A 54057-nucleotide genomic window follows, 5' to 3' on the forward strand; every position below is an offset into this window, starting at 1 on the left:
GCCGAGGGCGAGCTCTCGCTCGCGCGCGCCCGCCAGGCCTTCGAGGACATCGAGTTCCACCCCGGCATCCTCCGCAACGTGCCCGAGGTCGACACGAGCCGCGAGGTGCTCGGCGGGCCCACGGCGCTGCCCTTCGGCATCGCGCCCACGGGCTTCACCCGCATGATGCAGACCGAGGGCGAGGTCGCCGGTGCCGGAGCTGCGGGCGCCGCGGGCGTCCCCTTCACACTCTCGACGATGGGCACCACCTCGATCGAGGACGTGAAGGCGGCGAACCCGAACGGCCGCAACTGGTTCCAGCTCTACGTGATGCGCGACCGCGAGCGCTCGTACGAGCTCGTGCACCGCGCGGCGGCCGCGGGGTTCGACACGCTCTTCTTCACGGTCGACACCCCCGTCGCGGGCGCTCGCCTGCGCGACACCCGCAACGGTTTCTCGATCCCGCCGCAGCTCACCCCCGGCACGGTCCTCAACGCCCTCCCCCGCCCGGCCTGGTGGGTCGACTTCCTGACCACGCCGAAGCTCGAGTTCGCCTCGCTGCAGTCGACGGGCGGCACGGTCGGCGAACTCATCGACGGCATGTTCGACCCGACGATCGGCTGGAACGACCTCGACACGATCCGGGCGATGTGGCCGGGCAAGATCGTCGTGAAGGGCGTGCAGACGCTCGCCGACGCGAAGGAGCTCGCGAACCGCGGCGTCGACGGCATCGTGCTCTCGAACCACGGCGGTCGCCAGCTCGACCGCGCGCCCATCCCCTTCCACCTGCTGCCCGAGGTGGCGCGCGAGGTCGGCGACGACCTCGAGGTGCACCTCGACACCGGGATCATGTCGGGTGCCGACATCGTCGCCTCGGTCGCGCTCGGCGCCCGCTTCACGCTCATCGGCCGCGCGTACCTCTACGGCCTGATGGCCGGTGGCCGTGAGGGCGTCGACAAGGCCATCGAGATCCTCTCGAAGCAGGTCGTGCGCACCATGAAGCTGCTCGAGGTGCAGACGCTCGACGAGCTCGGCCCCCAGCACGTCACCCAGCTCGCCCGGCTCACGCCGATCGCGCGCCCGGTGCAGGATGCCGCGGCCCAGGCCGCCTCGGCTGCACCGACGACGGTTCGCGCCCCGCGCGCGGCGGCCAAACCGGCCGCCGCCAAGCCGACTGCGACGAAGACCGCCGCAGCGAAGCCCGCCGCCGCGAAGACCTCGTCGAAGCCGACCGCGAAGCCCCGTACCGGCGCCAAGAGCTGAGCCAGAGGCGGCCGGCCCGCTGGGCCGGACGTCGCTCAATCTCGGCGGGCGTACTCGCCGAGCGTCACCCCCGATTCGAACGCGCGCGACTCGACGGCCTCGAACGCGCGAGCTGCATACTCGCGCGGCCCGAACAGCGGAACGCCCGCTCCGAAGAGCACGGGGTAGCGCTTGATCACGAGGCGGTCGATCTCGTCGGCGAGCGCGGAGGCGAGCGCCCCGCCGCCGCAGAGCCAGATGGAACTCCCCTCCTCCGCCTTGAGCTCGCGCACGAACTCGACGGGGTCGCGATCGGTCACCTCGACGCCCTCGACCCGTTCGGCCGAGGCCGCGTGCTCGCGGGAGAACACGACCTGCCGGAGGTGCCGGTACGGGCTCGTGATGCCGTACGGCAGGCCGACGGCGTAGGTGTTCCACCCCATGAGCACGGTGTCGAACATGCGCCCGTCGGCCTCGACCCCGAAGGCCTCCGCGACGTGCGTCGCCACGGTGTCGGAGTACCGCTCGTTGATCGCGGTCATGTGGTCGCCCTCGACGGCGAACGCATCGTACTCGCCGTTGGGTCCGGCGATGAAGCCGTCGAGGCTGACGGCCACGTAGTACACGAGTTCTCGCATCATCTTCCTATCCACTACTGATGTCGTGGTTGCGAAACTACTACAGGTGTCGTGATCTTGTCTAGACTCGGGGCATGGCCCGAAACGACGACCGCCGCCGACTGCTCGCCGACGCCGGGCTGGCCGTGCTCGCCCGCGAGGGCGCCCGCGGGCTCACCCACCGCGCGGTCGACGACGAGGCCGGTGTGCCGACGGGCACGACCTCGAACTACTTCCGCACCCGCGACGCCCTCATCGCGGGCCTCGTCGCGCGCATCGGCGAACGGCTCATGCCGACCGACGCCGACCTCGCGCACCGTGCCGCGCAGCCGCCGAGCCGTGCCCTCTTCGCGGACTACGTGCGCGACATCGTCCGACGGCTCGGCGAGCACCCCGATGTGACGCTCGCGCTCTTCGAACTCCGCCTCGAGGGCGCCCGCCGCCCCGAGGTCGCGGCGATGCTCGCCGAATGGCAGCGGGCCGGCTTCGCGGCCGACGTCGAGTTCAACCGCTCGGCGGGCCTGCCGGGCGAGGCGCGCGAGATCGCGCTCTTCCACTACGCCATCGACGGCCTCATGCTCGACCGGCTGACGACGCCGATCGACCCGGGCACGACGACCGACGAGGTCATCGACGATCTCGTCGCGGGGCTGCTGCCCGACGGCTGACCCGCTCGCCCGCAGTCGGCGCGTCGGTGTCGTCCGGAACGACGATCACCTGGCCGATCGTGAGCGCGGCGACCTTCTTCGCCATCTTCCGCGCCTGATCCGCCTGCTTGCGCCGGCGCTTCACGAGCTCGGCACGGGCCTTCGCCCGCACCGCGGCATCGGCGCCGACGAGGCGCTTCCGGTCACCCCGGCCCGACGTCGCTCCCGCAGCCGATCGCGGCCCGAACCGGATCGACGCCCGGTCGAGTCGCGCGGCCGCACGCTCGGCCCGTCTCGCGGCGAGACCCGGGGCCTCGCGCCGCGCTGCTTCGGCCGCGGTCATCTCGGCTTCCGCGAACCTCACCGCGGCCTCGAGCCGCGACCGCGACCGCGTGCCCGCGGGCGAGCGCTTCGCCATGCGCCGCACCTCGGCCTCGACCACCCGCGCCGAGTCGATCGCCTGCTTCGCCTCCCTGCGCTCCCGCCTCATGCCTGCATCCCTCCGTGTCCCTGACACCTCCGGTCTACGTCACGCGAGTGCATCCGACAAGGGGTTGCGGGAGCCGGGCGGCTTCGTTCGCCGGCTCGAGGCGCGCTCATCGACGGGTCCCGGCACGAACCGCCGCGTCCCGCTGATGCGTCGGGGACCCGGGCGACGAGGGGCTCACGCCGGCCTTCCCCTTCGCGCGCGACGACGAGCGATAGCGCACGAACCAGACGAGCATGAGCGCCGAGGCGAGGAGGTAGAACGTGTGCAGGAACCAGATCGGCCCGAAGGGCATGCTCAGCACGTAGACCGTGTACAGCGCGTTGCCGGCGTTCGTGATCACGAGGTTGCCGACGCTGTACGAGGACAGGTCCTTCGTGCGCACGGCCTTCACCAGCATGGGCAGGTAGCTCATGGCGAAGAGGCCGGTCGAGATCGCGCCGGCGACGACGGCGACGTTCATGCGCTGAACGCTACGAGCGCGAGGGATGCCCCGCATCGGGACTGGCCCGCGCACTCGAACGCCGCGCGGACCCGATCGGGTCGGTGAGGCCCCCGACCCCGGTCTGCGGGACTCCGTCACTGATACCACTGACGGATCAGTGACGGAGTCCCGCACCGGCGAGACGCGCCCCTCGGGGATCGCCCGCTACCGGGCCTCGGCCGCCCCCGCATTCGCCGCGGCGATGAGCTGCTCGATCTGCTCGTACGAGACGGGGATGCCGGGGAAGCCGACGAGCCGCCCGATCGGGAACGACGCCATCATCTTCTGCATGCCCTCGTCGGTGAACACGTCGGTGTCGGCCATGCCGCCGGCGAGCGAGGCGAGCGCCGCCGCGGCCGCGGGGCCGGCGATCGGGTCGGCCATGACGTCGGCGATCGACGACTCCATCGAGAGCGGCAGGCGCACGGCGTCGCCCTCGACCGCAACGGTCGTCGCGAGGCGGAGGTCGCGGCTGGACGCCCCGACCTCGACCGCGAGCTCGCCGCCCTCGACGACCCAGCGGTCGACACGGATGTCCCAGTACGCGAGGTCCTCGCGGCGCACCCGCACCTCGACCTCGCGCGACTCGCCGGCGGAGAGCTCGACCGAGGCGAACCCGGCGAGCGCGCGGCGCGCCCGCTGCACCGACGACCCGGGGAGGCCGGTGTAGACCTGCACGACCTCGCGCCCGTCGCGCGAGCCGGTGTTCTCGACGGTCACGCGCACGGCGAGCCCCGCGGCATCCTGTTCGACCGAGAGCCCCGAGTACGCGAACGTCGTGTACGAGAGGCCGTGGCCGAAGGGGTACCGCACGGCCGCGTCGCGGGCGTCGTACCAGCGGTAGCCGACGAAGAGTCCCTCGCCGTAGCGCACGTGCCCGAACTCGCCGGGGAAGTCGAGGAACGCCGGGGTGTCCTCGAGGCGCAGCGGGATGGTCTCGGCGAGCCGACCCGAGGGGTTCACGACGCCGTAGAGCACGTCGGCGATGCCGCTGCCGCCGGCCTGGCCGCCGAGCCAGCCCTCGACGATCGCGGGCACCTCTCCCGCGAACGGCAGTTCGACGACGCCGCCGTTGGCGAGCACGACGACCGTGTTCGGGTTCGCCGCGCGCACGGCCTCGACGAGCGCGAGCTGGCTCGCGGGCAGCCGCAGGTGCTCGCGGTCGAAGCCCTCCGACTCGGCCGCGGCCGGCAGACCGAGGAAGAGCACGGCGACGTCGGCCGCGGCCGCGGCGGCCGCCGCCTCCTCGACGAGGGCGGATGCCTCGGCGGCGTCGCCGCTCTCGTCGATCGTGAAGCCCGGTGCGAACACGACGCCGGCGCCGGCCTGCTCCTCGATCGCCGCGAGCGCGGTGTCGAGGCGGGTCGGGTTGATGAGCGACGAACCTGCGCCCTGGTAGCGCGGGGTGCGCGCGAACTCGCCGATCACGGCGACGTTCTGCGCGGGGGCGAGCGGCAGCAGGCCGCCCTCGTTGCGCAGCAGCACGGCGCCGCGGGCGGCGGCCTCGCGGGCGAGGGCGTGGTGGGCGTCGACGTCGTAGCCCGCGTCGGCCGACGCGCCGGCGACGGCCTTCTGCGCGAGCTCGACGGCACGGCGCACCGCGAGATCGAGCGCGGCCTCGTCGAGTCGGCCGTCGCGCACGGCGGCGACGAGCTGCGCGTCGGTGCGACCGTCGGAGGCGGGCATCTCGAGGTCGAGCCCGGCGGGCACACCCTCGACGCGGTCGTTCACGGCGCCCCAGTCGCTGACGACGAGGCCCTCGAAGCCCCACTCGTCGCGCAGCACGCTCGTGAGCAGCCACGGGTCCTCGCTCGTGTACACCCCGTTGAGCCGGTTGTACGAGCACATGACCGTCCACGGCTGCGCGTCCTCGACGACGCGCTGGAAGCCGCGCAGGTAGATCTCGCGCAGCGGCCGCGGGTCGACGTCGCTCGACGCGCGCATGCGGTCGTGCTCCTGGTTGTTCGCGGCGAAGTGCTTGAGCGAGGCGCCGACGCCCTGCGACTGCAGGCCGTTGACGAGCGCCGCGCCGAGCACGCCCGAGACGAGGGGGTCCTCCGAGAGGTACTCGAAGTTGCGGCCGCACAGCGGCGAGCGCTTGATGTTGATGCCGGGGCCGAGCAGCACCCCGACGCCCTCGGCGCGCGCCTCCTCGCCGAGGGCGCGGCCGACGCGCTCGAGCAGCTCGGGGTCGAAGGTCGAGCCGAGCGCGACCGCGGGCGGGAAGCACGTGGCCGGCACGCTGTCGCCGATGCCGAGGTGGTCGGCGCTGCCGCGCTGCAGGCGCACGCCGTGGGGGCCGTCCGTCAGCACGATCGACGGAACGCCCGCGCGCTCGACGGCCTTCGTCGTCCAGAAGCTCGCGCCGCTCGTGAGCGACGCCTTCTCGTCGAGGGTGAGCTCGGCCACGATCTCGGCCGCGTCGCGCTCGGCGAAGCCGGCGGTCGGGTCGGTCTGCAGGGTGTCGGTCATGCTGCTCCTTCGTTCGCCGGCGCCGCGATCGCGCGCCGGAAGAGTGGTTTTCCGTAGTCCTTCTGGAGCAGGGTCGCGAACGCCCACCAGATGATGAGCGTCGCGGAGGCCCCGCCGATGATGCCGAACAGCGCATCCGAGAGCCAGTGCGCGTTGATGAGGGTGCGCTGCCAGATCATGCCGACCACGAGCAGTGCTCCGACGATCCACCAGACGAGGCGCTTGGCCGGCGGCAGCAGCGCGGCGACCGCCACGACGAGGATGCCGGTGCTCACCGCGTGCCCGGAGGGGAACGATCCGTGGTCGACCTGGAACAGCGGGCCGAAGAGCCCTGCGGCGACGTCGTCGGCCGGTCGCGGCCGGTCGACGAGGTTCTTCGTGAGCTGCGAGACGCCGAAGTTGCCGACGAGCTCGGCCGTGAGGAAGAACAGCGCCGAGCGCCAGCGGCGGATGACGAACAGCCACGCCGGGATGAGCAGCATGGTGAGCACGGCACCTGGGATCTGGCCCAGGTGCTGGAAGAGCATCGGCAGCGCCCAGGTCTCGCCGCCCGTGCCGGGTGCGAGGCCGACGAACGCTCGCCAGGCGTCGTCGAGGGGCTGAGTGAAGGGCGCCTCGACGTTCTGCGCGACCGCGAACCCGAAGGCGATGAAGGCGGCCAGCCCGACCAGGCCGGCGACGAGCAGCGCGCGCGGCCGCGTCGGGCGGGCGGATACCTCTCCGGCATCGCCGGCATCGGCTCCGCGCGGCTCGGACGACGACGAGACCGTGGCGCTCGTGGCATCCGTCATCACTTCACCGCCTTGATCGGCCAGACGGCGAAGGCGCCGAGCACCGAGAGCACGATGCCCACCGGGAAGAGCCCGGCGTAGCCGAAGGTCAGCACGATCCCGCCGGCGACGGCGGGGGCCAGCGTCTGCGGCAGGGTCGCGGCGATGTTCACGACGCCGAGGTCCTTCGCGAACGACTTCGCCGAGGGCAGCACCTCGCTCATCAGCGCCGTGTCGACGGCCTGGAACATGCCGAAGCCGAGACCGGCGATGAAGGTCATGATCATCCACGCGGTGAGGTCGGGCCAGACCCACGGCACGACGAGCGCGAGTCCCGTGACGATCGAGGAGGCGAAGACGAAGGGCTTGCGGCGCCCGAACCGGTCGGAGAGCGGTCCGGAGGCGACCGTCGCGATGAGGATGCCGGTGAGGCTGATGAGGCCGAGCATCGGGATGACCTCGCCCGGGTTCTCGATGCCGAAGTAGTCGGTGAGCAGGAAGAACTGGTAGCCGGTCACCGCGAAGTAGCCGGTGTAGAGCAGCAGCCGACCGGTGAAGGCCCAGAAGAAGTCGGGGTGCTTGACGGGGTTCACCCAGAAGGTGCGCAGGAAGTCGGCGAGCTTGAACGGCTCGGGCACGACGTCCGTCGAGGAGTAGTCGGGGTTGAACACGACGAAGAGCGTCAGGATGACGAGCGAGAACACGGCGAACGTGACGTACCCCGCGGCGATCGAGCCGAGGAAGAGCGAGCCGACGATCTGACCGCCGAGGGCGCCGACCATGAGGCCGATGCCCGACAGGGCGGCGAACGTGCCGCGGCGGTTGAGCGGAACCCGGTCGGGCATGACCGCGCTGAGCGGTCCCTGCGCGAAGTTGTAGGTGATCTGCACCAGGGTCCAGGCGATCACGACGCCGACGAGCGAGTCGGCGAAGGCGAGGCCGACGAGCGCGAGACCGCCCGCGAGCGAGCCGATGAAGATCCACGGGGCGCGGCGGCCGAAGCGCGAGCGGGTCCGGTCGGAGATCTGGCCCGCGACGGGCTGCGCGAGCATCGAGAAGAACGAGCCGATGGTCGTCACGATCAGGAGGTTGGTGACCTTGTCGGCCTCGCCGAACTGGGCGGTGATCTGCGCCGGCAGCAGGATGCCCGGCACGGCGCCCCAGATCATGAAGATGCCGAGGTTCGCGGGGATGATCCAGCCGAGGAGACGGCGAACGCCCTTGATCGGGGCGGGCGGGTCCTCGTTGCCCGCGGCGTCCTCGAAGAAGGCCGCGGCCTCGTCGAGATCGTCTGGGCGGAGGTCGGTGACGGGTTCGGGGGTGGACGCCGTTGTCATCTGGGGGATCCTTCTCGATGCGGCCTCGCCGATGAGACCGAGTGCGAAAACCATACGTCACTCGGTTTTAGTTGGCAAGCGACTACCATTCAGGTATGGCACGACGGGGTTCGTACGCGAAGGGCATCGCCAAGCGGGAGGAGATCCTCACCGCGGCGCTCGAGGTGATCGCCCGCAACGGCTACGGCCGCGCCTCGGTGCGCGAGCTCGCCGACGCCGTCGGACTCAGCCAGGCGGGCCTCCTGCACTACTTCTCCTCGAAGGAGGAGCTGTTCGCCGAGATCCTGCGCAAGCGCGACGAGGTCGACCGCGAGACGATCGCGGCGGCCGACGCCGACAACGAGCTGAGCATGCTCGACGGATTCGTGCAGGTCATCCGCCACAACGTCGACGTCCCCGGGCTCGTGCAGCTCTACGCGCGGCTGTCGACCGAGGCGACCGAGCCCGAGCACGCCGCCCGCCCGTTCTTCGACGAGCGCTTCCGCGCGTTCCGCGAGATGGCCGCCGAGGGCATCCGAGAGAGCCAGCGCGAGGGCGGCCTGCCCGCCGACCTCGATCCCGACCGGGTGGCGACCATGCTGCTGGCCCTCGCCGACGGGCTGCAGACCCAGTGGCTGATGGACCCGTCGATCGACATGGCCGCCCACATCGAGGACTTCATCCGCATCCTCAGCCGCCCCGCCGCGCCATGACCTCGCTCGCGAGCGCCGACATCCGCCGGCACAACCTCGCGCTCGTCGCGACGCGGCTCGCCGAGGTCGGCACCGCCTCGCGCAGCGATCTGGCGGATGCCACGGGGCTCGCCCGCGGCTCGGTGACGGCGCTCGTTCGCCAGCTCGAGGCCGACGGGCTCGTGCGCGAGACGGCGCTCGTCGCCGCGGAGGGCAAGGGTCGGCCGCGCACCATGCTCGAGCTCTCGGGCGACCACCTCGCGATCCTCACGCTCCTCATCGACGCCGACCACGCGAGCGCGGTGGCCTCGACGCTCGGCGGCGAGCGGCTGACCCGAGTCGAACGACGGCACGGGCGACCCATGGGCGACCCCGCCCGAGTGCTCGACATCGCGGCCGAGGCGTTCGACGCCGCGCTCGGCGAGCTCGGCGATCGCGAGGTCGCCGACGCCTCCGTCGTGGTGTGGGCACCGGTCGGCGGCGACCCCGCGGTCGTGCTCGCCGACACCGACCTCGGCTGGGGCACGGTCGACCTCGTCGCCCTCCTCGCCGACCGCTCGCCCCGGTTCGCCGCGCTCGCCTCCGCGGGGCGCGTGCGGCTCCTCGCCGACACCCAGGTCGCGGCCCTCGCCGAGCACGCCGCCGCGGGGCGACCGAGCGAGCTCGTCTACCTCAAGAGCGACTCGGGCATCGGCGGCGCGGTCGTCGTCGACGGGACGCCCGTCGACGGCAGCCATCACCTGGCCGGCGCGCTCGGGCACCTGCCCGTCGTTCCGGGCGGGGTGCGCTGCGAGTGCGGCCAGCACGGATGCCTCGTCACCGTCGCCGGCCCCGACGTGCTGCTCGAGCGGGCCGGCCTCGCCGAGCTCGCCCGCGACGAGGGCCTCACCGTCGCGCTCGACGAGTTCGTGCGCCGCATCCGAGCGGGCGAGCCCGCGGCCGTCGACGCCTGGGACGCGGGAGCCGCCGAGCTCGCCCGCACGCTCCAGATCGTGACGCTGACGGTCGACCCCGCGATCATCGTCGTCGGCGGCTACCTCGCCGCGCTCGCCGACGACCTCGGCGAGCGGCTCGCGAAGATCCAGCCCGGTCTCGAGGGCGCGTTCCTCACCGCCCCGCAGGTCGTCGGAAGCCGGCTCGGGCGCGACGCCGCGCTCCTCGGCGCCGAGCAGACCGCCGTCGCGCGCCTCCTCGCGGACCCCGCAGCCCTCTCCCCCGCCTGAGGTCGAACCGAGGGGCGCACCGGCGCACCTTCGCGCCCGCGTATCCACATAGTTCACGACTTGAATTTTTAGGCTCCTCGCGTCACACTGAAGCCGAATGCCACTCGGGATTCAACCCGAGTCCCCCCGAAGCCCACGGACGTCTCGACGATGAGGAGCCCACATGTCCCTGCAGCCGCCCCTGCCCGACCCCACGACGGAGCTCGCCCCGACGGGCGCCATCTCGGCCACCGAACCCGTCCCGGGCGACCCGCCGCAGAGCCCCCCGCCGACGAAGCGCACCCTGCCCGGCATCCTGGGCGTCGCCCTCGCGCTGTTCGCCACCTACGCGGGCCTCATCGCCATCCTGCTGCCGATCCAGGTCGCCCTCATCGACGAGGCGAACAAGGTCGCCAACCTCGCGATCATCATGACGACCTCGTTCGTCTTCACGCTCTTCGCACAGCCGATCGTCGGCGCGATCAGCGACCGCACCCGCTCCCGCTTCGGCCGGCGGGCGCCCTGGATGGTCGGCGGCGCCCTCATCGGCGGCGTGCTGCTCTTCGGCATGGGCTTCCTCGACTCGATCCTCTGGCTCACGGTCTTCTGGGTGCTCATCCAGGTCTCGCTCAACGCCCTGCAGGGCCCGCTGTCGGCGATCACGCCCGACCGCTTCCCCCGCGACCGGCGCGGCGTCGCGAGCGCGATGTTCGGCCTCGGCATGCAGATCGGCGCGACGCTGGGCATCATCCTCGCCGGCCAGTTCGCCACGAACTTCGGCGTCGGCTACTCGGTCTTCGGCGTCATCGTGATCGTCGTGACGGTCGCCTACGTCGTCATCGACCGCGACTGGTCGTCGAAGGAGGCGACGGTCGCACCGTGGAGCTGGAAGCAGTTCTTCGGCGGCTTCTGGATCAACCCGAAGCAGCACCCCGACTTCGCCTGGGCGTTCTCGGCACGGTTCCTGTTCATGCTCGGCTATTTCGTCGTCTCGGCGTACGGGCTCTACATCCTCACCGACTACATCGGCATGGAGCTCACCGAGGCCGCCGGAGCGCAGGTCACCCTGACGCTCGCCGGACTCGTGCCCACCCTCGTCGCCGTCGCGATCTCGGGCTGGTGGAGCGACAGGATCGGCCGCCGCAAGGTGTTCATCTACGCCTCGTCGGCGATCATGGTCGCGAGCCTCGCGTTCCCGTTGATCATGCCGAACATGACGGGCATGCTCATCATGAACATCATCATCGGCTTCGGATTCGGGTTCTACATGTCGGTCGACACCGCACTCATGACCGAGGTGCTGCCCGGCGGCGGCAAGGACGCCGGCAAGGACCTCGGCATCCTGAACATCGCCACCAACATCCCCCAGGCCATGAGCGCGGCCGTCGCCGGCGTCATCATCAGCGCCCTCGGCGGCTACCCCATGCTGTTCGTGTTCGCCATGGTCTTCGTCGTGATCGCGGCCGTCGCGGTCGCCCCCATCAAGAGCGTGCGTTAGGAGTTCCATATGTCGCACACCCCCGCCCAGCCCGACACGAGCACCGAGACGGATGCCTCGGCGGCATCCCCGTTCGTCGAGGTCGACACGCACGCCGGCCGCGTCCGCGGCCAGTGGCGCCCGACCACCCGCCACGCGGGCGACGCGAGCGGAGGCCGCGGCGCCGAACGGTCGGCGGCATTCCTCGGCCTCCCCTTCGCCGAGGCGCCGGTCGGCGAGCTCCGCTTCGCGGCGCCCGTGCCGAAGGCCCCGTGGGCGGGGGTGCGCGACGCCCTCGAGTTCGCGCCGACCGCGCAGCGCGGCGACCCCGGCGTGACGCTCATCCCCGAGCCGAGCATCGAGGGCGACTCGACCCTCAACGTGAACGTGTTCACGCCGTCGCCCGAGCGCCCCGCCGACGGCGCCGAGGGCCTCCCCGTGCTCGTCTGGATCCACGGCGGCGGCTACTTCGCGGGCTCGCCCGCGAGCCCCTGGTACGACGGCCGCAACTTCAACCGCGACGGCGTCGTGACGGTGACGATCTCGTACCGGCTCGGCTTCGACGGCTTCGGCTGGATCGACGGCGCCCCGTCGAACCGCGGCATCCGCGACTGGCTGCTCGCCCTCGAATGGGTGCAGCAGAACATCGCCGCGTTCGGCGGCGACCCCGCACGGGTGACCATCGCGGGCCAGTCCGCCGGCGGCGGCGCCGTGCTCACGCTCCTCGGCATGGAGGCGGCGCAGCGCCTCTTCCACGGCGTCTACGCGATCTCGGGGGCGACGGCCGACGTCACCCCCGAGCGGGCCGAGGCGCTCGCCCGCAGGATCGCCGCGCAGCTCGGCGTCGAGCCGACGCTCGCGGGCTTCAGCTCGGTGAGCGAGGAGCGCCTGCTCGACGCGCAGAAGGCGGCCACCGCGCTCGACCCCTCAGCGCTGAACGAGGTGCTCGATGAGGGCCTGGGCCTCGGCCCGACGATCGACGGCGAGTTGCTGCACCGCTCGACGGTCGACTCGCTGGCGGCGGGCGTCGGCGCCGGCAAGCCGCTCGTGCTCGGCGCGACCGACGACGAGTTCGCGATGGCGCTCATGGACGCGCCGAAGATCCTGCGCTTCGTGCCGAAGTCGATGCTCGTGAAGAAGTCGGGCCTGACGAAGGCGCAGGTGCGCCCGTACCTCGCCGCGAACCGCGACGTCTCGAAGCACGGCAACGCCCGGCTGCTCGGCCGGCTCATCACCGACCGCATGTTCAAGGTGCCGATGCTCCGCGTGGTCGCGGCCCGGGCGCGCCTCGACGATGCAGCGGGCACCTGGCTCTACCGCTTCGCCTGGCCGAGCGGCACCTTCGGGTTCGCCGAGCACTGCCTCGACGTGCCGTTCTTCTTCGACTGCCTCGACGGCCCCGCGATGGTGCCGCTCGCGGGGCCGAACCCGCCGCAGGCCCTCGCCGACGAGCTGCACGCCGGCGCGGTCGCGTTCGTCGCGACCGGCGACCCCGGCGAGGCGTGGCCGCGCTGGTCGGATGCCTCGCGCGCGACCCGCGTGTACGACACCCCGACGACCGTGGCGGACGACGGCTACGCGAGCGTGCGCCCGCTGCTCTGACCGCACACGCGTGCTGCTCCTGCAGGAGAATGGGCTGCATCCCCCGCTCACAGCTGGGGATGCAGCCCATTCTCCTGCGCCAGCCGCGGCTCAGGGTACGAGATGACCCCCGAACGGGGTACGTGACCCCGCGACGCGAGCCGAGCATGCTTGCGACATGACCGCGGCCGGCGAATCTCCCGTACCCACCACCACCGGCCCGCTCGACGAGGTGCACCGGGCCCAGTCGGCCCGCTTGCTCGACCACCTCGTCGTCCACGGGCCGGCCACCCGCTCCGAGCTCGCCACGGCGACGGGGCTCGGGCGGGGCACCATCGCGGGGCTCACCTCGCGCCTGCTCGACGCCGGCGTGCTGCGCCCGGGCGGCACGGCTGCATCGGGTGACGGCCGGGCGGCGCCGCTCGCGCTCACCGCGGCCGACCGGGTGCTCGTCACCGCGATGCTCACCCCCGACGACGCGATCGCCACCGTCGCCACGCTCGGCGGCGACGAGATCGCCCGATTCCTCGAACCGCTGATCCCCGTCGACGGCGATGCCGCCGACACGCTCGAGCTCCTTGCGATCGTGCTCACCCGCGCCGCCGCCAGGGCGCAGCGCGGAAACCATCGCGTCGCCGACCTCACCGTGCTCGTCGACGGCGCCGTCGTCGGGCGACCCGCGGTCGTGGTCACCGACGCCCGCCTCGGCAGCGAGCCCGTCGACGTGCTTGGCGCGCTGCGGATCCTCGCCCCGGCGCTCGCCGAGCTCGAGCCCGGGCTGGCCCTCCCGATCACCCTGCTGCCGGCGGCGTCGGCGGCGGCGTCCGCCGAGCACGCCGAACTGCCGGGCATCGACGAACTGCTGTACATCGCGGGCGACGACGCGGTGACCGCCGCGGCGATCTCGGGCGGCCGCCCGCTCACCGGCGCCCACGGGCTCGCCGCCACCTTCGCGCACCTCCCGGTCGTGCCCGGCGGAGCGCGCTGCGCCTGCGGACAGCTGGGCTGCCTCGCCACGGTCGCGGCACCCGAGCTCGTGCTCGAGCGCGCCGGCCTCACGGAGTTCGCCGCCGCACACGGCCGCGCCGGGGCCCTCGCCGAGCTCGTCGAGCGGGTCGCGGCCGCCGACGACCGGGCGCGCTGGTCGTGGCTCGACGCCGCGCACTGGATCGGCCGGGCGCTGCAGCTCGTCGTGCCGACCCTCGATCCGTCCGCGGTCATCGTCGGCGGCTACTGGGGCGTGCTCCTCGGCGATATCGACGCCGCGTTCCGCGCGAACCGGCCGACGATCGGCGGCGGTGCGCTCGAAGCGATCCCGACGTTGGCCCCCGCCCGTCTCGGCCCCGGGGCCGTATTCGCCGGCGCCCGGCGTCAGGCGCGCGAGCGCCTGGTCGCCGAACCGTCGCTGCTCGCCGGCTGAGTCGTGCGCGGCCTGCGCCGCAGACGGCTCGCGATGCCCCATCCGGTGACGCGCAGCATCGCCTCGACGACGATGCCGATGCTCATCTTCGAGCGCCCGCGCTCGCGCTCGACGAAGGTGACGGGCACCTCGGCGATCGTGAGGCCGGCCTCACGGGCGTGCCACAGCATGTCGACCTGGAACCCGTACCCGCGGGTGTGCACGTCCTCGAGGCGCACCCGCCGCAGCCCGTCGGCGCGGAACGCCCGGTACCCGGCGGTCGCGTCACGCGTCGGCAGCCGCAGCACCCAGCGGGCGTAGGCGCTGCCGCCGCGCGAGAGCAGCTGACGTCGCCGCGGCCAATTCTCGATCGATCCCCCCGGCACCCAGCGCGACCCGATCACGAGATCGACGGGTTCGCCCGCCGGGTCGACGCCGGCGAGCGCCGCGAGCATCGCGGGCAGCTGCTCGGGCAGGTGCGAGCCGTCGGCGTCCATCTGCACGATCGGGTCGTACCCGCGGGCGAGCGCCCAGTCGAAGGCCGCGAGATAGGCCGCGCCGAGCCCCTCCTTGCCGGCCCGGTGCAGCACCTGCACCGCACTGTCGGCCGCCGCGAGCTCGTCGGCGAGCACCCCGGTGCCGTCGGGCGAGGCGTCGTCGACGATGAGCACCGAGGCATCCGGAACCGCCGTGCGCACCCGGCCCACGATGGTGGCGAGGTTCTCACGTTCGTTGTACGTGGGGATCACCACGAGCGGTCGGGACATCCCTCGAATCGTAACCGCTCACGCCGGTCGCGTCGTGCGCGCCCGGTCAGCGCACCCCCGACATGAGCTTCAGCACCCCTCGGCTGCCCACGGCGAGCGCGAGGCCGAGCACGATCGCGATACCGCCGAGCACGCCGAAGTAGACGACCTCGTTCTCGCTCGAGTAGAACTCGGCGAGCCGCCCAGAGATGGCCGTGCCGAGCGCCACCGAGAGGAAGAAGAGCGCCACCATCTGCGTGTGGAACACCTTCGGCGCGAGTTTCGTCGTCACCGAGAGGCCGACGGGCGAGAGCAGCAGCTCGGCCACGGTGAACACGAAGAGGATGCCGATGATCGCGAGCAGCGGCGTCGAGTTCGCCCCGCCGCCGGCGAACGGGATGAACAGGAGGAAGGCGACGCCCATGATGGCGGTGCCGAGTGCGAACTTGATCGGCGTCGAGGGCTGGCGGTCGCCGAGCTTCGTCCAGATGGCGGCGAAGACGCCCGACAGGATGATGATGAAGATCGGGTTGATCGACTGCACCCACGACACCGGCATCTCCCAGCCGAACAGGTCGCGGTTCAGCTGCTCGTCGGAGTAGATCGTGAGCACGGTGAACTGCTGCTGGTACAGCGACCAGAAGGCGACGCTCGCGATGAACAGGGGGATGAATCCGAGCACCCGACGGCGTTCGACGGACTCGATGCGGCGGCTCCCGAGGATCACCGCGAAGTACGCGATCGCCGCGGCGATCGTGCCCATGATCACCCACGTGACGAGGTTCGTCGCGGTGATCGCGCCGGTGAGGACGAGCACGACGACGGCGATGACGGCCGCGACCGCGATCGCGATCACCAGCCCGATGCGATCGCGGGGCAGCGGGTTCGGCACGGCCGACGCGACGGCCGGCAGCCGCTTGCGCCCGAACGAGTACTGGATGAGTCCGATCGCCATGCCGACGGCTGCGAGCCCGAAGCCCCAGTGGAACCCGAGCGTCGAGGCGAGCAGGCCCGTGAGGATCGGCCCGAGGAACGCGCCGAGGTTGATGCCGAGGTAGAAGATCGAGAAGCCGGCGTCGCGGCGGGGGTCGTGCTCGGAGTACAGCGTGCCGACGACGCTCGTCGCGTTCGCCTTGAGGCCGCCCGAGCCGAACGCGACGAGCACGAGCCCGACGCCGACGCCCACGAACCCGGGCAGCAGGGCGAGCGCGATGTGTCCGGCCATGATGACGATGGCCGAGTAGAAGAGCACCCGCTCGCTGCCGAGGAGCCGGTCGGCGAGCCACGCCCCGAGGATCGTCGAGAGGTACACGCCGCCGCCGTACGCGCCGACGATGCCGGCCGCGGCGGTCTGGTCCATGCCGAGGCCGCCCTCGGCAGCCGAGTAGTAGAGGTAGATCAGCAGGATGCCCTGCATGCCGTAGAAGCTGAAGCGCTCCCACATCTCCACGCCGAAGATGTTCGCGAGTGAGCGGGGCTGTCCGAAGAAGCCTCGGTCGCCCCGGGTGTCGCGCTCGACCGGCGTGCTGCCGTTCGCGGGCTCAGGCGGCCCGGACTCCCCCGGGGCAGGTTCGGTGACGCTGCCCATGCGCTTCACCCTACTCCCGACCGCCATCCCCCGGCCCGATCCGGGGGTGAGCCCCCGTTGCCGCGCCGGCCGGGCTGGCTACCATCGGTCGTGGGAGCGAAGGCACCCATCGGCAAGGGGGAAGATCATGACTCGCATGACGCGCACGGGCCGGACGATCTCGATCGTCACGGTCGCAGCGGCGGCCACGGTGGCGATGAGCGGATGCGCCTGGCTCGCGCCGCCCGAACGGTTCAGCGACGATGCCACCCTCGACGAGCAGGTGCAGTCGATCGAGATCGAGCACCCCGAGGGCAGCGTGACCGTCGAGGGCGTCGAGGGCGCCACCTCGATCTCCGTGTCGCGCACCGTGTCGTATCGCGGCGACCGCGAGATCGGCTCGACGTTCGAGGTGCAGGGCGACGTGCTCGTGCTCGGCGGATGCGGTCGCGACTGCTCGGTCGACTACACGGTGGAGGTCCCGGTCGGCGTCGACGTCAGCGGGGCGACCTCGAACGGGGCGATCGCCCTCACCGGGGTGAACGAGGTCGAGGTCGAGACGAGCAACGGGCGCATCGAGCTCGACGACGTCACGGGCGGGATCGACGCGAAGACGAGCAACGGACGCATCGAGGGTCGAGGGCTCGCCGGCGACGGCCTGCGCGCCTCGACCTCGAACGGGGCGATCGAGCTGCGGCTGGCGACGCCGCAGGACGTCGAGGCGCACACCTCGAACGGCTCGATCGACGTCTCGGTGCCGTCGGCCGAGGGAAGCTACCAGGTCGAGACCGACACCTCGAACGGCTCGGTCGACGTCGACATCGACGATGTCGTCGACGGGGAGTTCCTGCTCGACCTGTCGACCTCGAACGGCTCGATCACCGTCACCGGCGGCTGAGCTCCACCCCTTGCCCCGGCGTCGTGCTTGCGGCATCCTGAGCTGACCCGGCCGCCGCCGGCGCGACCGGGGAGGGCCAGTGGAGGCATCCGACCACGACGAACGGCTGCGCCGCCTGCAGCGGCTGGCCTACGGCGCCGACACTCCGCCCGAGGAGCGCGCGGCGGCCGAGGCGGAGCTGCAGGCGATGTCGGATGCCGCGGCGAGCGCCGCCACCGCCGCCGCGGAGTCCGGGGTCGGGGTCGTGTCCGACGACACCGGCTCGCCGGCGCCGGCCCGAGACCTCGACGCCCCGGCGCGCGACCGAGGCGCCTCGTCGACGGCGATGCGCTGGGCGGTCGGCGCCGGCGTCGCGGCCCTCGTGGTCGGCATCGCCGTCGGCGTCGGCGTCTCGGGCCTCACGTCCGCTCAGGCAGGGCCCGGGTCGATCGGAACGACCGACGCGATCGATGCCGGCACGGAGGCGGGTGCAGGCTCCGATCCCTCGGTCATCACCGGACCGGGCACGCCCATCGAGCTCACGCCGATCTACGAGGTGTTCGAGCGGGAGCAGCGCCCCGCCGATGCGGTGGCCGACGACGTGCTGCTGGGGACGGACCTCGATCGGGCGAGTACGCGGTTGCTCCTGACCCGATCCGACGGCGTCGACCTCTTCGCCGCCACGCAAGGCGGCGGAGAAGAGCTGTGCATCGTCGTCGTCGCCGCCGATCTCGCCGGCTCGGGCAGCGCCTGCACCGACGGCGGCATCGTGCCGCCCGCCGGGATGACGGTCAGCTTCGGCTTCGTCGACCAGGGGCCGCCGATCACCGCGAGCCTGCACGCCGACGGCACGGCCGGGCTCAACGCCGCCGAGGAGCCCGCCGCCGAGTGACGAGCCGCCCGCTCGTGGGCGTCAGCCGTTGCGCGCGTCGCGCCAGGCGAGCCAGCGCTTCACCGGCACGAGGTCGTAGTCGGGTCCGTCGACCCCGATCGTGAAGAGCCGCACCCCGGCGTCGTAGAGGGCGTCGGCGTGCTCGACGTCGCGCCCGTGCCGGTCGAGCTCGTTCGAGACGGTGATCTCCGAGACATCCCGACCGACCTCGTCGCACCAGCGGCGCAGGACGTCGAGCTTGTGCGCGATCTCGTCGGGCGCGACGAACGAGTGCCAGATGTCGGCGTGCTTCGCGACGAGCCGCAGCGTCTTCTGCTCGCCCTTGCCGCCGATCATCACGGGGATGCGCCGGGTCGGTGCGGGGTTCAGCTTCGCCCAGCGCGCCTCGATGCGCGGCAGTGCCGCGCCGAGGGCGTTCAGCCGTGAGCCACGGGTGCCGAACTCGTAGCCGTACTCGTCGTAGTCGCGCTCGAACCAGCCCGCGCCGGTGCCGAAGACGAAGCGGCCGACGCCGGTGCCCTTCGCCGAGATGTGGTCGAGGGTGCGGGCCATGTCGGCCTGCAGGTCGGCGTTGCGGTACGAGTTGCAGTTGACGAGCGTGCCGAACTCGATGCGCTCGGTCTGCTCGGCCCAGGCGCCGAGCATCGTCCACGCCTCGAAGTGCAGGCCGTCGCGGTCGCCGTGCAGCGGGAAGAAGTGGTCCCAGTTGAAGACGAGGTCGGCACCGAGGTCCTCGAGGCGCAGCACCGCGTCGCGGATGGCCGGGTACTGCGCGTGTTCGGGCTGCAGCTGCACGCCGAGGCGCACGCGGTCGTCGTAGGGCATGCCGACAGCCTAGACAGCGGCCCGGATGCGGCGAGCCGTCGCCGCACGAGACGGAGTGAGCCGAGGCCGATAGGCTCGGCGCAACGGTGATCGGTCGGGGCACTCGGGGCGGACGGCTGAACGCCGCGGCGAAGCGGGGTTGCTCATGCGCGTGCTGGTGACGGGTGCGTCGGGGTACGTCGGCGGGCGGCTCGTGCCCCGACTCGTCGAGGCCGGCCACGAGGTCAGGGTCATCGTTCGTCGGCCGGAACGGCTTCGCGACGTTCCCTGGGCGGCATCGGTGGAGATCATGCCGGGCGATCTCGGCGACCGAGCAGCGGTCGACCGGGCGATGCACGACATCGATGCGGTCTTCTACCTCGTGCACTCGATGGGAGGCAAGGAGGCGGACTTCACCGAGATCGAGCTCGCCATCGCCCGCAACGTGGCGGCGTCGGCACGCGAGCACGGCGTCAGCCGGATCGTCTACCTGAGCGGCCTGCACCCCGCCGCCGACCGGCTCTCGCGGCACCTTCGCTCCCGCGTGGAGGTCGGTGAGATCCTGCTGCATTCCGGGGTGCCGACGATCGTGCTCCAGGCCGGCGTCGTGATCGGCTCGGGCTCGACCTCGTTCGAGATGATCCGTCATCTCACCGACGTGCTCCCGTACATGCCGGCGCCCCGCTGGGTGCGCAACTTCATCCAGCCGATCGCCGTGCGCGATGTCCTGCATTACCTGATCCGTGCGCTCGACACGCCCCCCGAGATCAACCGGGCCTTCGATATCGGCGGCCCCGACATCTTCCGCTACGGCCAGCTGATGAACGGATACGCGGTCGAGGCGGGGTTGCCGCAGCGTCCGATCGCCGCGCTGCCGGTGCTCACCCCGTGGCTCGCCGGGCAGTGGGTGAACCTCGTCACGCCGATCCCGCGCTGGCTCGCCGTTCCGATCATCGAATCGCTGCAGTTCGACTGCGTCATGCAGGATCACGACATCGATCGCGTCATTCCGCCGCCGGTCGAGGGACTGCTTCCGTATCGCACTGCGGTGCGGCTCGCGCTCGAACGAGAACGCCAGGGCGAGGTCGAGACGAGCTGGCGCAACACCGAGGTGGCCGGCGCCCCGAGCGACCCGCTGCCGAGCGACCCCGACTGGTCGGGGCACACCGTGTACGTCGACGAGCGGGAGCAGCGATGCACGGCGCCCGTCGGCGAACTCTGGCGCGTGATCGAAGGTGTCGGCGGTGAGAACGGGTGGTACTCGTTCCCCGTGCTGTGGGCGATTCGCGGCTGGGTCGACAAGCTGACCGGCGGCGTCGGTCTTCAGCGCGGACGGCGGGATGCGCGCGTCCTCCACGTCGGCGATGCCGTCGACTTCTGGCGGGTCGAAACCATCGACCGGGGGAGCTTCCTGCGCCTCCGCGCAGAGATGCGGTTGCCGGGTCGCGCCTGGCTCGAACTCGGCGCCGAGACCGTGGGGCACGGCTCGATGTACCGGCAGCGCGCGGTGTTCTTCCCGAAGGGACTGTCGGGTCGCCTCTACTGGTGGCTCATCGTGCCCTTCCACGACATGATCTTCACGGGAATGGCGAATCGCATCACGGCGGAGGCCGAAGCCGCGTCCAGGCGCGGGGCGCCCCGCTGACGTGCGGCTGCGCGATCCTCGGCCTCCGTCGCCGGCCTCACTCCTTGAGGTCGAGCATCGGCGTCGGCCGGCGGAAGCCCTTCGTCGCGATCGCGAGGATGATCACGCCGACCGCGAGCCAGATGCCGCCGATCAGGAACGTGAGTCCCGACAGGCTCGTCCAGAGCCACACGGTGAGCGCGAAGCCGATGAGCGGCAGGATCAGGTTGCGCACGAGGCTCCACCCCGCGCGCTCCTTGCGATCGATGTAGTAGTGCTTGATCACCGACAGGTTCACCACGGAGAACGCGATGAGCGCACCGAAGCTGATCATGCTCGCGAGGACGTTGAGGTCGATCCAGATCGCGGCGAGCGACACGACCGACACCACGAGGATCGCCACGTGCGGGGTGCCGAATCGCTTGTTCAGGTGCCCGAAGACCGATCGCGGCAGCACGCCGTCGCGGCCCATCGCGAACAGGATGCGCGCGACCGACGCCTGCGAGGTGAGCGCGGAGCCGAAGGCGCCCGCCACGAATCCGGCGATGAAGAGCGGCGTGAGCCACTGTCCGCCGACCGCGGCCACGACGTCGAACGCCGCGGTGTCGGCAGAGCCGAACTCGTTCGACGGGAAGCCGATCTGCGCGGAGTACGCGAGCAGGATGAAGAGCAGGCCCGCGCCGATCGTCGTGATCATGATCGCCCTGGGTACCGTGCGGGTCGAGTCCTTGGCCTCCTCCGAGAGGGTCGACACGGCGTCGAATCCGAGGAACGACAGGCAGAGGATCGCGGCACCGGCGAACAGCGTCGAGAAGCCCTCGACGGTGCCGTCGCCCGTGAACGGGGCCAGCAGGTCGACGTCGCTGCCGGAGGCCGAGGCGATCACGAGCGACACGAACACGACGATGAAGATCACCTGCACGGCGATGATCACGAAGTTCGCGCGCGCGACCGAGACGATGCCGATGAGGTTCAGCACGGTGACGATCGCGATCGCCAGCACGATCCAGACCCACGGCGGCACCGCCGGGAACGAGGTGTTCAGGTAGAGCCCGAGCACCAGGTAGTTGATCATCGGCAGGAACAGGTAGTCGAGCAGCAGCGCCCACCCGGCCATGAATCCGACGGCCCCGCCGAAGCTCCGCTGCGCATACACGTAGGCCGAGCCCGCGAACGGGTACGCCACCGCCATCCGCGCGTACGAGCGCGCGGTGAACACCATGACGACGAGGGTGATGATGTACGACGCCGCCACGCGGCCGCCGGTGATCTGCGTGACGATGCCGTAGGTCGTGAAGACCGTGAGCGGCACCATGTAGGCGAGCCCGAAGAGCGTGAGGGAGGGCACGCCGAGGACGCGCTTGAAGCGGCCCTCGGTGACCTGCGCGGTCGCCGAGGTCGGCGAGATCAGCGGCTCGGGGCCGGACGAGTGGGACATGGACGGGGGATCCTTTCGTGGGTGCGCGGCTACGTTGCGGCGCGGTATCGGGGGCTTCCTGCGAGGTAGGTGGCGAGGACGGGGACGCCGGCGAGCTCGCCGGCCGGGACGTCGCGCGGGTCGCGCGCGAGGTGGACGAGGTCGGCGCTCACACCGGGTTCGATGCGGCCCCAGGGGGTGGATGCCTCGTCGGCGAACGCCTGGTGGGCGACGGCCGTCGAGTACGCGTCGAGGGCGCGATCGACGGGCAGGATCTCGGCGGGGGTCCAGCCGCCCGCGGGCACGCCCTCGGCGGTCTGCCGCGACACGGCGATCGCGAGGCCGTCGAGCGGGGCGCCCGAGCTGACGGGCCAGTCGGAGCCGAACGAGAGCACGGCGCCCGAGTCGTCGATCGTGCGCATGCGGTACTGCCGGTCGGCGCGCTCCTGCCCGAGGCGCGGCACGGTGAGCACGGTCATGAGTCCGTCGAGCTGCGCCCAGAGCGGCTGCATGCACGCGATGACCCCGAGCTCGGCGAAGCGGGCGAGGTCGGCGTCGTCGACGAGCTGGGCGTGGGCGACGACGGGCCGCCGGTCGCGGGGGCCGTTCGCGTCGATCGCCCGCTCGATCGCGTCGAGGGCCTCGCGCACGGCCGCGTCGCCGATCGCGTGGATGTGCACCTGGAACCCGGCCGCGTCGACGGCGCGCACGGCGTCGGCGAGGTCGTCGCCCTGCCACACGGTCATGCCGAGCTTGCGGTCGCCGTGGTCGTGGAGCCCCGTGCAGTAGGGCTCGAGCAGGGCGCCGGTCTCGGACTCGATGACTCCGTCGGCGAAGAACTTCACGGTGTTCGCGGTGAGCATCGGCGAGCCGAGCTCGGCCACGCGGCGGCGCGACTCGCGCATGAGCGGGAGCTGCGCGGCGAAGCGCCGGGGGTCGGCGTACAGCGCGAGGTTGAAGCGCACGGGCAGGATGCCGCGTTCGGCCGCCTCGAGGTAGCTGTCGACGTCACCGGGCTCGACCCAGGCGTCCTGCACCCAGGTGACGCCCCGCTCGAGGTAGTACTCCCCCGCGCGTCGCAGTGCGCGCATGCGCTCGTCGGCGGGCCGGACGCCGGCTGCGTCGAGCACGAGCTCGACCGCGCCCCACTCGCGCAGGGTGCCGAGCGGGGTGCCGTCGGCGCGGCGCATGATCTCGCCGAGCACCGGGTCGGGGGTCTCGGCGTCGATGCCGGCGAGCTCGAGCGCCCGCGAGTTCACCCACACCGTGTGGTAGTCGTAGGCGCGCAGCACCACCGGACGGTCGGCGACCGCGGCGTCGAGCCAGTGCGCGTCGAAGAGCCCCTCCTCGACGAGGCTCGGGTCGTACGAGGCGCCCACGATCCACTCGGCGTCGGGGTTCGCCGCGGCGTACTCGGCGACGGCCGCAACGATCTCGTCGACGGTGCGGCAGTCGCGCACGGCCGGTCCCTCGGCCTCGAGCCCGCCGAAGAGCGGGTGGGCGTGCCCGTCGCCGAACGAGGGCATGAGGAACCCGCCGCCGAGGTCGACCGCCCCGACCTCGGTGGTCTCGAGTGCGGCGTCGGCCGCGGCATCCGCCTCATCGTCGAACGCGATGACCACCCCGTCGCGCACGAAGAGCGTGCGCGCCTCGGGCGCCCCCGCGCCGCGCCAGATGGTTCCGCCGGAGAAGTGGATCGTCGTCATGCACCGTTGCCTTCGTGAGCCGGGAGCGCCGTACGAACGATGTTCGTACGAACACTGTTCGTATCAGTGCTGAGAGGTTACACTCTCCGCAGGGCGGACGGAAGAGTCGAGGTGCGGCGATGTCGACGGTGAATCGCGAGCAGCTCGTGCACGCGGCGCTCGAGCTCGTCGACGAGCAGGGCAGCGACGCGCTCACCATGCGCAGCCTCGCGAAGCGCGTGAACCGGCAGGTCTCCTCGCTCTACAACCACGTCGGCAGCCGCGACGAGCTCATCGAACTCGTGCGCGCCCGCATCGTCGAGGACATCGACACCTCGCCCTTCGCCGAGCACTCCTGGGACGTGGCGCTCGAGGCCTGGGCGCGCTCGTACCTCACGGTCTTCGCGGCCCACCCGAACCTCATCCGCGTGCTCGCGACGACGCCCATCCGCGACGTGTCGACGTTCGTGATCTACGACGAGGTCATCGGCGCGCTCATCGACGCGGGCTGGCCCCTGCACGACGCGGTCGCCGTCATGCGCACGGTCGAGGCGCACGTGCTCGGATCTGCGCTCGACATCGTCGCACCTAGCGACATGCTCGACCAGGCCTCGGTGCCCGCCGAGCTCGAGCGGGTGCACGCCGCCCTCGACCCGCGCTACGAGGAGTCCACGAGCGCGACCGCCGCGTTCGAGCTCGGCATCGCCGCGCTCCTCGACGGCCTCCGCGCGCGGCGCGCCACCCTCGCCTCGATCGACTGACTCCGCAGCGCCCCGCACGAATCCCGCGCGAACGGGTGTCACGGCGCAAAGAACCCGCGTACACTCCCACCATGGACAACCTCGATCGCGCCATCCTCGACCTGCTCCGGCAGAATTCCCGGGCCGGGTACGGCGACATCGGGTCGTCCGTCGGACTCAGCGCCTCGGCCGTGAAGCGCCGCGTCGATCGGCTCGTCGCCGACGGCGTCATCCGCTCGTTCACGATCCAGGTCGACCCCACCGTCGACGGCATGTCGACCGAAGCCTACGTCGAGCTGTTCTGCCGGGGCACCGTGGCGCCCGACGAGCTCAAGCGCATCCTCCAGGACGTGCCCGAGGTCGTCTACGCGGGCACCGTCACCGGCAGCGCCGACGCGATCGTGCAGATCCGTGCCCGTGACATCGCCTCCCTCGAAGACGCGCTCGAACGGGTGCGCATCGCCCCGAACGTCGACCACACGCGCAGCGCGATCGTGCTCTCGCGCCTCGTCAACCGCAACCGCGACTGACCCCGCGACCTCCGACATGGATGCCACGAGCCTCGGCCTCTCGATCGACGCGAGCGCGGCCGTGCCACCGTACGAGCAGCTGCACGGGGCGGTCGTCGACGCGGTGCGCTCGGGTCGGGTCGCGCCGGGCACCCGCCTGCCGACCGTGCGAGGCCTCGCCGAAGAGCTCGGGCTTGCGGTGAACACGGTCGCGAAGGCGTACAAGGCGCTCGAGGCCGACGGCGTCATCGAGGGCCGTGGCCGCAACGGCACCTTCGTCGCCGAGCACGGCGAACCCGCCGAGCGAGCCCTGCAGGTCGCCGCCGCCGACTACGCAGCCCTCGCACGGAGGCTCGGCGTCGAGCCGGCGGCCGCGCGAGAGATCGTTCACGCCGCCCTCGGCGACTGACCCGCGCCGTTCCCACTCGACGCTCGCGCCGCTGATCGGGCGAGTGAAGATGCGGGCCGGGCGTCCCGTTGGAGCTTGACACTAGTGCGCCACTCTAGTGAGCTTTACTCATGTCCACGAGGGCGAGTGCTCCGATCTCGCGATCCGATCGCGCCGTGCTGACCCGACAGCGCATGGTCGACGCCGCCTTCGAACTGTTCGCCGCACGCGGCTTCCAGCCGACGACCTTCTCCTCCGTCGCCGAACTGGCCGAGGTGTCCGAGGCGTTCGTCTACTTCACGTTCCACAACAAGGCCGGACTCCTCGGCGCCGTCCTCGACGCGCGACGGGGGTCCCCGGGTGAACCCAACGACGTCGAGCAGCGCGACTGGTACGGCGCCGCGCTCGTCGAGCCCGATCCCACGAGGGCGATCGAGCTCATGGTGATCGGAGGAAGCGGCATCCTCGAACGCCTCGCCCCGCTCGCCGAGGCACTCGCCGCGGCAGTGCGCATCGACCCGGGCGTCGCCGAGCTCCACCGCGACAACATGGCCCGGAAGCGCGCGGCGATCGAGGCGTTGTTCCAGCCGCTCGCCGAACGCGGCGCGCTGGCACTCCCCGCGGAGCGGGCGGCCGACGTGTTCGAAGTGGTCCAGAGCCTCGAGACGTTCAACGGCCTCGTCCGGGACCACGGGTGGACCCCGGAGGAGTTCAGCACCTGGAGCATCGGCACCCTCACCACCACGCTCCTCCGGGCGAGGCACCGACCCGACGAGACCACGAAGGGAATGGGATCATGATCCACAACGAGACGACCCGCGACATCGACCGCTCAGCCCACGAGGTGTTCGACTTCATCGCCGTCAACGTCTTCGAGAACCATCCGAAGTGGGAGCGCGAAGTCCTCGAGGTCCGACGCACGACACCGGGGCCGGTGCGCGTCGGCAGCCGCGGCGTGATGGTCCGGCAGGACGGTCGACGGCGCAGCGAGGTCGAGTACGAGTGCACCGAGTTCGAGCCCGACGTGAGCGTCGGATTCCGCCAGCTCGACGGCCCGTTCGACTTCGCGATCCGCGAGACGCTCGAGTCGATCGATGCCCGTGCCTCCAGGCTGCACATCGACGTGCGCGTGCAGCCGCACGGCTGGCTCCGCCTGTTCGAACCGCTCATGCGGCGCGACCGCCGCGGCGAGCGCATCGCCGACGACCTCGTCGCCGCCGTCGAAGCGGTCCCGCGACTCGCCGATGCTGAACCCGTCACCGACGGCGGGGACTGAACTCAGCTCTCGGGGATCGGCTGCTTCGGGAGCTTGCGCACCTTCGCACGGCGGCGACGCCGCTCGGGGATCATCGAGCGCATCTCCTCGAGCTTGCCGAAGCAGAGGAGGCGGTCGTCGGCCTCGAGCACGACGCCCTTGCGCGGGTTCGGGATGACGGTCGTGCCGCGGTGCAGCGTCAGCACCGTGATGTCGCGCTCCCAGAGGCCCGATTCGCCGAGGGTCTTGCCCACGAGGTCGGCGTTGCCGTGCACGAGCAGCTCGGCGACGCCGTACCCGGTCGAGACGGTGAGCCGCTGGCGCACGTCGATCTCGGGGAACGCGACCTGGTTCGCCATGTAGTCGATGATCGCGCCCGCGACGTCGAGGTTCGTCGCGGTCTCGATGCCCTGCAGCCCGGGCGAGGAGTTGACCTCCATCACCAGCGGGCCGTCGTTGCCCTCGAGCATGTCGACGCCGGCGACCTTGAGGCCCATGATCTGGGCCGACCGCACGGCCGCGAGCTCGTACTCGGGCGAGAGCTCGACCGGCTCGACGCTGCCGCCCCGGTGCACGTTCGAGCGGAACTCGTCGCCGTTCGCGACGCGGCGCATCGCGGCGACGACGCGGTCGCCGACGACGAGGGCACGGATGTCGCGACCGCGGCTCTCGGCGATGAACTTCTGGATGAGCACGTTCTGCTTCGTCGAGTGCAGCGTCTCGATGATCGCCTCGGCGACCTTGACCTGCGGCGCGAGGATGACGCCGATGCCCTGGGTGCCCTCGAGCAGCTTGATGACGACGGGAGCGCCGCCGACCTGCTCGATCGCGGGCCGCACGTCGGCGCGGTTGCGCACGAACGCCGTCGGCGGCAGCGCGATGTTGTGCCGCGAGAGGATCTGGTTCGCGCGCAGCTTGTCGCGTGCGTTCGAGATGCCGTTGGCCGTGTTCGGCGTGTAGACGTCCATCTGCTCGAACTGGCGCACCACGGCGGTGCCGAAGTACGTGATCGAGTTGCCGATGCGCGGCAGGATCGCGTCGTAGTCCGAGAGCGGACGCCCGCGGAACTGCAGGTCGGGCTCGGGCCCCGAGAGATCGATCGCGAAGCGCAGGGTGTTGAGCACCTTCACCTGGTGACCGCGCTGCTGCGCGGCGGCGCGCAGTCGCTGGGTCGAGTACGCCTGCGGCGCGCGCGAGAGGATCGCGAGTTTCATCGGGTGAGCCCTGCCAAGATGGTCGAGTGAACGAGGAATCCCATTCAAGCACCATCGCCGGGTGGCGCGAATGGGTGAGCCTGCCGAATGCCGGCGTGCCCTGGATCAAGGCGAAGCTCGACACGGGCGCCCGCACTTCGTCGTTGCACGCCTTCGACGTGGAGGAGCTGCCCGGTTCGTCGGATGCCCCGGGCGGCGAGCCGCTCGGCCGCGTGCGCTTCGGCATCCGCCCCTGGCAGGAGAGCGACGACGACGCGGTCGTCGTCGAACTGCCCGTGCACGACCGGCGGCAGGTGCGCAGCTCCTCGGGCCACTCCGAGGAGCGGATCGTCGTGCTCCTCGACCTCGTCCTGCAGGAGCGCACGGTGACCGCCGAGGTGACCCTCACGAACCGCGACGAGATGGGCTTCCGCATGCTCATCGGCCGCGAGGCGCTGCGCCAGGGCTTCGTCGTCGACTCGGCCCGGTCGTTCGTCGGCGGTCGCGCACCCCGAGGCATCCGCCGCCGCAATCGCGGGCGCCCGTAGTCGCGCGGATGACCGGGGCGACGACGTCCGTCGGAGATCCGGCCGAGACCCCCGTCGTGCGCTCGGCGCTCTGGCGGCGCCTGGCCGGCAGCCCGCTCGTGTGGGCGGCGGTGTGCTTCGCGCTGACCGTGCCCTGGTTCGCGGCCGGGCAGGGCATGGAGTTCGTGCCGTACCTGCTGATGCTCGTCGGCGGTTGGTTGTGCGGGTTCTCCTTCGTGAACCTGACGTTCCGCATCAGGCCCGAGCGCGACGGGGTGATCCTTCACGTGGTCGGCGCGGTCGTGGCGGGGGTGTTCCTCTGGGTCGCGATCGAGCTCAGTCGCCCGCTGCTCGAGACCGCGCCCGAGCCGCTCAAGATCGCCTTCCTGATCGTGCAGTTCGCCGCCATCCCGGCTGCCGGATGGATCTGGCTCGGCCTGCTCTCACGCATCACCTCGGCAGTCGGGCGCCCCTCGAAGAAGCGACCCTCACCGGTCGCTCCCGAATGGGTGCGCGCCGAAACCGGTCGCGGCTCGGAGGTGGGGTTCACCGCGGTGCCGATGACGATGCGCGCGCTCACGACCGCGATCGTGCTGATCGTCGTGGTGGTCGGTGCCGTCGCCGTCGTCGCACTCATCGCCGTCACTGAACACGTCGTGCAGCTCGGTCCGCGCTTCGCGATCTTCCTCGTCGGCGTCGTGTTCGCGCTGCCCGCGTACTTCATCTACATGGCGATCGTGCAACGTCGAACCCTCGACTGCACGATCGGCTTCGGCGACGACCGGCTGTGGCTCCGCACCGACGCATCCACGACCATCGTGAAGTTCGACGAGCTCGACGAGCTCGTGTGGCGCTGCCGCAGCGATTACGCCCGCGTCGAGCTGCGCGGCGCGAACCTCGACGTCTCGCTCATCACGGGCATCGCCAAGGGCCGGCCGGGCTTCACCGCCGAGCTGCCCGCGCTGCCGCGGCGGGTGGTCGGTCGGCTCACCGACCTGGGTTTCGCGCTCGAAAGGTCCAAGCGCGACGAGGTGCTGACCTTCCGCCGTGCCGTCGCGAGCGCCCGCCCCTGAGCCTCCCCCTCGCTGCTTCTGCAGGAAATCAGGACGCATGGCCACCTCACAGAGGCTGTCGCGTCCAATCTCCTGCAGAAGCAGCGAAGGGAGGCGGAGAGCTCAGATCACCCCGTCCGAGAGCGTCGTCGGGTTGCCGAAGCGGTGGTTCGTGATCGAGATCGCCTGCTCGTGCAGGAACGGCAGCAGCTCGACGCGGCCCGACGGGGTCACGGGGTGCGACCACACCGCGATGTCGGGAGTGCCGCCGAGCGCCGAGGCCAGCGCCGAGGCATCCCCGCCGACGAGTCGGACCCGGCTCGCGCCGAGCGCCGACGCCGCGTCCTTCGCGACCCGGCCGAGCCAGGCGGCGTCGCCCTCGCGCACGATCTTCACGTCGCGCGCGGCGAGCAGCGTGCGCACGCCCTTCGGAAGTTCGACGGCCGACGACAGGGTGAACGCCGACTTCGCGAGGAGGCCGGCCGCGATGACGCGCAGGCCCTCCGCGAGCGAGGCGCGTTCGCCGATGCGCACGGCCACCGGCAGCGAGCGGTAGCGGAAGAGGTTGCGCTCGACGCCGACGCCCGAGACGTCCTTCACGGTGCCGTACTCCTCGGCCCAGGCGACCTCGTCGGACAGCGCCGAGCGGCGCAGCACCTCGAACGAGTCGTAGTCGAGGGCCGACTGCGAGGCCTCGATGAGCTCGGAGACGCGGCGCTCGAGCCCGCGCAGGTGCAGCGACTTCGAGACGCTTCCGCCCGCGGGCACCCAGTCGCCGAGGCCGAACAGATAGTTCGGACCGCCCGCCTTGGCGCCGGCGCCGACGGACGACCGCTTCCAGCCGCCGAACGGCTGCCGCTCGACGATCGCGCCGGTGATGCCGCGGTTGACGTAGAGGTTGCCCGCCTCGACCTTGTCGAGCCACGTCGCGAGCTCGCCCGCGTCGAGCGAGTGGAGGCCGGCGGTGAGCCCGTAGTCGACCGCGTTCTGGATGCGGATCGCCTCGTCGAGGTCCTTCGCGTGCATGATGCCGAGCACCGGCCCGAAGAACTCGGTGAGGTGGAAGTACGAGCCGGGCGCGACGCCGGCGCGAACGCCCGGCGACCACAGCTTGCCGGTGGCGTCGAGCTGCTTGGGCTCGACGAGCCACTCCTCGCCGATGCCGAGCTGGGTGAGCGCGTGCAGCAGCTTGCCGTTCGCGGGCTCGATGATCGGGCCCATCTGGCTCTGCGCATCGGCCGGGTAGCCGACCCGCAGCGAGGTCGCCGCGTCGACGAGCTGACGGTGGAAGCGCTCGGACTTCGCGACCGAGCCGACGAGGATCACGAGCGAGGCCGCCGAGCACTTCTGGCCGGCGTGGCCGAAGGCGCTCTTCACGACGTCGGAGGCCGCGAGGTCGAGGTCGGCCGACGGCGTCACGATGATGGCGTTCTTGCCGCTCGTCTCGGCGAGGAGGGGCAGGTCCTCGCGGAACGAGCGGAACAGCTCGGCCGTCTCGTACGCGCCGGTGAGGATGACCCGGTCGACCGCGGGGTGGGAGACGAGCTGCTTGCCGAGCTCGCGTTCGCCGATGTCGACGAGCGCGAGGAGGTCGCGCGGGATGCCCGCCTCCCACAGCGCCTCGACCATGACGGCGCCCGAGCGCTGCGCGAGCTTCGCGGGCTTGATGACGACGCCCGAGCCCGCGGCGAGCGCGGCGAGCACGCCGCCCGCGGGGATCGCGACCGGGAAGTTCCACGGCGGCGTCACGACGGTGAGCTTCGAGGGCACGAACGTCGCGCCCTGCACGTGGTCGAGCTCGCGGGCGCGCTCGGCGTAGTAGTGCGCGAAGTCGATGGCCTCGCTGATCTCGGGGTCGGCCTCGGCGATGGTCTTGCCCGTCTCTGCCGCCATGACCTCGATCAGGCGGTCGCGGTTCGCGGCGAGCGCGAGACCGGCGCGGTGCAGCACGGCGGCGCGCTCGGCGCCGGGCAGCTCGCCCCACGCCTTGCCCCGGGCGGCGACCGACGCGATGATCTGCTCGAGCTCGGCCTCGTCGTCGACGCGGGCCGCCTCGATGGTGGCCAGGCCGAGGGTCGTGTCGGGCACGCGGGCGAGGATGCGACGGCCCCACTCGCGGTTCGGCGCGAGCGCCGGGTCGGTGTCGGGTTCGTTGCGGAATCCGGGGGTCACGCCCGGGCCGCTCGGCGCGGCGGCGACCGGCGCGGCGGCGGCCGGGGCCTCGGCCGGCGCGCCGTCGGCGGTCGCGAAGCCGGATGCCACGTCGTCGGTGAGCTGGGTCCCGCCCGAGCCGCGCGTGATGCCGAGCACGACGCTCGTGAGCGAGGCGTCGTCGTCGTGCTCCGTGCCGGGCGCCGGGGCCGCGGGTGCGGCGATCGCGGCGGCGAGCGCGTCGCCGTCCCATTCGGTGCGGCGGTTCTGCGTGCGGTTCGGGGTCGGCGCCGAGACATCCGCTTCGAGCGCGGCGAGCGACCGCTCGTAGCGGGCGCGCTCGCGCTCGAAGAGGCGCTCGTTCGCGGCGAGCTCGAACACGGCCGACATGAAGTTGTCGTCGCTCGCGTTCTCCTCGAGGCGGCGGATCAGGTACGCGATGGCGACGTCGAACTCGGAGGGGTTCACGACGGGCGTGTAGAGCAGCAGGTTGCCGACGTCGCCGCGCACCGCCTCGGCCTGGCCGGTCGCCATGCCGAGCAGCATCTCGAACTCGACCCGGCTCTCGACCCCGCGCTCGCGCGCCGTGAGCCACGCGTGGGCGACGTCGAAGAGGTTGTGACCCGCGACGCCGAGCTTCACGGCGTGCGTGCGCTCGGGGGTCATCGACCAGTCGAGCACCCGCTTGTAGTTCGTGTCGGAGTCCTGCTTGGTGCCGTAGGTCGCGACCGGCCAGCCGTGCACGGCGGCGTCGACGTGCTCCATGGCGAGGTTCGCGCCCTTGACGACGCGCACCTTGATCGGGGCGCCGCCGCCGGCGCGACGCGCGGTCGCCCAGGTCGTGAGCTCCTGCATGGCGCCGAGCGCGTCGGGCAGGTAGGTCTGCAGCACGATGCCCGCCTCGAGGCCGCGCAGCTGCGGCTGGTCGAGGAGCGTCGTGAACACCGCGATCGTGAGGTCGAGGTCGCGGTACTCCTCCATGTCGAGGTTGATGAACTTCGACTTGCCGCGGGCCTCGCTCGCCGCGGCGAGCTCGTAGAGGGGCGTGAGCTTCGCGACGACCTTCGCGACGGCTTCGTCGAACGACCACATCGAGAGCTGGCTGACGACCGACGACACCTTGATCGAGACGTAGTCGACGTCGTCGCGGGCGAGGAACTCGAACGTGCCCGTGAGGCGGCGGTCGGCCTCCTGCTCGCCGAGCACCGCCTCGCCGAGGAGGTTCAGGTTCAGGCGGTTGCCCGACTCGCGCAGCTTCGCGATGGCGGGGCCGAGCTTGTCGGGGGTCGCGTCGAGCACGAGGTGGCCGACCATGGCGCGCAGCACGCGGCGCGCGATCGGGATGACCGCCCAGGGCAGCACCGGGGCGACGACGCCGCCGAGGCGGATCGCGGCCTTGAGGTACCAGGGCAGGAACTTCGGGGTGAGCTTCGCGACCTGCTCGAGGTTGCGGCCGGCGACGCCGAGGTCTTCGGGGCGCATGACCCCGTCGACGAAGCCGACGGTGAAGGCGAGTCCGTTCGGGTCCTTCAGCACGCCCGCGAGGCGCTGTGCGGCGGGCTCGACGGGGTGCTTCGCGCTCTCTTCGAGCCAGCGGCGCACGAGGGCGACGACGTGATCGGTATCCGGCCGGGCATCCGTGGCGGCGTTCGACATGGTCACGAGGGTAGTGTCCTTTTCTTCGGGCGCGCCGGGGGTACGCGCGCCTGTCGGATCAAGTGTGCGCCCGAGGCATCCATTCGGTACAGCGAATGATTCTGATGAATACTGTTCGGAAGAACCGAAAGATCAGCCGGATGCCACGGAGGCCCCCATGCTCGATGTCCGCCGCCTGCGGCTGCTCGTCGAACTGAGCCAGCGCGGCACCCTCACCGCGGTCGCCGAAGCCCTCTCGTACAGCCCCTCCTCGGTCTCGCAGCAGCTCAGCCTGCTCGAGCGGGAGGCGGGCGTTCCGCTGCTCGTGCAGGTCGGGCGACGGGTGCAGCTCACGCCGCAGGCGCTGGTGCTCGTCGAGCACGCCCGGGCGATCCTCGACCGGCTCGAGGAGGCCGAGTCCGAGGTGGCGCGCTCGCTCACCGCCGTCGGCGGCACCGTGCGCATCGCGGTCTTCCAGTCGGCGGCGCACGCGGTCGTGCCGCAGGCGCTCACCCTGCTGCGCGCCGAGCACCCCGCGCTGCGGGTCGAGATCACCGAGCGCGAGCCCGACGTCGGCCTCTTCGAGGTCGCGGCGCGCGACTTCGACCTCGTCGTCGCCGAGCAGTACCCCGGCCACACCCGCGCGCACCGCGCCGAGCTCGACCGCGTGCACCTCGCCGCCGACGCCATCCGTCTCGCGCTGCCGCCCCACCCCGCTGCGCGTTCGGCCGGCCTTTCGGCCGCCGCCAGACTCGAGACCGCCGCGAACATGGCGTGGGTGCTCGAACCCGAGGGCACCGCCTCGCGCGAGTGGGCCGAGCAGCTCTGCCGCGAGGCGGGCTTCGAACCCGATGTGCGGTTCGAGACGGCCGACCTCATGGCGCACATCCGCCTCATCCGCTCGGGCAACGCGGTGGGACTGCTGCCCGACCTCGTGTGGGCGGGCGAGGCGCCGAGCGTCCGGCTCGTCGACCTGCCGGGGCATCCCGAGCGCGAGGTCTTCACCTCGACCCGGCAGGCCGCGGCGGCCCGCCCCGCCGTCGTCGCCTGCCGCGACGCCCTCGCCCGCGCCGCGCGGGCGACCGCCACCCCGGCACCTCCTGCTCCGCCCGCCCGAGCGGTCTCGCACTGACCCCTTCCCGGGGCATGGCGGACTGCGCGCCGGAGGACTACCCTGCGGGCATGACCACGATGCAGAGGGTCGTGCGTGGCGCCGGTGCCGCAGCGGGGGCCGCCGCGCTTCTGCTCCTCCTGGCCGGCTGCCTCGGCGAGTCGGGTTCGGTGCAGGGCGGCTCGATCGATCCGACCGGAACCTGGGGCGACGCGGACGACGCCGAGGCGCCCTCGCTCACGCTCGAGGACGACGGCAGCTTCAGCGGCACCGACGGCTGCAACCAGCTGACCGGCACCTGGACGGTCGACGAGTCCGACCACGTGCAGTTCGACGACTCGGCCTCGACGATGAAGGCGTGCGAGGGCGTCGACACCTGGCTGGCGGGGCTGAGCCAGGCGACGATCGCCGACGACACGATGACCGTGCTCGGCTCCGACGGCTACGAGATCGGCACGCTCCATTCGAGCTCCGGCGAGCAGCAGACCGGCGAGGACGAGTGAGCCACGAGGCGACGGGCCGCACATGAGCGACTCGGGGCCGGGCCGGCGAGCCATACGCACGGCGTCCGCCGTCTCGCTCGCGGCCGCGACGCTCGTGCTGTTCGGCGCGTGCGCGAGCGCCGGCACCTCGAACACTCCCCCGGCGAGCGTCCCCGCGACGGCACCGTCGCCGCTGCCGGTCTCAGCGGGCGCGGTGGGCACCTGGGGCGACACGGACGACGCCACCGCCCCGTCGCTCTCCCTCGCCGCCGACGGCACCCTCGCCGGAACCGACGGGTGCAACCGCCTCACGGGCCGCTGGGAGGACGAGGGCGGCGGCCGCATCGAGTTCGACGACGTCGCCTCCACGCGCATGGCCTGCGAGGGCGTCGACACGTGGTTGTCGGCGCTCGACGAGGCCGCGGTCGACGGCGACACGATGACCGTGCTCGGCGACGACGTGGTCATCGGCTCGCTCGAGCGCACGGGCTGAGCGCCCGCGCCGCAGCCGCCGCGGAGCGCAGCGCCGCGCCCCGCAGGCTCAGCCCTCGAGCATGACGGCGAGCCGAGCGGCCATCGCCTCGGGGTCCCAGCTGTGCCACGCGCCGGCCAGCTCCTCGCTGGCGCCGTGCGGGGCCGCCGCGGCGATCGCGTCGGCCGCCGCCGCCATGCCGGGAAAGGTCTCGGTGCCGACCACCGCGAGCACCGGCACGTCGAGCGAGGCGAGCGACGCCGCGGCGCCCTCCGATTCGACCGCGGCGAGCGCCCGGCCGTCGGGGATCCAGCTCAGCACGAGCTCGGGGTAGTCGGGCGACTGCCTGAGCTGCTCGAGCCACTCGGGCGGCATGTCGACCATGTAGGCGGCCACGGCCTGTTCGAGCTCTCCGGCATCGAGATGCCGCTCGACCCCGGCCCACCAGTCGGGCGCGCCGGCGGCGAACAGGCCGAGGGGCGCCTCCCACAGCACGAGACCCGCGAGGCGCTCGACGCGGGAGGCGGCGAGCATGGCGATCGCGCAACCGGACGAGTGCCCGACGAGCACGACCGGCGCGGCCGCCGAATCGGCGAGCGCCGCGATGGCGTCGAGTTCGCGTTCGAGCGAGATCGGCCCGGCGGTCGCCGATTCGCCGCGGCCGACCCGGTCGTGCACGAGCGCCTGGAACCCACGCTCGGCGAGCAGCCGGGCCGTCTCGGTGGTCACGGGGTCGTCGGCGCGCGTCGGCCCGGCCCCCGCGATGAACAGCGCCGCAGGTGCTCCGGCCGCGCCGTGGCGGTCGAACACGACGCGGTCGCCCGCGCCCGTCACCACCGACTCGACGGCGCTCATGCCTCGGCCCGTTCGAGTCGAACGTGCACCCGGTCGCCGGCGGCCTTGCCGATCGCCGTGCGGGTCGCGGCCTTCACCGGGCCGAGGTGCACGCCGGTGCCCGAGGGCATGAGCGTGATCGCGACGGGATGCCCGTCGATCGCGCCGGTCACCCGCACGGGATTGCCGGTGCCGAAGTACGCCTTCGAGTCGGGCACCTCGAAGACGGTCCAGGAGGCCGCTTCTGGTGCGACCCGGAGTTCGGCGTCGAACTCGAGCGCTGGTCTGCGTGACATGGTCGCCTCATTTCTAGACTGATGAGTCTCATTCCGAATATAGACTCATCAGTATGATGTTGCAAGGAGGTCTTCAGATGCGCCCGAGTTCACTGCAGAAGCGCGAGGCCGCCCTCCTCGCGGCCGAGCGGCAGTTCCTGTCGACGGGGTACGAGTCGGTGACGATGGACTCGATCGCGAAGGAGTGCGGCGTCGCCAAGCAGACGCTGTACAGCCACTTCGGCAGCAAGCGCGCGCTCTTCCTCGAGCTCGTCACGTCGAAGACCGTCGCGGCGCGACGCGCCGTGCCCTCGCCGCCCGAGTTCGATCCGGCCGACGACCCTCGGCCGACCCTTCGGGCCCTCCTCGTCGCACAGCTCACCGCCGTGATGGCGCCGACCGTGCTGAGCCTTCGCCGACTCGTGATCGGCGAGCTCTCACGCTCGCCCGAGCTGGCCTCCGCGCTCTACGAGCAGGGGCCGCGACGCGCGATCACGAAGCTGGCCGCGCTCATCGCCGAGCTCCGCGACGCCGGGTTGCTGCACGTCGACGACCCCGAGCGCGCCGCCACGCAGCTGAACTGGCTGGTCATGGGAGAGCCGGTCAACCGGGCGATGCTGCTCGGCGACGCGGCGATCCCGTCACCGCCCGAGATCGACGCCCAGGTCGACTCGGCCCTCGACGTCTTCTTCGCGGCGTTCGGCGCGCGCGCCTAGGCGCCGGCCGCCGCGGTCGCGAACCGCTGCGCCTGCGCCCCGAGGAACTCCCTCAGCTCGGGTGAGCCCTCGACGTGGAAGTCGACCCCGGCGGGCAGCCACATGAGCGCCATGCCGAGGGCCTCGACCGACTCGGCCTCGATCGGCCAGGCGCAGTGCGCGGCGTCGACCGCTTCGACCTCGCGGCCGTACCACCCGAGGTGCTCGACGAGGTCGGACTGCGGCAGCGCGACGACGATGCGGGCGCGGATGCTGCGGCGCCGATGCCGCACGGCGCGCTCGACCCGCTCGCGCGCGGCCTCCTCGGTCATCTCCTGCGGCTCGAAACGCACCCGCGTCGAGAACACCTCGCTGGTGCGGTCGAGCCGGAAGGTGCGCCAGTCGACTCGCTCCCGGTCCCACGCGAGCAGGTACCAGCGGCGCGCCACGGGCACGAGCCGGTACGGCTCGACGATGCGCGCCGAGGCCGCGCCCGTGGCATCCGTGTACCTGAAGCGGAGCCGTTCGCTGTCGCGGCACGCGAGCGCGAGGATGCCGAGGAGTTCGGTGTCGACCTCGGGCGTGGGTCGGCCGGAACGGTTCCAGGCGCCGGCGGCGCCGACCGCCGTGTGCGACTGCAGCGCCTCGATGCGGCGGCGCAGCGCGGGCGGCAGCACCTGCTCGATCTTCGCGAGCGCCGAGAGGGTCGTGTGCTCGGCGCCGCGCAGCCCCGCGGTCGCCTGCGAACGGAGCCCGAGCGCGATCGCGACCCCTTCGTCGTCGCTGAGCAGAAGCGGCGGGAGGCCGGTGCCGGCCTCGAGGCGGTAGCCGCCGGCGCTGCCGCGCAGCGACTCGATGCCGTAGCCGAGTTCGCGCAGCCGTTCGACGTCGCGCCGCAGGGTGCGGTCGCTCACGTCGAGCCGGTCGGTGAGTTCGCGCGCCGACCAGTGCCGGTGGCTCTGCAGCAGCGAGAGCAGTTCGAGGGTTCTCGAGGTGGTTGCGGCCATGTTCCGATTCTCTCCCGAATGCGGACAGAAAGTGACCGGATGGCTCGAGAAGCTGGGGTCATGACGAACCAGATGATCACCGCACAGGGCCTCACGAAGACGTTCCGCTCGAAGGGGCAGACCGTCGAGGCCGTCCGTTCACTCGACCTCGCCGTCGGCGAGGGCGAACTCGTCGCCTTCCTCGGCCCGAACGGCGCCGGCAAGTCGACGACCCTCCGCATGCTCACGACCCTGCTGCCCGCGACGAGCGGCGATGCCGTCGTGGCCGGATGCGACGTCCGGCGCGACCCGGCGGGCGTGCGACGCCGCATCGGCTACGTCGGCCAAGGCAGCTCGGGCGGCCACACCCAGCGCGTGCGCGACGAGCTGCACGCCCAGGGCTCGTTCTACGGGCTCGGTCGCCGCGAGACGCGCGCCCGGGCCGCCGAGCTCATCGAGTCGCTCGAGCTCGGGCAGGTCGCGAACCGCACGGTGCAGTCGCTCTCGGGCGGGCAGAAGCGTCGGCTCGACATCGCCCTCGGGCTGATCCACCGGCCCGAGCTGCTCTTCCTCGACGAGCCGTCGACGGGCCTCGACCCGCACAGCCGGGCCAACCTCTGGCAGCACATCGTCGAGCTGCGCCGGGCGACGGGCACGACCATCTTCCTCACGACGCACTACCTCGACGAGGCCGACCGGCTCGCCGAGCGCGTCATGGTGATGGACCACGGCTCGGTCATCGCCGACGACACCGCGTGGGCGCTCAAGGAGTCGCTCGCGGGCGACCGGGTCACGCTCACCTTCGAGAACGCGGCGGATGCCTCGGCCGCCGCCGCCCGCCTCGGCGGCGAGCTCGACGGGGCCGATGCCCGCGTCGTCTCGATCACGGCACCCGGCGGCGACCGGGCGCTCCCCCGGTACATCCGCGAACTCTCGAACGCCGGGATCGACGTGGCCGCGGCCACCCACCGGCAGCCGACCCTCGACGACGTCTTCCTCGCACTGACCGGGCGCAGCCTCCGTGACGAGGCCGCCCACGCCGAGCCGACCGCCGAGTCGGCCGAGTCCGTCGCCGCCTGACCTCATCCCTCTGAAAGGACCACTCCGATGACCACCACCGCACCCGCCATCACCACCGGCACCCGCCCGACGGGCTTCGTCCGCGACACCGCTGCCGTGTTCGTCCGCGAATCGAAGCCGCTCGTGCGCGACCCGTTCAGCGTGATGTTCTCGCTCGTCCAACCGCTCGTGTTCCTCGGCCTCTTCGGGCCGCTGCTCATCGGCGCGGCCGGCGGCGACGTCGCCGGCACCCTGCAGTGGTTCGTGCCAGGCATCCTCGTGATGGTGGCGCTGTTCGGCACCGCCTCGACCGGCGCGAACCTGCTCTTCGAGATGCAGACCGGCTCGCACGAACGCACCCTCGTCGCCCCGCTCTCCCGCAGTGCGCTGCTCGTCGGCCGCGCCCTCAAGGAGGTCGTGCCGCTCGTCATCCAGGGCACGATCGTCGTCGTCGTCGCGGTGCCCTTCGGCTTCGCGGTGGATGTCCCGGGGCTCGTCCTCGGCCTCGTGATCCTGGCCGTCTTCGGCATCGGTTTCGGCGCGCTGAGCTACACGCTCGCGCTCTCGTGCCGCAACCGCGACTGGATGTTCTGGATGGTGCACCAGACGCTGCTGTTCCCGCTCATGATCCTGTCGGGCATGCTGCTGCCGCTCGACGACGGCCCCGGCTGGATGAAGGTCGCCGCCGCGGTGAACCCGCTGAGCTACCTCGTCGGCGCCGAGCGGGCGCTGCTCGCGGGCGACTTCGGCGACCCGGCCGTGATCGGCGGCGCGATCGCCGCGATCGTCACCTGCGCGATCGGCGTGTTCGTCGGCGTGCGCGCGATGCGCCGCGCGAACTGAGCCCGACCCGGGCGGCGGGGAACCCTCCCCTTGAGCGTTACGTCACTGATACCACTCGCGTATCAGTGACGTAACGCTGCGCGGACACCACCCGCCTGGGCGACCGCCTACGCTCATTGCATGTCACTCGCCCAGCCCGAGCCGTCCGCGAACCGAGCCCACGACGTCGTGATCCTCGGCGGCGGCCACAACGGCCTCACCGCCGCTGCCTACCTCGCCCGGGCCGGGCTCGACGTGCTCCTCCTCGAGCGCGACGACCACTTGGGCGGGGCGGCGGTCTCGGCCGAGGCGTTCGACGGCGTCGACGCCCGGCTCAGCCGGTACTCGTACCTCGTGAGCCTGCTGCCGCAGCGCATCATCGACGATCTCGGCCTCGACATCGAGCTCGTGCGGCGGCGCTTCTCGTCGTACACCCCCGATCCGGCGAACCCCGAGCGGGGGCTGCTCGTCGACAACGAGGCCGACGCCGCGGCATCCGCCGACGCCTTCGATCGCGTGGGCGCGGCAGCCGATGCGTCCGCCTGGGAGGCGTTCTACGCCGAGACCGCGCGGCTCGCCGAGCGGCTCTTCCCGAGCCTCACCGAGCCGCTGCCGACCCGGGCGGAGGCCCGCGCGCTCCTCGGCGACGACGCCGCGTGGAGCGCGTTCGTCGAGCGCCCGCTCGGCGAGACGATCGACGAGCGCTTCACGAACGACCTCGTGCGCGGCGTCGTCGCGACCGACGGGCTCATCGGCACGTTCACCACGCTCGACGACCCGGCGCTCGACGCGAACCGCTGCTTCCTGTACCACGTCATCGGCGGCGGCACCGGCGACTGGGACGTGCCGGTCGGCGGCATGGGCGCCGTGAGCGGCGAGCTCGCCCGCTCGGCGCGCGAGGCCGGCGCCGCGCTCGTCACGGGCGCCGAGGTGCTGGGCGTCGACCCGGCCGGCCGCGTGCGATACCGGCTCGCGGGCGAGGAGCGCCTCGCCACCGCGGCCACCCTGCTCGCGAACGTCGCGCCCGCCGTGCTCGAGCGCCTCATCGAAGCGGGCGCGCCGGACGCACCGGCCGAGGCGACCGGCCGCACCGGCGGCCTCGCCCCGCGCGACCAGGCGCCGATCTCCGACGACGGCCCGATCGCGGTGCCGCCCGTGGTGCGCGAGCGGCTACGCGCACTGCACGCCCCTGAGGGCGCGCAGGTCAAGGTGAACCTGCTGCTCACCCGGCTCCCCCGACTGCGCGACGCCGAGGTCGCCCCCGAGCAGGCGTTCGCGGGCACGTTCCACATCAACGAGCTCGCCACGCAGCTCGATGCGGCGTACGCGACGGCTGCGCGCGGAGGCATCCCCTCCCCGCTGCCCTGCGAGATCTACTGCCACACCCTGAGCGACCCGTCGATCCTCTCGCCCGAGCTCGCCGCCTCGGGCGCGCACACCCTCACCGTGTTCGGGCTGCACGTGCCGCACCGCCTGCTCGAGCGATTCGGCAACGACGAACTGCGCGCCCTGCTGCAGCAGGCCGTGCTCGACTCGCTCGATTCGGTGCTCGCCGAGCCCATCGCCTCGGTCATCATGACGGATGCCTCGGGCCGCCCCTGCATCGAGACGAAGACGACCCTCGACCTCGAGGCGGCGCTGCGCATGCCGGGCGGCAACATCTTCCACGGGCCGCTGTCGTGGCCGTGGGCCGAGCCGGGTGCCCCGCTGACGACGCCCGCCGAACGCTGGGGCGTGGCCACGCGGCATCCGGCCGTGCTGCTGTGCGGATCGGGCGCGGTGCGCGGCGGCGCCGTCAGCGGCATCGGCGGGCACAACGCCGCGATGGCCGTGCTCGAGCAGCTCGCCGGCTGAGCCGTCGCGCCGCCGACCATACCGTCGGGTACGGTGGCTCCATGGCGACGACACGGGAACGCTGGCTCGACGAGGGGCTGGCGGTGCTCGCCACCGAGGGGGCGCCGGCGCTGCGGATCGACCGCCTGGCCGCGCGACTCGGTGTGACGAAGGGTTCGTTCCACCACCACTTCGACGGGGCCGGCGCGTACAAGCAGGCGCTGCTCGCGTACTACGAGCAGCGCACGATCACGTCGATCGACGAGGGGATCGCGGCGCGGGGCGCAGGCGGCACCCGCGCGACCCTCGAGTGGCTCAGCGAGCTCGCGCTCGCGCCGGGGCCGTCGATCCGCCCGACCGAACTCGACGCCGCCGTGCGCGCCTGGGCGCACACCGACGGCGACGCGCGGGCGACGCAGGCGCGCATCGACGCGCGAATCATCGATGCGCTGCAGGCGGTGTGGCGGCCGGCGACCTCGTCGGATGCGGCCGCGCGCACCGCGGCGCTCGTGCCCTACCTGGTCTCGGTGGGCGCCGCGGCGACGGTCCCGCCGATCGGCACCGACGAGCTTCGCGCCGTCTACGAACTGCTGCTCGAGATCGCCCCGGTCGCGGGCGAGCCGAGCGCCGACGGCGCCCGCGACTGAGGCGCTCAGAGCACGAAGCAGAACAGCCCGGTCGCGACGCAGACCACCAGCATCCCCGTCGCGTTGACGAAGAGGTTGCGCCCGAAGTCGCGCGCCCGCACGTGCATGCCGATCGCGACGACGAAGTAGGCGATGAGCGCGGCGCACGTGAGCGCGCCGAGGTACGGGATCCAGATGCCGGCGACGAGCCCCGCGGCGGCCGCGAACTTGATCGGCGGCATCACCCACCACCACCGCCTCGGGAAGCCCACGTCCTCGAAGCACTTCGCGATGAACGCGACGGGCTTGAGGCACAGCACCGCGTCGCCGACGCAGATGACGGCGAGGAGCACGACGGGCCAGACGGGGTCGGGGAGCGCGACATCCATATTCCGTACCATACCGTATGGTACGGAACGTCGCCATGGGTCAGCGGCCCGCGGTCGGGGAACCCTCGAGCCGGGCGACCGACGCGCGGCACGCCCCTCACGGGGGTCGCGCCGACGCCGCGTGCCTAGAAGACGAAGACCTGCCCGAGGATCATGATCGCGATGACGAAGAGCGCGATCACGGCGCCGACGATCACGAGCGACTTCACCGACAGCTTCGCGACGCCGAAGCCCACGAGGAAGGGCAGCGCGACGAGGAAGATCGTCACCAGCCACCAGAAGGCCTGGTAGCCGCCTGCCGTGGCATCGGAGAGGCGGCCCGCGAACAGCTGCTGCGAGTGGGGGTGCGTCGCGAACGCGAACGCGGCCGACAGCGGCACCGCGATGAGCGCGAACACGATCAGTCCGGCGAGTGCTCCCCACAGCCCGGACTTGCCCTCGGTGATGTCCATTGCTTCTTCGTGCGCCACGCGCTGCGACCCCTTCGAGCTCATGGCTCCGACTCTAGTGGTTCGAGGGCGCGGCTCTAGTGATTCCCACCCGCCCGGATTAGCCTGAAAGTCACGACGAGTGGGGGCGATGATGACCGCGAAACCGACCGGACACTACGTGCTGAAGGCCGACGGCCTGTACCTGCAGTTCGACCGTCTCTTCCACGCCCCCATCGAGGATGTGTGGTTCAGCCTCACGAATCCCAACGCCATGAAGGGCTGGATCGGCACCTACACGGGCAGCCCGTCGACGGGCGGCGTCCGCTTCCAGATGAGCGAAGAGGGCGCCGAGTGGATGAACGTGTCCATCCTCGAGTGCCGGGCGCCGCACAGCTTCACGGCCGACTCGGGCTCGGGTCCGACCGGTGTGCGGGTGTTCTGCCACCTCGTCGAGGGCGGCGGCATGACCACCCTGACCCTGGGCCAGCGGATGAAGGACGCGACCGAGGCCGCGAGCATCGGCCCCGGCTGGGACTTCTACCTCGATCGGCTCACCGCCTCGCGCTCGGGTGCGGTGCTCCCCGTCTGGGAGACGTACTACCCCCAGTTCTCGCCCCACTACCGCGAGCTCACGGTGCCGACTGCAGCCCAGCCCTAGACTGGCGCGGTGAACACGGCAGACAGACTTCGTCGGCGCAGCACCCAGGCGACTGAGGAGCGCAACGGGCTCTTCGTGAACCACCCCTTCCGCTGGGGCTTCATCGTCACGCTCGGCGTGCTGCTCGCGCTCGCGCTCGCGGTCGCGGTCGTCAACCTCTCGAGCGTCGTGCTGTCGGTGTTCATCGCGGCGTTCGTCGCCCTGGGGCTCGACCCCCTGATCCGCTGGTTCCAGCGTCGCGGCATGCGCCGGGGCGTCGCGATCGTCACCGTCATCCTGCTCTTCGTCGGCTTCCTCGTCGGCATCGTCTGGCTCATCGTGCCGCCGGTGATCGGGCAGGCCGTCTCGTTCGCGAAGGCGCTCCCCGCCGAGCTCAAGGACCTCTACGCCTCGGGCTGGTTCGACCGCGTCAACGAGGCGACGAACGGCATGCTCGAGTCCGCGGTCGCCTGGGTCAGCGGCATCCTCGCCGACCCCGACTTCTGGGCGGCGGTCGGCGGCGGCGCGCTGCAGTTCAGCGCCGCGGTGCTCGACGGCATCTCGACGGGCGTGTTCGTCGTGGTGCTCTCGATCTACTTCATCGCGACCCTCGACGCGACCAAGCGTGCCTGCTACACCCTCGTCGCGGCGAGCCACCGCCCCCAGGTCGAGAGCTACGCGGAGCGCATCATGCAGTCGGTCGGCCGCTACCTCAGCGGCATGGTCGTGCTCGCCTTCATGAACTCGGTGTTCTCGACGCTCCTGCTCATCGCGGTCGGAGTGCCCTACGCGCTGTTCATCGGCGCGATGGCGTTCTTCATCACGCTGATCCCCCTCATCGGTACGGTCATCACGACGGTCATCATGACCGTCATCGCCCTGCTCGTCTCCCCTGTCGCCGGCATCGTCGTGCTCATCGCGATGCTCGTCTACATGCAGGTCGAGGCGTACATCTTCACGCCGAAGGTCATGGGCAAGGCGGTGCAGGTGCCCGGCACGATCGTGCTCATCTCGGCGCTCGCGGGCGGCACCCTGCTCGGCCTGCTCGGCGCGCTCGTCGCGATCCCGATCTCGGCGGGCATCCTGCTCATCATCCGCGAGGTCGTCGTGCCGAAGCAGGCGCGCGTCTGAGCGTCCGCCCGGTTCAGCTCCAGATCGACGGCGCCGCCGCGCGCATCGGCGGCAGGGCGACGTCCGAGCCCCAGCGTTCGATCCACTCGGGGATGCCGTGGAGGGCCTCGACGCCGAACGCCTCGACGAGCTCGGACATCGGCACGGTGCCGCCCGACTTCCGCAGGAACCGCGCCCGGATGTACCCGGTCGCGTAGATCTCGGGCGTTCCCGTGGCATCGGGGCGCACGAAGCGCTGCTCCATGTACACGGCCTTGTCGTCGTGGCCGATGATGCGCGACTCGATCGTGAAGCGGTTCCACGGGTTGAGCGACTTGCGGAACGTGATCGTCTCGCTCGCGACGACCGGGTACCAGCCGCGGTCCCGCATGAGCTGCCAGACGCCGTTGCGCACGAGCATCTCGAAGCGCGCGACATCCATGATCGAGAAGTAGACCCCGTTGTTCATGTGGTTGATGATGTCGAGGTCGGTCGGCAGGGTGATGAAGTTCGTGCGGGCGACGTCGCCGTGGCCGAGCCGCGAACGGAACCGGGCGAGCACGAAATGCAGCATCGTGCGGAAGAACATGTGCATGATCAACGACTGTATGACGAGATCGCGGTGGGTTTCGATAATCCGTCGATCCCGACAACGAGGGGCCGGATGCCTCGCGCCGAAGTTGTGCCGAACCGAACGGGCGGCGAGCCTCCGCCGTAGACTCCGTGGCATGTCGACCGCAGCCGCCGCCACGACCACCGACCGTCTCCGCCGGCTCGCCGACGCCGCCCGCGCCGCCGGCATCGACGTCGTGCTCGTCGCACCGGGGCCGGACCTCGCCTACCTCGTCGGGCACTCGGTGCCCTCGCACGAACGCCTCACCCTGCTGGCCGTGCCCGCGGCCGCGCCGGTCGATGCGGTGATGATCCTGCCCGCGCTGGAGCGCGGCGGCTGGGAGGGCAGCACGGCCGAGGCCGCGGGCGTCCGCTTCGTGACCTGGCTCGACGGCGAGGACCCGTACGCCGCCCTCCTCGGCGAACTCGGCGGCGGCACCGAGCTCGGCACCGCGGCCGTCGACGACCACCTGCCCTTCCTGCACGCGTTCCGCCTGCAGGCGGCCAGGCCCGCACTGCGGCTGCAGCCCGCCGGCGAGCTCATCGCCGAGCTGCGCATGCGCAAGGAGCCGTTCGAGATCGACGAGCTCGCCTCGGTCGGCGCGGCGATCGATCGCGTGCACCGCCGCATCGGCGAATGGCTGCGGGCCGGCCGCACCGAGAACGAGGTCGCCGCCGACATCGCCGAAGCCCTCGTCGAAGAGGGCCATCGCACGGCGGACTTCGTCATCGTCGCCTCGGGACCGAACGGCGCCTCGCCGCACCACGAGGCCTCCGACCGGGTCATCCTCGCCGGCGACCCGGTGGTCGTCGACATCGGCGGCCCCAACCCGGCCGGCTACAACTCCGACAGCACCCGCACGTATCTCGTCGCCGGCGGTGACCCCGACCCCGAGCTCGCGAAGGTGCACGAGCTGGTGCGCACCGCGCAGCGCGCGGCCGTCGACGCCGTGCGGCCCGGGGCGACCGCCGAGTCGATCGACCGCGCCGCCCGCGAGGTGATCGAGCGGGCCGGCTACGGCGAGTTCTTCATCACGCGCACCGGCCACGGCATCGGCCTCGAGGTGCACGAGCACCCGTACATCGTCGCCGGCAACACCCGCCCGCTCGAGCCCGGCATGGCGTTCTCGATCGAGCCGGGGGTCTACCTGCCCGGGCGGTTCGGCGTGCGCATCGAGGACATCGTCGTGGTCGGCGACGCGGGCGCGGTGCTCATGAACACCTCGCCGACCGAGCTGGTCGTCGTCTAGCCCTTCGCCGGCACATGCCGTTCGTCGACGCCGTCGTATACCGACAGCGGGCGGATGAGCGCGTTCGACGCCGCCTGCTCCATGATGTGCGCCGTCCACCCGGTGACCCGCGAGGCGACGAACAGCGGCGTGAAGGTGAGCGTGTCGAAGCCCATCAGGTGATAGGTCGGGCCCGCCGGGTAGTCGAGGTTCGGCTTGATGTTCTTGCGCTCGCCCATCGCCTGCTCGAGGGCGACGTAGAGCTCGAGCAGGTCGGGCCGATCGGTGAACTCGACCATGCGCTCCATGGCGTCGCGCATCGTCGGCACCCGTGAGTCGCCGTTCTTGTAGACGCGGTGCCCGAAGCCCATGATCTTGCGCTTGGAGGCGAGCGCGTCGTCGAGCCAGGCGACGGCGCGCTCGGCGCCGCCCTCGCCGGCGCCGATCTCGTCGAAGGTGTGCATGACGGCCTCGTTGGCGCCGCCGTGGAGCGGGCCCTTGAGCGCGCCGATCGCCCCGGTCACCGCCGAGTACAGGTCGGAGAGCGTCGAGGTGATGACGCGAGCCGTGAACGTCGAGGCGTTGAACGAGTGCTCGGCGTACAGGATCATCGACACGTCGAAGGCGTTGACGACGGGCAGCTCGGGCACCTCGCCGAAGGTCTGCCAGAGGAAGTTGGCCGAGTAGCCGAGGTCGTCGCGGGGCTCGACGAACTCGAGCTCGTGGCGGCGGCGCTGGTCGTAGGCGACGATCGACGGCAGCTTCGCGAACAGCCGGATCGCCTTGTCGAGACTGGCGTCGCGCGAGTCGTCGGGCGTCGTCGCGTCGCTCGCGCCGATCACGCTGACCGCCGTGCGCACGACGTCCATCGGATGTGCGGTCAGCGGCAGCTCGTCGATGATGCGCTTCACCTCGTGGTCGAGCCCGCGCAGCGACCGCTCGCGATCCTCGAAGGCGCCGAGCTCCTCGTCGGTCGGCAGCTCGCCGTACCAGAGCAGGTAGGCGACCTCCTCGAAGGTGCACGAGGCGGCGAGCTCCTGCACGGGGTACCCGCGGTAGAGCAGCGAGTTCGTCTCGGGGTTGACCTTCGAGACGGCGGTGTAGTCGACCGGCACCCCGGCCAGCCCCTTGTAGATGGTGGGCGGGGTGATCTCCTGCTCGGCCATGGATGCTCCCTTGCGTTGGCGTTCTGCGATCGGCGTCAGCGTGCGACGGTGAAGTTGAAGATCGAGGTGTCGAAGTGGTTGTAGCCCTCGTAGTCGATCAGCTCGTAGAGCTCCGAACGGTGCTGCATCTCGCCGAGCCGGGCGGTGAGCGAACCGGATGCCTCGAGCTCGTCGAGTCCCCGCATCGCCGAGCCCATGGCGAGCCGCAGCAGCGACACCGGCCAGATGACGATGTTCATGCCGACGTCGGCGAGCTGCTGCACCGTGAAGAGCTCGCTCTTGCCGAACTCGGTCATGTTCGCGAGCAGGGGCACGTCGACCGCTGCGCGGATCGCGGCGAACTCCTCGAGCGAGCGCATGGCCTCGGGGAAGATCGCGTCGGCACCCGCGTCGACGAGGGCCTTCGCCCGGTCGACCGCGGCCTGCAGGCCGTCGACCGCCGCGATGTCGGTGCGCGCCATGACGAGGAAGTTCTCGTCGCGGCGCGCGTCGACCGCGGCGCGGATGCGGCGCAGCGCCGTCTCGTCGTCGACGACCTGCTTGCCGTCGAGGTGGCCGCAGCGCTTCGGGTTGATCTGGTCCTCGATGTGGAGGCCGGCGAGGCCCGCGTCCTCCATCTCCTGCACCGTGCGGGCGACGTTCATCGGCTCGCCGAAGCCGGTGTCGGCGTCGATGATCGCCGGCAGCTCGGTCATGCGGGCGATCTGCTTGCCGCGGCCCGCGACCTCGGTGAGCGTCGTGAGGCCGATGTCGGGCAGGCCGAGGTCGGCGCTCAGCACCGCGCCCGAGATGTAGACGCCCTCGAAGCCGCGTTCGCCGATGAGCTTCGCCGAGAGCGGGTTGAACGCGCCGGGGAACCGCATGATCTCGCCCGTGGCGAGCCGCTCGCGGAACAGCCGGCGCTTCTCGGCCGCGGGGGTCTGGGAGTACAGCATCAGAACAGCCCCTCGGGGATCTCGACGCCGGTGAGCGCACCGGGCGCGACGGTGAAGGTGAGCCCGCCGAGCTCGTCGGGCGAGAGCTCGGGCAGCCGCTGCGCGAGGTCGAGGAAGCGCTCGATCTCCTCGGGCGCGACGGCCCACTCGGCGAGGGTGCGGAACTTGTGCACGTACTGCTCGCGGGCGAACGGCCGGGCGCCCAGCGGGTGCGCGTCGGCCACGGCGATCTCGTCGACGATCTCGCCGCCGTCGGCCAGCTTGATGACGACGCGGCCGCCGAACGCCTTCTCGGCGATGTCGAGCGAGTGGTAGCGACGCGTCCACTCGGCGTCCTCGACGGTCGAGACCTTCTTCCACAGCTCGATCGTGTCGGCGCGGTGGGCGCGCTCGGGCGAGTACGAGGTCTCGTGGTCCCACGCGCCGTCCTGCAGGGCGACCGTGAAGATGTACGGGATCGAATGGTCGAGCGTCTCGCGCGAGGCGTCGGGGTCGTACTTCTGCGGGTCGTTCGCGCCCGAGCCGATCACGTAGTGCGTGTGGTGCGAGGTGTGCAGGGTGATCGACTCGATGTGCGCGGCATCGAGGATGAGCGGGTACTCGTCGTGGAGCTTGCGGGCGAGGTCGATCCAGGCCTGCGCCTGATACTCGGCCGAGTGCTCCTTCGTGTACGAGTCGAGGATCGCCCGCTTCGCCTCGCCCTGGTCGGGCAGCGGCACGTCATACGAGGCATCGGGGCCGTCGAGCAGCCAGGCGATCACGCCGTCCTCGCCCTCGTAGATGGGGACGGGGCTCGTCTCGCCGCGCATCGCGCGGTCGACGGCCTCGATCGCCATCTTGCCGGCGAAGGCGGGGGCGTGCGCCTTCCAGGTCGAGATCTCGCCCTTGCGCGACTGGCGGGTCGCCGTGGTCGTGTGCAGCGCCTGGCCGATGGCCTGGAAGATCGTCTCCTGGTCGAGGCCGAGCAGGGTGCCGATGCCCGCGGCCGCCGACGGGCCGAGGTGGGCGACGTGGTCGATCTTGTGCTTGTGCAGCGAGATCGCCTTCACGAGGTCGATCTGGATCTCGTAGCCCGTCGCGAGGCCGCGCACGACGTCGTGCCCGGTGAGGCCGCGGTTCTGCGCGAGGTGCTGGGCGACCGCGACGATCGGGGGGATGTTGTCGCCGGGGTGCGAGTACTCGGCGGCGAGGAACGTGTCGTGGTAGTCGAGCTCGCGCACGGCGACCCCGTTGGCCCAGGCCGCCCACTCGGGGCTCGTGCGACGGGCCGCGTCGGCGCCGAACACGGTCGCACCGTCGCCGCCGATCGAGACGGGATGCGAGAGGGCCTGGCTGCGCGCCGAGACGACGGGACGGCGGGCCACGGCGGCCGCCGCGACCGCGGCGTTGTCGATGACGCGGTTCACCACCATGTCGACGACGTCGTCATCGAGCTCGACCGGGTCGGTCGCGACGCCCGCGAGCTTCCAGGCGAGTTGGCCCTCGCGGGCGAGGTTCTCGTCGCTGCGGTGGGTGCGCACGTGGTGGAGATGCATGGGGCGGACCTTTCTGAAGTGTTCCATCGGTCAGGCTACGCGGTGGCCGTCGGGGTGACGAGCCTCGATCGAGGCGAGCGCGTGGCGGAGGCTCAGGTGCAGGTGTACGTGGGTGGCATGGGCGGCGAGGGCGGCGTCGCCCGCGACGATGGCGTCGACGATGAGCAGGTGCTCGGATGCCGCGGCGCGGAGCCGCTCGGGATGGTGGCGCGCGAGTCGCCGGACGCGCGCCGAGTGCAGGCGGACGCTGCGGAGCGCCGCCCCGAGCATCGGGTTCGCCGCGGCCGACTCGATCTCGTCGTCGAGCGCGTCGACGGCGTCGTAGTAGGCGCGGAGCCCCGCCTCGCCGGTGTCGAGCAGTTCGGGGGCGCCGGCGATCCGCTCGCGGAGCGCAGTGAAGCGCTCGGGGTCGCGCCGGGCCGCCGCGAGGCGGGCCGCCTGGCCCTCGAGCGCCTCGCGCAGCTCGTAGAGCGAGACGATGCTCGCGGCGTCGATCGCCGAGACCTGCAGCACGCGTGCGGAGGCGGCGGTGGCGAGGCCGTCGGCCTCGAGCTTGGCGAGCGCTTCGCGCACCGGGGTCCGGGAGACGCCGAGCCGGTTCGCCTGCTCGACCTCGGCGAGCGCGGCGCCGGGCTCGAGGGCGCCGTCGAGGATCTCCTCGCGCAGTGCGCGGTAGGCGCGTTCGCTCGCTCGCATCGACCCTCCCCGCTTTTATGTATACACTCCGCTGAGGTTCAGCGCAATCGGAGGCATATTTGCGACTCGGTGTATACATTTCGAGGAATGCCTGCGCCTGGATCGCGAAGCGCCACCGCGGCTGAGGATCTCCCGTGACCGGCCGTTCTCCCCGATCGACGTGGGACGATGGAAGGGATGAGCATCAGCGATCTCGACACCATCGGGCAGCGCACGGTCAGCGACCTCCGCCGCGACTTCCCCGCCTTCGCCGACGGCGCCGCCTACGGCGCCCGGCCCGACGGCGGCGCGCCGGTCGCGTACCTCGACTCGGCCGCGACCGCCCAGCGCCCCGGCCGCGTGCTCGACGCCGAACGCGACTACCTCGAGCAGCACCTCGCGCCCGTGCACCGCGGCGCGAGCGCCGCCGTCGGCCGGTCGACGACCCTCTTCGAGGACGCCCGCGCCACGGTCGCGCGATTCGTCGGCGCCGGCGAGCGCGAGATCGTCTGGGCCGAGAACGCCACCGACGCGCTCAACATCGTCGCGCTCGGCATGGCGGATGCCTCGGCCGGACTCGGCGGGCCCGAGGCATCCCGGTTCGCCCTCGAGGCCGGCGACGAGATCGTCGTGACCGAGGCCGAGCACCACGCGAACCTCATCCCGTGGCAGCGCCTCGCGGCGCGCACCGGGGCGCGCCTGCGCGCCGTGCGCGTCGACGATCGCGGGCTCTGGTCGGTCGATGCGCTCGCCGCCGAGCTCTCGGAGCGCACGCGCGTCGTCGCGATCGCCGAGGTGTCGAACGTGACCGGGTACCTCGCGCCCGTCGCCGACGTCGTCGCGGTCGTGCGCGAACGCTCGCCCCGCGCGCTCGTCGTGCTCGACGCCTGCCAGTCGGTGCCGCACCTGCCGAGCGACCTCGGCGCACTCGGCGTCGACTTCGCCGCGTTCTCGGGGCATAAGATGCTCGGCCCGAACGGCATCGGCGTGCTCTACGGCCGGGCCGAGCTGCTCGACGCGCTGCCGCCCGCCCGCACCGGCGGATCGACCATCACGCGCGTGATGATCGACTCGGCCGAGTTCCTGCCGGCGCCCCACCGCTTCGAAGCCGGCACCCAGCCGGTCTCGCAGGTCGTCGCCCTCGCCGAGGCCGTGCGCTACCTCGAGTCGATCGGCATGGCCGCGGTCGCCGCGCACGAGCGCTCGCTCGCCGAACGCGTCGCCGTGCAGCTGGCCGGGGTGCCGGGCGTGCGACTCATCGGGCCGCCGCCGGGCTCGCCGCGCGCCGGGCTCGTCTCGGTCGCCGTCGACGGCGTGCACGCGCACGACGTGGGCCAGTTCCTCGACGACGCCGGCGTCATCGTGCGCGTCGGCCACCACTGCGCGCAGCCGCTGCACCGTGCGCTCGGCATCACCGCGACCACCCGGGCGAGCGCGCACGTCTACACGACGGCCGACGAGATGGACCGCTTCGTCGCGACCCTCGGCGAGGTGCGGAGCTTCTTCGGCGTCGCCGACGAGGCCGCGGCGGTGATCGCGTGAGCGGGCTCGAGGGTCTCTACCAGCAGATCATCCTCGACCAGGCGAAGCGGCGGAACGGCGACGGCCCGCTCGACGGCGCCGACGCCGAGCACCACGAGTTCAACCCGACCTGCGGCGACGAGATCACCGTGCGGGTGAAGCTCGACGACGACGGAGAACGCCTCGCCGAGGTCGCGTGGCAGGGCGACGGCTGCAGCATCTCGATGGCCTCGGCCTCGACGCTCGCCGAGCTCGCCGCCGGCCGACCGGTCGACGAGGTGCACGGGCTCATCGAGGGCTTCCGCACGATGCTGCGCTCGCAGGGCGCCGGCGAACCCGACGAGGAGCTGCTCGGCGACGCGATCGCCTTCCACGGCGTCTCGAAGTACGTCATGCGCGTGAAGTGCGCCATGCTCTCGTGGGTCGCGCTCGAGGCGGCGCTCGCGAAGGCGGCGCCGGCCGCCGAGTAGCGAGCGACGATCGCTACTCGAAGACCGGGCCGAACCGCGCCTCATCCAGCACGCGGGCGGCGAGGCCGGGCGGCACGTCGGCGAGCTCGGGCGGGTTCCAGCGGGGCGAGCGGTCCTTGTCGATCACCTGGGCGCGGATCCCTTCGCGGAGGTCGTGCTGCTCGATGAACCAGGTCACCGCCCGGAACTCCTGCTCGAGCGCGGCCTCGAGGTTCGGCAGCGTGCGCGCCCGGCGCACCGACTCGAGCGTCACCGCGAGGGCGGTCGGCGAGAGCGTCTCGAGCTCGTCGGCGGCCGCGGCGGCGTACGCCCTCGCCCCCGGGTCGAGGGGATGGCTCGGGAAGGCGCTCGACGAGGCATCCTGCCGGCCGTCGGCGAAGGTGCGCAGTCGCGCGATGATCTCGGCGACCGTGGGCGCCGAGTAGCAGGCGTCGACCCAGTCGCGCGCGAGCGCGAGCGCCGAGGGGCCCGGGGTCTCGTCGAAGAGCATCACGATCTCGGCGGGACTGCCGGGGTCGGCGCGCTCGGCGAGCGCCTGCAGCACGTGCGGGATGCGCTCGGAGGGCACGAAGGCGTCGGCGAAGCCGGCGTGCAGGGCGTCGGCCGCGTCCATCGTGCGCGAGTTGAGGGCGAGGTGCACGCCGAGCTCGCCGGGCGCTTTCGCGAGCAGCCACGACCCGCCCACGTCGGGGGTGAAGCCGATGCGGGTCTCGGGCATCGCGATG

General features: G+C 71.8%; 54 protein-coding genes (2 of these 54 only partly in view). 30 read left to right on the plus strand and 24 right to left on the minus strand.

Annotated elements, in window-relative coordinates; genetic code table 11:
- Positions 1 to 1242, plus strand: the 3' portion of a protein-coding gene (locus ACFVAJ_RS06305; RefSeq protein ID WP_376942190.1) for an alpha-hydroxy-acid oxidizing protein. It extends 174 nt beyond the left edge of the window; only the last 1242 of its 1416 coding nucleotides appear in the window; the start codon falls outside the window, past its left edge; the stop codon is at positions 1240 to 1242.
- Between the two features lie 35 nt (positions 1243 to 1277).
- On the opposite strand, the gene ACFVAJ_RS06310 is transcribed toward ACFVAJ_RS06305, so the two are convergent.
- On the minus strand, positions 1278 to 1862 hold the full coding sequence (locus ACFVAJ_RS06310) for a dihydrofolate reductase family protein (RefSeq protein WP_376942192.1): 585 nt from the start codon (positions 1860 to 1862) through the stop codon (positions 1278 to 1280).
- 71 nt (positions 1863 to 1933) lie between these two features.
- Here ACFVAJ_RS06310 and ACFVAJ_RS06315 point away from each other — a divergent pair, with 71 nt between their 5' ends.
- A complete protein-coding gene (locus ACFVAJ_RS06315) occupies positions 1934 to 2506 on the plus strand; it encodes a TetR/AcrR family transcriptional regulator (protein ID WP_376942194.1) in 573 nt (190 codons plus the stop codon).
- Here the strand turns inward: ACFVAJ_RS06315 and ACFVAJ_RS06320 are convergent.
- From ACFVAJ_RS06320 to ACFVAJ_RS06340, 5 genes are all read right to left on the minus strand, one after another.
- Positions 2466 to 2975: a hypothetical protein gene (locus tag ACFVAJ_RS06320; protein ID WP_376942196.1), complete on the minus strand. Its 510-nt coding sequence runs from the start codon at positions 2973 to 2975 to the stop codon at positions 2466 to 2468. The two genes, ACFVAJ_RS06315 and ACFVAJ_RS06320, sit on opposite strands and share 41 nt — an antisense overlap.
- Positions 2976 to 3081: 106 nt before the next feature.
- Positions 3082 to 3435: a hypothetical protein gene (locus ACFVAJ_RS06325; protein ID WP_376942198.1), complete on the minus strand. Its 354-nt coding sequence runs from the start codon at positions 3433 to 3435 to the stop codon at positions 3082 to 3084.
- A gap of 186 nt (positions 3436 to 3621) precedes the next feature.
- Positions 3622 to 5928 (minus strand): glycoside hydrolase family 3 C-terminal domain-containing protein, encoded by a 2307-nt coding sequence (locus ACFVAJ_RS06330; RefSeq protein WP_376942200.1) that lies wholly within the window; start codon positions 5926 to 5928, stop codon positions 3622 to 3624.
- Complete coding sequence (locus tag ACFVAJ_RS06335; RefSeq protein ID WP_376942202.1) at positions 5925 to 6719, minus strand: phosphatase PAP2 family protein; 795 nt, start codon at positions 6717 to 6719, stop codon at positions 5925 to 5927. Before ACFVAJ_RS06335 ends, ACFVAJ_RS06330 begins: the two co-directional genes overlap by 4 nt.
- Positions 6719 to 8035 carry an MFS transporter gene (locus ACFVAJ_RS06340; RefSeq protein ID WP_376942204.1) on the minus strand — a complete coding sequence of 439 codons (1317 nt, stop codon included), beginning with the start codon at positions 8033 to 8035 and terminating at the stop codon, positions 6719 to 6721. Before ACFVAJ_RS06340 ends, ACFVAJ_RS06335 begins: the two co-directional genes overlap by 1 nt.
- Positions 8036 to 8130: 95 nt before the next feature.
- Here ACFVAJ_RS06340 and ACFVAJ_RS06345 point away from each other — a divergent pair, with 95 nt between their 5' ends.
- The 5 genes from ACFVAJ_RS06345 to ACFVAJ_RS06365 all read left to right on the plus strand — a co-directional run bounded on the left by ACFVAJ_RS06345 (position 8131) and on the right by ACFVAJ_RS06365 (position 14386).
- Positions 8131 to 8727: a TetR/AcrR family transcriptional regulator gene (locus ACFVAJ_RS06345; protein WP_376942206.1), complete on the plus strand. Its 597-nt coding sequence runs from the start codon at positions 8131 to 8133 to the stop codon at positions 8725 to 8727.
- Positions 8724 to 9929 carry an ROK family protein gene (locus ACFVAJ_RS06350; protein WP_376942208.1) on the plus strand — a complete coding sequence of 402 codons (1206 nt, stop codon included), beginning with the start codon at positions 8724 to 8726 and terminating at the stop codon, positions 9927 to 9929. Before ACFVAJ_RS06345 ends, ACFVAJ_RS06350 begins: the two co-directional genes overlap by 4 nt.
- Before the next feature lie 163 nt (positions 9930 to 10092).
- Complete coding sequence (locus ACFVAJ_RS06355) at positions 10093 to 11406, plus strand: MFS transporter (RefSeq protein ID WP_376942210.1); 1314 nt, start codon at positions 10093 to 10095, stop codon at positions 11404 to 11406.
- A gap of 9 nt (positions 11407 to 11415) precedes the next feature.
- A complete protein-coding gene (locus tag ACFVAJ_RS06360; protein WP_376942212.1) occupies positions 11416 to 12987 on the plus strand; it encodes a carboxylesterase/lipase family protein in 1572 nt (523 codons plus the stop codon).
- A gap of 157 nt (positions 12988 to 13144) precedes the next feature.
- The gene (locus ACFVAJ_RS06365) at positions 13145 to 14386 is read left to right on the plus strand and encodes an ROK family protein (protein ID WP_376942214.1); all 1242 of its coding nucleotides are present in this window, start codon (positions 13145 to 13147) and stop codon (positions 14384 to 14386) included.
- Here ACFVAJ_RS06365 and ACFVAJ_RS06370 read toward each other — a convergent pair.
- Positions 14338 to 15132 (minus strand): polyprenol monophosphomannose synthase, encoded by a 795-nt coding sequence (locus ACFVAJ_RS06370; protein WP_376942216.1) that lies wholly within the window; start codon positions 15130 to 15132, stop codon positions 14338 to 14340. The genes ACFVAJ_RS06365 and ACFVAJ_RS06370 overlap by 49 nt on opposite strands.
- Before the next feature lie 46 nt (positions 15133 to 15178).
- Positions 15179 to 16699, minus strand: coding sequence for a peptide MFS transporter (locus ACFVAJ_RS06375; RefSeq protein WP_376942218.1), 1521 nt, complete (start codon positions 16697 to 16699; stop codon positions 15179 to 15181).
- A gap of 127 nt (positions 16700 to 16826) precedes the next feature.
- Between ACFVAJ_RS06375 and ACFVAJ_RS06380 the strand changes: the two genes are divergently transcribed.
- Both ACFVAJ_RS06380 and ACFVAJ_RS06385 read left to right on the plus strand, forming a co-directional pair.
- Positions 16827 to 17576, plus strand: a complete 750-nt coding sequence (locus tag ACFVAJ_RS06380; protein ID WP_376942220.1) for a DUF4097 domain-containing protein — start codon at positions 16827 to 16829, stop codon at positions 17574 to 17576.
- Between the two features lie 79 nt (positions 17577 to 17655).
- Positions 17656 to 18447 carry a hypothetical protein gene (locus ACFVAJ_RS06385; RefSeq protein ID WP_376942222.1) on the plus strand — a complete coding sequence of 264 codons (792 nt, stop codon included), beginning with the start codon at positions 17656 to 17658 and terminating at the stop codon, positions 18445 to 18447.
- Between the two features lie 21 nt (positions 18448 to 18468).
- Here the strand turns inward: ACFVAJ_RS06385 and ACFVAJ_RS06390 are convergent, their stop codons facing one another.
- Positions 18469 to 19272, minus strand: coding sequence for an LLM class F420-dependent oxidoreductase (locus ACFVAJ_RS06390; protein WP_376942224.1), 804 nt, complete (start codon positions 19270 to 19272; stop codon positions 18469 to 18471).
- A 145-nt stretch (positions 19273 to 19417) separates the two neighbouring features.
- On the opposite strand from ACFVAJ_RS06390, the gene ACFVAJ_RS06395 reads away from it, so the two are divergent.
- Complete coding sequence (locus ACFVAJ_RS06395; protein WP_376942226.1) at positions 19418 to 20896, plus strand: SDR family oxidoreductase; 1479 nt, start codon at positions 19418 to 19420, stop codon at positions 20894 to 20896.
- A 37-nt stretch (positions 20897 to 20933) separates the two neighbouring features.
- Here the strand turns inward: ACFVAJ_RS06395 and ACFVAJ_RS06400 are convergent, their stop codons facing one another.
- Both ACFVAJ_RS06400 and ACFVAJ_RS06405 read right to left on the minus strand, forming a co-directional pair.
- On the minus strand, positions 20934 to 22313 hold the full coding sequence (locus tag ACFVAJ_RS06400; protein ID WP_376942228.1) for an APC family permease: 1380 nt from the start codon (positions 22311 to 22313) through the stop codon (positions 20934 to 20936).
- A gap of 29 nt (positions 22314 to 22342) precedes the next feature.
- Positions 22343 to 23998, minus strand: coding sequence for an amidohydrolase (locus ACFVAJ_RS06405; RefSeq protein WP_376942230.1), 1656 nt, complete (start codon positions 23996 to 23998; stop codon positions 22343 to 22345).
- 119 nt (positions 23999 to 24117) lie between these two features.
- Here ACFVAJ_RS06405 and ACFVAJ_RS06410 point away from each other — a divergent pair, with 119 nt between their 5' ends.
- The 5 genes from ACFVAJ_RS06410 (at position 24118) to ACFVAJ_RS06430 (ending at position 26890) form a co-directional block, all read left to right on the plus strand.
- The gene (locus ACFVAJ_RS06410) at positions 24118 to 24738 is read left to right on the plus strand and encodes a TetR/AcrR family transcriptional regulator C-terminal domain-containing protein (RefSeq protein ID WP_376942231.1); all 621 of its coding nucleotides are present in this window, start codon (positions 24118 to 24120) and stop codon (positions 24736 to 24738) included.
- Positions 24739 to 24809: 71 nt separating this feature from the next.
- Positions 24810 to 25247 carry an Lrp/AsnC family transcriptional regulator gene (locus ACFVAJ_RS06415; RefSeq protein ID WP_022889580.1) on the plus strand — a complete coding sequence of 146 codons (438 nt, stop codon included), beginning with the start codon at positions 24810 to 24812 and terminating at the stop codon, positions 25245 to 25247.
- 16 nt (positions 25248 to 25263) lie between these two features.
- Positions 25264 to 25635, plus strand: a complete 372-nt coding sequence (locus tag ACFVAJ_RS06420) for a GntR family transcriptional regulator (RefSeq protein WP_376942234.1) — start codon at positions 25264 to 25266, stop codon at positions 25633 to 25635.
- A 155-nt stretch (positions 25636 to 25790) separates the two neighbouring features.
- Positions 25791 to 26414, plus strand: a complete 624-nt coding sequence (locus ACFVAJ_RS06425; RefSeq protein WP_376942236.1) for a TetR/AcrR family transcriptional regulator — start codon at positions 25791 to 25793, stop codon at positions 26412 to 26414.
- Positions 26411 to 26890, plus strand: coding sequence for an SRPBCC family protein (locus ACFVAJ_RS06430; RefSeq protein ID WP_376942238.1), 480 nt, complete (start codon positions 26411 to 26413; stop codon positions 26888 to 26890). Before ACFVAJ_RS06425 ends, ACFVAJ_RS06430 begins: the two co-directional genes overlap by 4 nt.
- A gap of 2 nt (positions 26891 to 26892) precedes the next feature.
- Here ACFVAJ_RS06430 and ACFVAJ_RS06435 read toward each other — a convergent pair whose 3' ends face one another.
- A complete protein-coding gene (locus ACFVAJ_RS06435) occupies positions 26893 to 28083 on the minus strand; it encodes a RimK family alpha-L-glutamate ligase (RefSeq protein ID WP_376942240.1) in 1191 nt (396 codons plus the stop codon).
- A 26-nt stretch (positions 28084 to 28109) separates the two neighbouring features.
- Here ACFVAJ_RS06435 and ACFVAJ_RS06440 point away from each other — a divergent pair, with 26 nt between their 5' ends.
- The gene (locus ACFVAJ_RS06440) at positions 28110 to 28610 is read left to right on the plus strand and encodes an ATP-dependent zinc protease (protein WP_376942242.1); all 501 of its coding nucleotides are present in this window, start codon (positions 28110 to 28112) and stop codon (positions 28608 to 28610) included.
- Positions 28611 to 28618: 8 nt separating this feature from the next.
- Positions 28619 to 29662 carry a hypothetical protein gene (locus ACFVAJ_RS06445; protein WP_376942244.1) on the plus strand — a complete coding sequence of 348 codons (1044 nt, stop codon included), beginning with the start codon at positions 28619 to 28621 and terminating at the stop codon, positions 29660 to 29662.
- Between the two features lie 102 nt (positions 29663 to 29764).
- Here the strand turns inward: ACFVAJ_RS06445 and ACFVAJ_RS06450 are convergent, their stop codons facing one another.
- Positions 29765 to 33448 carry a proline dehydrogenase family protein gene (locus tag ACFVAJ_RS06450; RefSeq protein WP_376942246.1) on the minus strand — a complete coding sequence of 1228 codons (3684 nt, stop codon included), beginning with the start codon at positions 33446 to 33448 and terminating at the stop codon, positions 29765 to 29767.
- A 157-nt stretch (positions 33449 to 33605) separates the two neighbouring features.
- On the opposite strand from ACFVAJ_RS06450, the gene ACFVAJ_RS06455 reads away from it, so the two are divergent.
- From ACFVAJ_RS06455 to ACFVAJ_RS06465, 3 genes are read left to right on the plus strand one after another with little or no spacing between them, the layout of a single operon-like run.
- Entirely contained in the window at positions 33606 to 34559 is a 954-nt protein-coding gene (locus ACFVAJ_RS06455) for a LysR family transcriptional regulator (protein WP_376942248.1), read from the plus strand.
- 50 nt (positions 34560 to 34609) lie between these two features.
- A complete protein-coding gene (locus ACFVAJ_RS06460; protein WP_376942250.1) occupies positions 34610 to 35041 on the plus strand; it encodes an META domain-containing protein in 432 nt (143 codons plus the stop codon).
- A 22-nt stretch (positions 35042 to 35063) separates the two neighbouring features.
- A complete protein-coding gene (locus ACFVAJ_RS06465) occupies positions 35064 to 35513 on the plus strand; it encodes an META domain-containing protein (protein ID WP_376942252.1) in 450 nt (149 codons plus the stop codon).
- A gap of 48 nt (positions 35514 to 35561) precedes the next feature.
- Here ACFVAJ_RS06465 and ACFVAJ_RS06470 read toward each other — a convergent pair whose 3' ends face one another.
- Both ACFVAJ_RS06470 and ACFVAJ_RS06475 read right to left on the minus strand, forming a co-directional pair.
- Positions 35562 to 36347, minus strand: coding sequence for an alpha/beta fold hydrolase (locus ACFVAJ_RS06470; protein ID WP_376942254.1), 786 nt, complete (start codon positions 36345 to 36347; stop codon positions 35562 to 35564).
- Positions 36344 to 36622 (minus strand): DUF1905 domain-containing protein, encoded by a 279-nt coding sequence (locus tag ACFVAJ_RS06475; RefSeq protein WP_376942256.1) that lies wholly within the window; start codon positions 36620 to 36622, stop codon positions 36344 to 36346. Before ACFVAJ_RS06475 ends, ACFVAJ_RS06470 begins: the two co-directional genes overlap by 4 nt.
- Positions 36623 to 36699: 77 nt before the next feature.
- Between ACFVAJ_RS06475 and ACFVAJ_RS06480 the strand changes: the two genes are divergently transcribed.
- Complete coding sequence (locus ACFVAJ_RS06480) at positions 36700 to 37317, plus strand: TetR/AcrR family transcriptional regulator (RefSeq protein WP_376942258.1); 618 nt, start codon at positions 36700 to 36702, stop codon at positions 37315 to 37317.
- Here ACFVAJ_RS06480 and ACFVAJ_RS06485 read toward each other — a convergent pair.
- Complete coding sequence (locus tag ACFVAJ_RS06485; protein ID WP_376942260.1) at positions 37314 to 38303, minus strand: helix-turn-helix transcriptional regulator; 990 nt, start codon at positions 38301 to 38303, stop codon at positions 37314 to 37316. The two genes, ACFVAJ_RS06480 and ACFVAJ_RS06485, sit on opposite strands and share 4 nt — an antisense overlap.
- 60 nt (positions 38304 to 38363) lie before the next feature.
- On the opposite strand from ACFVAJ_RS06485, the gene ACFVAJ_RS06490 reads away from it, so the two are divergent.
- From ACFVAJ_RS06490 to ACFVAJ_RS06505, 4 genes are all read left to right on the plus strand, one after another.
- Positions 38364 to 39362: an ATP-binding cassette domain-containing protein gene (locus ACFVAJ_RS06490; RefSeq protein WP_376942262.1), complete on the plus strand. Its 999-nt coding sequence runs from the start codon at positions 38364 to 38366 to the stop codon at positions 39360 to 39362.
- Between the two features lie 27 nt (positions 39363 to 39389).
- A complete protein-coding gene (locus tag ACFVAJ_RS06495; RefSeq protein WP_376942264.1) occupies positions 39390 to 40184 on the plus strand; it encodes an ABC transporter permease in 795 nt (264 codons plus the stop codon).
- A 120-nt stretch (positions 40185 to 40304) separates the two neighbouring features.
- Entirely contained in the window at positions 40305 to 42017 is a 1713-nt protein-coding gene (locus ACFVAJ_RS06500; protein ID WP_376942266.1) for a phytoene desaturase family protein, read from the plus strand.
- Between the two features lie 41 nt (positions 42018 to 42058).
- Positions 42059 to 42643 (plus strand): TetR/AcrR family transcriptional regulator, encoded by a 585-nt coding sequence (locus tag ACFVAJ_RS06505; RefSeq protein WP_376942268.1) that lies wholly within the window; start codon positions 42059 to 42061, stop codon positions 42641 to 42643.
- A gap of 5 nt (positions 42644 to 42648) precedes the next feature.
- On the opposite strand, the gene ACFVAJ_RS06510 is transcribed toward ACFVAJ_RS06505, so the two are convergent.
- Both ACFVAJ_RS06510 and ACFVAJ_RS06515 read right to left on the minus strand, forming a co-directional pair.
- On the minus strand, positions 42649 to 43011 hold the full coding sequence (locus tag ACFVAJ_RS06510) for a DoxX family protein (protein WP_376942270.1): 363 nt from the start codon (positions 43009 to 43011) through the stop codon (positions 42649 to 42651).
- Positions 43012 to 43136: 125 nt separating this feature from the next.
- Positions 43137 to 43505 (minus strand): hypothetical protein, encoded by a 369-nt coding sequence (locus ACFVAJ_RS06515; RefSeq protein ID WP_376942272.1) that lies wholly within the window; start codon positions 43503 to 43505, stop codon positions 43137 to 43139.
- 88 nt (positions 43506 to 43593) lie between these two features.
- Between ACFVAJ_RS06515 and ACFVAJ_RS06520 the strand changes: the two genes are divergently transcribed.
- Positions 43594 to 44100, plus strand: a complete 507-nt coding sequence (locus ACFVAJ_RS06520; RefSeq protein ID WP_376942274.1) for an SRPBCC family protein — start codon at positions 43594 to 43596, stop codon at positions 44098 to 44100.
- A gap of 9 nt (positions 44101 to 44109) precedes the next feature.
- Complete coding sequence (locus tag ACFVAJ_RS06525; RefSeq protein ID WP_376942276.1) at positions 44110 to 45210, plus strand: AI-2E family transporter; 1101 nt, start codon at positions 44110 to 44112, stop codon at positions 45208 to 45210.
- 13 nt (positions 45211 to 45223) lie between these two features.
- Here ACFVAJ_RS06525 and ACFVAJ_RS06530 read toward each other — a convergent pair whose 3' ends face one another.
- The gene (locus ACFVAJ_RS06530) at positions 45224 to 45784 is read right to left on the minus strand and encodes a thioesterase family protein (protein WP_376942278.1); all 561 of its coding nucleotides are present in this window, start codon (positions 45782 to 45784) and stop codon (positions 45224 to 45226) included.
- Positions 45785 to 45917: 133 nt separating this feature from the next.
- Between ACFVAJ_RS06530 and ACFVAJ_RS06535 the strand changes: the two genes are divergently transcribed.
- Positions 45918 to 47051 (plus strand): M24 family metallopeptidase, encoded by a 1134-nt coding sequence (locus ACFVAJ_RS06535; protein ID WP_376942280.1) that lies wholly within the window; start codon positions 45918 to 45920, stop codon positions 47049 to 47051.
- On the opposite strand, the gene ACFVAJ_RS06540 is transcribed toward ACFVAJ_RS06535, so the two are convergent.
- From ACFVAJ_RS06540 to ACFVAJ_RS06555, 4 genes are read right to left on the minus strand one after another with little or no spacing between them, the layout of a single operon-like run.
- On the minus strand, positions 47048 to 48196 hold the full coding sequence (locus ACFVAJ_RS06540) for a bifunctional 2-methylcitrate synthase/citrate synthase (protein ID WP_376942282.1): 1149 nt from the start codon (positions 48194 to 48196) through the stop codon (positions 47048 to 47050). The genes ACFVAJ_RS06535 and ACFVAJ_RS06540 overlap by 4 nt on opposite strands.
- Positions 48197 to 48231: 35 nt before the next feature.
- Positions 48232 to 49131, minus strand: a complete 900-nt coding sequence (gene prpB / locus ACFVAJ_RS06545) for a methylisocitrate lyase (RefSeq protein ID WP_376942284.1) — start codon at positions 49129 to 49131, stop codon at positions 48232 to 48234.
- Positions 49131 to 50666, minus strand: coding sequence for an MmgE/PrpD family protein (locus ACFVAJ_RS06550; protein ID WP_376942286.1), 1536 nt, complete (start codon positions 50664 to 50666; stop codon positions 49131 to 49133). The genes prpB and ACFVAJ_RS06550 overlap by 1 nt, the downstream gene beginning before the upstream one ends.
- A 30-nt stretch (positions 50667 to 50696) precedes the next feature.
- Positions 50697 to 51362 (minus strand): GntR family transcriptional regulator, encoded by a 666-nt coding sequence (locus ACFVAJ_RS06555; RefSeq protein WP_376942288.1) that lies wholly within the window; start codon positions 51360 to 51362, stop codon positions 50697 to 50699.
- 177 nt (positions 51363 to 51539) lie between these two features.
- On the opposite strand from ACFVAJ_RS06555, the gene ACFVAJ_RS06560 reads away from it, so the two are divergent.
- Positions 51540 to 52883, plus strand: coding sequence for an aminotransferase class V-fold PLP-dependent enzyme (locus ACFVAJ_RS06560; protein WP_376942290.1), 1344 nt, complete (start codon positions 51540 to 51542; stop codon positions 52881 to 52883).
- On the plus strand, positions 52880 to 53332 hold the full coding sequence (gene sufU, locus ACFVAJ_RS06565; protein ID WP_376942292.1) for a Fe-S cluster assembly sulfur transfer protein SufU: 453 nt from the start codon (positions 52880 to 52882) through the stop codon (positions 53330 to 53332). Before ACFVAJ_RS06560 ends, sufU begins: the two co-directional genes overlap by 4 nt.
- 13 nt (positions 53333 to 53345) lie before the next feature.
- On the opposite strand, the gene ACFVAJ_RS06570 is transcribed toward sufU, so the two are convergent.
- Positions 53346 to 54057, minus strand: the 3' portion of a protein-coding gene (locus tag ACFVAJ_RS06570; RefSeq protein ID WP_376942294.1) for an enoyl-CoA hydratase/isomerase family protein. The gene runs 395 nt beyond the window's last position; the window shows 712 of its 1107 coding nt (coding positions 396-1107); its start codon lies off the right edge, out of view; its stop codon occupies positions 53346 to 53348.

Origin of the sequence: Agromyces sp. NPDC057679 (assembly GCF_042799635.1) — a bacterium.
In the GTDB taxonomy this organism is placed as follows: Bacteria; Actinomycetota; Actinomycetes; order Actinomycetales; family Microbacteriaceae; genus Agromyces.

Bases quoted from the DNA above. Each gene is read 5' to 3' on its own strand.
- ACFVAJ_RS06560 (WP_376942290.1), top strand. From the start codon at position 51,540: ATGAGCATCAGCGATCTCGACACCATCGGGCAGCGCACGGTCAGCGAC.
- ACFVAJ_RS06325 (WP_376942198.1), bottom strand. From the start codon at position 3,435: ATGAACGTCGCCGTCGTCGCCGGCGCGATCTCGACCGGCCTCTTCGCC.
- ACFVAJ_RS06340 (WP_376942204.1), bottom strand. From the start codon at position 8,035: ATGACAACGGCGTCCACCCCCGAACCCGTCACCGACCTCCGCCCAGAC.
- ACFVAJ_RS06345 (WP_376942206.1), top strand. From the start codon at position 8,131: ATGGCACGACGGGGTTCGTACGCGAAGGGCATCGCCAAGCGGGAGGAG.
- ACFVAJ_RS06330 (WP_376942200.1), bottom strand. From the start codon at position 5,928: ATGACCGACACCCTGCAGACCGACCCGACCGCCGGCTTCGCCGAGCGC.
- ACFVAJ_RS06435 (WP_376942240.1), bottom strand. From the start codon at position 28,083: ATGAAACTCGCGATCCTCTCGCGCGCGCCGCAGGCGTACTCGACCCAG.
- ACFVAJ_RS06485 (WP_376942260.1), bottom strand. From the start codon at position 38,303: ATGGCCGCAACCACCTCGAGAACCCTCGAACTGCTCTCGCTGCTGCAG.
- ACFVAJ_RS06375 (WP_376942218.1), bottom strand. From the start codon at position 16,699: ATGGGCAGCGTCACCGAACCTGCCCCGGGGGAGTCCGGGCCGCCTGAG.
- ACFVAJ_RS06540 (WP_376942282.1), bottom strand. From the start codon at position 48,196: ATGGCCGAGCAGGAGATCACCCCGCCCACCATCTACAAGGGGCTGGCC.
- ACFVAJ_RS06475 (WP_376942256.1), bottom strand. From the start codon at position 36,622: ATGTCACGCAGACCAGCGCTCGAGTTCGACGCCGAACTCCGGGTCGCA.
- prpB (WP_376942284.1), bottom strand. From the start codon at position 49,131: ATGCTGTACTCCCAGACCCCCGCGGCCGAGAAGCGCCGGCTGTTCCGC.
- ACFVAJ_RS06500 (WP_376942266.1), top strand. From the start codon at position 40,305: ATGTCACTCGCCCAGCCCGAGCCGTCCGCGAACCGAGCCCACGACGTC.
- ACFVAJ_RS06535 (WP_376942280.1), top strand. From the start codon at position 45,918: ATGTCGACCGCAGCCGCCGCCACGACCACCGACCGTCTCCGCCGGCTC.
- ACFVAJ_RS06310 (WP_376942192.1), bottom strand. From the start codon at position 1,862: ATGATGCGAGAACTCGTGTACTACGTGGCCGTCAGCCTCGACGGCTTC.
- ACFVAJ_RS06360 (WP_376942212.1), top strand. From the start codon at position 11,416: ATGTCGCACACCCCCGCCCAGCCCGACACGAGCACCGAGACGGATGCC.
- ACFVAJ_RS06335 (WP_376942202.1), bottom strand. From the start codon at position 6,719: ATGACGGATGCCACGAGCGCCACGGTCTCGTCGTCGTCCGAGCCGCGC.
- ACFVAJ_RS06495 (WP_376942264.1), top strand. From the start codon at position 39,390: ATGACCACCACCGCACCCGCCATCACCACCGGCACCCGCCCGACGGGC.
- ACFVAJ_RS06415 (WP_022889580.1), top strand. From the start codon at position 24,810: ATGGACAACCTCGATCGCGCCATCCTCGACCTGCTCCGGCAGAATTCC.
- ACFVAJ_RS06460 (WP_376942250.1), top strand. From the start codon at position 34,610: ATGACCACGATGCAGAGGGTCGTGCGTGGCGCCGGTGCCGCAGCGGGG.
- ACFVAJ_RS06550 (WP_376942286.1), bottom strand. From the start codon at position 50,666: ATGCATCTCCACCACGTGCGCACCCACCGCAGCGACGAGAACCTCGCC.
- ACFVAJ_RS06555 (WP_376942288.1), bottom strand. From the start codon at position 51,362: ATGCGAGCGAGCGAACGCGCCTACCGCGCACTGCGCGAGGAGATCCTC.
- ACFVAJ_RS06480 (WP_376942258.1), top strand. From the start codon at position 36,700: ATGCGCCCGAGTTCACTGCAGAAGCGCGAGGCCGCCCTCCTCGCGGCC.
- ACFVAJ_RS06450 (WP_376942246.1), bottom strand. From the start codon at position 33,448: ATGTCGAACGCCGCCACGGATGCCCGGCCGGATACCGATCACGTCGTC.
- ACFVAJ_RS06510 (WP_376942270.1), bottom strand. From the start codon at position 43,011: ATGGATGTCGCGCTCCCCGACCCCGTCTGGCCCGTCGTGCTCCTCGCC.
- ACFVAJ_RS06410 (WP_376942231.1), top strand. From the start codon at position 24,118: ATGTCGACGGTGAATCGCGAGCAGCTCGTGCACGCGGCGCTCGAGCTC.
- ACFVAJ_RS06430 (WP_376942238.1), top strand. From the start codon at position 26,411: ATGATCCACAACGAGACGACCCGCGACATCGACCGCTCAGCCCACGAG.
- ACFVAJ_RS06390 (WP_376942224.1), bottom strand. From the start codon at position 19,272: ATGCCCTACGACGACCGCGTGCGCCTCGGCGTGCAGCTGCAGCCCGAA.
- ACFVAJ_RS06505 (WP_376942268.1), top strand. From the start codon at position 42,059: ATGGCGACGACACGGGAACGCTGGCTCGACGAGGGGCTGGCGGTGCTC.
- ACFVAJ_RS06420 (WP_376942234.1), top strand. From the start codon at position 25,264: ATGGATGCCACGAGCCTCGGCCTCTCGATCGACGCGAGCGCGGCCGTG.
- ACFVAJ_RS06445 (WP_376942244.1), top strand. From the start codon at position 28,619: ATGACCGGGGCGACGACGTCCGTCGGAGATCCGGCCGAGACCCCCGTC.
- ACFVAJ_RS06465 (WP_376942252.1), top strand. From the start codon at position 35,064: ATGAGCGACTCGGGGCCGGGCCGGCGAGCCATACGCACGGCGTCCGCC.
- ACFVAJ_RS06515 (WP_376942272.1), bottom strand. From the start codon at position 43,505: ATGAGCTCGAAGGGGTCGCAGCGCGTGGCGCACGAAGAAGCAATGGAC.
- ACFVAJ_RS06355 (WP_376942210.1), top strand. From the start codon at position 10,093: ATGTCCCTGCAGCCGCCCCTGCCCGACCCCACGACGGAGCTCGCCCCG.
- ACFVAJ_RS06365 (WP_376942214.1), top strand. From the start codon at position 13,145: ATGACCGCGGCCGGCGAATCTCCCGTACCCACCACCACCGGCCCGCTC.
- ACFVAJ_RS06470 (WP_376942254.1), bottom strand. From the start codon at position 36,347: ATGAGCGCCGTCGAGTCGGTGGTGACGGGCGCGGGCGACCGCGTCGTG.
- ACFVAJ_RS06380 (WP_376942220.1), top strand. From the start codon at position 16,827: ATGACTCGCATGACGCGCACGGGCCGGACGATCTCGATCGTCACGGTC.
- ACFVAJ_RS06530 (WP_376942278.1), bottom strand. From the start codon at position 45,784: ATGCACATGTTCTTCCGCACGATGCTGCATTTCGTGCTCGCCCGGTTC.
- ACFVAJ_RS06350 (WP_376942208.1), top strand. From the start codon at position 8,724: ATGACCTCGCTCGCGAGCGCCGACATCCGCCGGCACAACCTCGCGCTC.
- ACFVAJ_RS06455 (WP_376942248.1), top strand. From the start codon at position 33,606: ATGCTCGATGTCCGCCGCCTGCGGCTGCTCGTCGAACTGAGCCAGCGC.
- ACFVAJ_RS06320 (WP_376942196.1), bottom strand. From the start codon at position 2,975: ATGAGGCGGGAGCGCAGGGAGGCGAAGCAGGCGATCGACTCGGCGCGG.
- ACFVAJ_RS06315 (WP_376942194.1), top strand. From the start codon at position 1,934: ATGGCCCGAAACGACGACCGCCGCCGACTGCTCGCCGACGCCGGGCTG.
- ACFVAJ_RS06520 (WP_376942274.1), top strand. From the start codon at position 43,594: ATGACCGCGAAACCGACCGGACACTACGTGCTGAAGGCCGACGGCCTG.
- ACFVAJ_RS06405 (WP_376942230.1), bottom strand. From the start codon at position 23,998: ATGACGACGATCCACTTCTCCGGCGGAACCATCTGGCGCGGCGCGGGG.
- ACFVAJ_RS06400 (WP_376942228.1), bottom strand. From the start codon at position 22,313: ATGTCCCACTCGTCCGGCCCCGAGCCGCTGATCTCGCCGACCTCGGCG.
- ACFVAJ_RS06395 (WP_376942226.1), top strand. From the start codon at position 19,418: ATGCGCGTGCTGGTGACGGGTGCGTCGGGGTACGTCGGCGGGCGGCTC.
- ACFVAJ_RS06490 (WP_376942262.1), top strand. From the start codon at position 38,364: ATGACGAACCAGATGATCACCGCACAGGGCCTCACGAAGACGTTCCGC.
- ACFVAJ_RS06370 (WP_376942216.1), bottom strand. From the start codon at position 15,132: ATGTCCCGACCGCTCGTGGTGATCCCCACGTACAACGAACGTGAGAAC.